General features: G+C 73.6%; 50 protein-coding genes, 1 tRNA gene and 6 pseudogenes (1 of these 57 cut by a window edge). 28 read left to right on the forward strand and 29 right to left on the reverse strand.

Features of this window, described 5'->3' with window-relative positions:
* Positions 1-86: 86 nt before the first annotated feature.
* Together H300_RS27410 and H300_RS32510 are read right to left on the reverse strand one after the other, a co-directional pair.
* Entirely contained in the window at positions 87-974 is an 888-nt protein-coding gene (locus H300_RS27410) for a transposase domain-containing protein (RefSeq protein WP_486583919.1), read from the reverse strand.
* A gap of 90 nt (positions 975-1,064) precedes the next feature.
* A pseudogene (locus H300_RS32510) lies at positions 1,065-1,359 on the reverse strand (transposase); the annotation flags it as partial.
* Positions 1,360-1,361: 2 nt separating this feature from the next.
* On the opposite strand from H300_RS32510, the pseudogene H300_RS30385 reads away from it, so the two are divergent.
* The 3 pseudogenes from H300_RS30385 to H300_RS30395 form a co-directional block, all read left to right on the forward strand.
* Positions 1,362-1,888 (forward strand): annotated as a pseudogene (locus tag H300_RS30385) (Gfo/Idh/MocA family protein); the annotation flags it as partial.
* A 76-nt stretch (positions 1,889-1,964) separates the two neighbouring features.
* Positions 1,965-2,916 (forward strand): annotated as a pseudogene (locus H300_RS30390) (DUF993 family protein); the annotation flags it as partial.
* Positions 2,909-3,525 (forward strand): annotated as a pseudogene (locus tag H300_RS30395) (sugar phosphate isomerase/epimerase family protein); the annotation flags it as partial. The pseudogenes H300_RS30390 and H300_RS30395, both read left to right, overlap by 8 nt.
* Here H300_RS30395 and H300_RS0117150 read toward each other — a convergent pair.
* From H300_RS0117150 to H300_RS0117175, 6 genes are all read right to left on the reverse strand, one after another.
* A complete protein-coding gene (locus tag H300_RS0117150; protein WP_028428417.1) occupies positions 3,514-4,608 on the reverse strand; it encodes a BRO-N domain-containing protein in 1,095 nt (364 codons plus the stop codon). The pseudogene H300_RS30395 and the gene H300_RS0117150 overlap by 12 nt on opposite strands.
* A gap of 165 nt (positions 4,609-4,773) precedes the next feature.
* A complete protein-coding gene (locus H300_RS27430) occupies positions 4,774-5,637 on the reverse strand; it encodes a class E sortase (RefSeq protein WP_486583920.1) in 864 nt (287 codons plus the stop codon).
* Positions 5,638-5,685: 48 nt separating this feature from the next.
* Positions 5,686-6,882: a class E sortase gene (locus tag H300_RS0117160; RefSeq protein ID WP_486583922.1), complete on the reverse strand. Its 1,197-nt coding sequence runs from the start codon at positions 6,880-6,882 to the stop codon at positions 5,686-5,688.
* A 101-nt stretch (positions 6,883-6,983) separates the two neighbouring features.
* Entirely contained in the window at positions 6,984-7,610 is a 627-nt protein-coding gene (locus H300_RS0117165) for an aminodeoxychorismate/anthranilate synthase component II (protein WP_028428419.1), read from the reverse strand.
* Positions 7,611-7,686: 76 nt separating this feature from the next.
* The gene (locus H300_RS31140; RefSeq protein ID WP_028428420.1) at positions 7,687-7,842 is read right to left on the reverse strand and encodes a hypothetical protein; all 156 of its coding nucleotides are present in this window, start codon (positions 7,840-7,842) and stop codon (positions 7,687-7,689) included.
* Between the two features lie 228 nt (positions 7,843-8,070).
* Complete coding sequence (locus H300_RS0117175) at positions 8,071-8,808, reverse strand: DUF881 domain-containing protein (RefSeq protein ID WP_028428421.1); 738 nt, start codon at positions 8,806-8,808, stop codon at positions 8,071-8,073.
* 99 nt (positions 8,809-8,907) lie between these two features.
* On the opposite strand from H300_RS0117175, the gene crgA reads away from it, so the two are divergent.
* A complete protein-coding gene (gene crgA / locus H300_RS0117180; RefSeq protein ID WP_028428422.1) occupies positions 8,908-9,171 on the forward strand; it encodes a cell division protein CrgA in 264 nt (87 codons plus the stop codon).
* Positions 9,172-9,568: 397 nt separating this feature from the next.
* Here crgA and H300_RS0117185 read toward each other — a convergent pair whose 3' ends face one another.
* Both H300_RS0117185 and H300_RS0117190 read right to left on the reverse strand, forming a co-directional pair.
* Positions 9,569-10,462 (reverse strand): rhomboid family intramembrane serine protease, encoded by an 894-nt coding sequence (locus tag H300_RS0117185; protein WP_028428423.1) that lies wholly within the window; start codon positions 10,460-10,462, stop codon positions 9,569-9,571.
* A 207-nt stretch (positions 10,463-10,669) separates the two neighbouring features.
* Positions 10,670-11,197 (reverse strand): peptidylprolyl isomerase, encoded by a 528-nt coding sequence (locus H300_RS0117190; RefSeq protein WP_028428424.1) that lies wholly within the window; start codon positions 11,195-11,197, stop codon positions 10,670-10,672.
* Positions 11,198-11,531: 334 nt separating this feature from the next.
* Between H300_RS0117190 and H300_RS0117195 the strand changes: the two genes are divergently transcribed.
* Positions 11,532-12,197: a DUF5324 family protein gene (locus H300_RS0117195; RefSeq protein WP_028428425.1), complete on the forward strand. Its 666-nt coding sequence runs from the start codon at positions 11,532-11,534 to the stop codon at positions 12,195-12,197.
* 146 nt (positions 12,198-12,343) lie between these two features.
* Here the strand turns inward: H300_RS0117195 and pknB are convergent, their stop codons facing one another.
* From pknB to H300_RS0117225, 6 genes are all read right to left on the reverse strand, one after another.
* Complete coding sequence (gene pknB / locus H300_RS0117200; protein WP_028428426.1) at positions 12,344-14,365, reverse strand: Stk1 family PASTA domain-containing Ser/Thr kinase; 2,022 nt, start codon at positions 14,363-14,365, stop codon at positions 12,344-12,346.
* A 148-nt stretch (positions 14,366-14,513) separates the two neighbouring features.
* Complete coding sequence (locus H300_RS0117205) at positions 14,514-15,971, reverse strand: peptidoglycan D,D-transpeptidase FtsI family protein (protein WP_028428427.1); 1,458 nt, start codon at positions 15,969-15,971, stop codon at positions 14,514-14,516.
* On the reverse strand, positions 15,968-17,356 hold the full coding sequence (locus H300_RS0117210) for an FtsW/RodA/SpoVE family cell cycle protein (RefSeq protein ID WP_028428428.1): 1,389 nt from the start codon (positions 17,354-17,356) through the stop codon (positions 15,968-15,970). The genes H300_RS0117205 and H300_RS0117210 overlap by 4 nt, the downstream gene beginning before the upstream one ends.
* 14 nt (positions 17,357-17,370) lie before the next feature.
* Entirely contained in the window at positions 17,371-18,972 is a 1,602-nt protein-coding gene (locus H300_RS0117215; protein ID WP_028428429.1) for a Stp1/IreP family PP2C-type Ser/Thr phosphatase, read from the reverse strand.
* Between the two features lie 21 nt (positions 18,973-18,993).
* On the reverse strand, positions 18,994-19,494 hold the full coding sequence (locus H300_RS0117220; RefSeq protein WP_028428430.1) for an FHA domain-containing protein FhaB/FipA: 501 nt from the start codon (positions 19,492-19,494) through the stop codon (positions 18,994-18,996).
* A 10-nt stretch (positions 19,495-19,504) separates the two neighbouring features.
* Positions 19,505-20,296: a DUF3662 and FHA domain-containing protein gene (locus tag H300_RS0117225; protein WP_028428431.1), complete on the reverse strand. Its 792-nt coding sequence runs from the start codon at positions 20,294-20,296 to the stop codon at positions 19,505-19,507.
* 421 nt (positions 20,297-20,717) lie between these two features.
* Between H300_RS0117225 and H300_RS0117230 the strand changes: the two genes are divergently transcribed.
* The 5 genes from H300_RS0117230 (at position 20,718) to meaB (ending at position 27,297) form a co-directional block, all read left to right on the forward strand.
* Positions 20,718-20,801, forward strand: a tRNA-Leu gene (locus H300_RS0117230).
* A gap of 281 nt (positions 20,802-21,082) precedes the next feature.
* Positions 21,083-21,934: a M23 family metallopeptidase gene (locus H300_RS27435; RefSeq protein ID WP_051270134.1), complete on the forward strand. Its 852-nt coding sequence runs from the start codon at positions 21,083-21,085 to the stop codon at positions 21,932-21,934.
* Between the two features lie 170 nt (positions 21,935-22,104).
* The gene (locus H300_RS27440; protein ID WP_051270135.1) at positions 22,105-24,036 is read left to right on the forward strand and encodes a methylmalonyl-CoA mutase subunit beta; all 1,932 of its coding nucleotides are present in this window, start codon (positions 22,105-22,107) and stop codon (positions 24,034-24,036) included.
* Positions 24,036-26,255 (forward strand): methylmalonyl-CoA mutase, encoded by a 2,220-nt coding sequence (gene scpA, locus H300_RS0117245; RefSeq protein ID WP_028428432.1) that lies wholly within the window; start codon positions 24,036-24,038, stop codon positions 26,253-26,255. The genes H300_RS27440 and scpA overlap by 1 nt, the downstream gene beginning before the upstream one ends.
* 40 nt (positions 26,256-26,295) lie before the next feature.
* Positions 26,296-27,297 (forward strand): methylmalonyl Co-A mutase-associated GTPase MeaB, encoded by a 1,002-nt coding sequence (meaB, locus tag H300_RS0117250; protein ID WP_028428433.1) that lies wholly within the window; start codon positions 26,296-26,298, stop codon positions 27,295-27,297.
* Between the two features lie 94 nt (positions 27,298-27,391).
* Here the strand turns inward: meaB and H300_RS0117255 are convergent, their stop codons facing one another.
* Entirely contained in the window at positions 27,392-28,042 is a 651-nt protein-coding gene (locus tag H300_RS0117255; protein ID WP_028428434.1) for an NAD(P)H-dependent oxidoreductase, read from the reverse strand.
* 109 nt (positions 28,043-28,151) lie between these two features.
* Here H300_RS0117255 and H300_RS0117260 point away from each other — a divergent pair, with 109 nt between their 5' ends.
* From H300_RS0117260 to H300_RS0117275, 4 genes and pseudogenes are all read left to right on the forward strand, one after another.
* Entirely contained in the window at positions 28,152-28,538 is a 387-nt protein-coding gene (locus tag H300_RS0117260; protein ID WP_051270136.1) for a winged helix-turn-helix transcriptional regulator, read from the forward strand.
* Between the two features lie 102 nt (positions 28,539-28,640).
* A complete protein-coding gene (locus tag H300_RS0117265) occupies positions 28,641-30,029 on the forward strand; it encodes a DUF2252 domain-containing protein (protein WP_028428436.1) in 1,389 nt (462 codons plus the stop codon).
* Positions 30,030-30,063: 34 nt separating this feature from the next.
* Positions 30,064-30,861: pseudogene (locus H300_RS27445) on the forward strand (hypothetical protein); the annotation flags it as partial.
* A gap of 212 nt (positions 30,862-31,073) precedes the next feature.
* Complete coding sequence (locus tag H300_RS0117275) at positions 31,074-31,415, forward strand: rhodanese-like domain-containing protein (protein ID WP_028428437.1); 342 nt, start codon at positions 31,074-31,076, stop codon at positions 31,413-31,415.
* 33 nt (positions 31,416-31,448) lie between these two features.
* Here H300_RS0117275 and H300_RS0117280 read toward each other — a convergent pair whose 3' ends face one another.
* The 6 genes from H300_RS0117280 to paaA form a co-directional block, all read right to left on the reverse strand.
* Positions 31,449-32,105, reverse strand: coding sequence for a CAP family protein (locus H300_RS0117280; protein WP_037980809.1), 657 nt, complete (start codon positions 32,103-32,105; stop codon positions 31,449-31,451).
* Positions 32,106-32,281: 176 nt separating this feature from the next.
* A complete protein-coding gene (locus tag H300_RS0117285) occupies positions 32,282-33,379 on the reverse strand; it encodes a 2Fe-2S iron-sulfur cluster-binding protein (RefSeq protein ID WP_028428439.1) in 1,098 nt (365 codons plus the stop codon).
* Positions 33,379-33,861, reverse strand: coding sequence for a 1,2-phenylacetyl-CoA epoxidase subunit PaaD (gene paaD, locus H300_RS0117290; protein WP_028428440.1), 483 nt, complete (start codon positions 33,859-33,861; stop codon positions 33,379-33,381). Before paaD ends, H300_RS0117285 begins: the two co-directional genes overlap by 1 nt.
* An 80-nt stretch (positions 33,862-33,941) precedes the next feature.
* Positions 33,942-34,721, reverse strand: coding sequence for a 1,2-phenylacetyl-CoA epoxidase subunit PaaC (gene paaC / locus H300_RS0117295; RefSeq protein WP_028428441.1), 780 nt, complete (start codon positions 34,719-34,721; stop codon positions 33,942-33,944).
* A complete protein-coding gene (paaB, locus tag H300_RS0117300; protein ID WP_028428442.1) occupies positions 34,718-34,984 on the reverse strand; it encodes a 1,2-phenylacetyl-CoA epoxidase subunit PaaB in 267 nt (88 codons plus the stop codon). The genes paaC and paaB overlap by 4 nt, the downstream gene beginning before the upstream one ends.
* 125 nt (positions 34,985-35,109) lie before the next feature.
* Positions 35,110-36,114 carry a 1,2-phenylacetyl-CoA epoxidase subunit PaaA gene (paaA, locus tag H300_RS27450; RefSeq protein ID WP_037980811.1) on the reverse strand — a complete coding sequence of 335 codons (1,005 nt, stop codon included), beginning with the start codon at positions 36,112-36,114 and terminating at the stop codon, positions 35,110-35,112.
* Between the two features lie 310 nt (positions 36,115-36,424).
* On the opposite strand from paaA, the gene H300_RS0117310 reads away from it, so the two are divergent.
* The 3 genes from H300_RS0117310 to H300_RS27460 all read left to right on the forward strand — a co-directional run bounded on the left by H300_RS0117310 (position 36,425) and on the right by H300_RS27460 (position 39,806).
* Positions 36,425-37,144 (forward strand): DUF5819 family protein, encoded by a 720-nt coding sequence (locus H300_RS0117310; protein ID WP_037980814.1) that lies wholly within the window; start codon positions 36,425-36,427, stop codon positions 37,142-37,144.
* On the forward strand, positions 37,141-38,601 hold the full coding sequence (locus tag H300_RS27455; protein WP_051270137.1) for an HTTM domain-containing protein: 1,461 nt from the start codon (positions 37,141-37,143) through the stop codon (positions 38,599-38,601). Before H300_RS0117310 ends, H300_RS27455 begins: the two co-directional genes overlap by 4 nt.
* A 356-nt stretch (positions 38,602-38,957) precedes the next feature.
* Complete coding sequence (locus H300_RS27460) at positions 38,958-39,806, forward strand: TrmH family RNA methyltransferase (RefSeq protein ID WP_078516087.1); 849 nt, start codon at positions 38,958-38,960, stop codon at positions 39,804-39,806.
* 75 nt (positions 39,807-39,881) lie between these two features.
* On the opposite strand, the gene paaN is transcribed toward H300_RS27460, so the two are convergent.
* Positions 39,882-41,573: a phenylacetic acid degradation protein PaaN gene (paaN, locus tag H300_RS0117325; RefSeq protein WP_028428444.1), complete on the reverse strand. Its 1,692-nt coding sequence runs from the start codon at positions 41,571-41,573 to the stop codon at positions 39,882-39,884.
* A gap of 259 nt (positions 41,574-41,832) precedes the next feature.
* Between paaN and H300_RS30405 the strand changes: the two are divergent.
* Positions 41,833-43,344: pseudogene (locus H300_RS30405) on the forward strand (3-hydroxyacyl-CoA dehydrogenase); the annotation flags it as partial.
* 88 nt (positions 43,345-43,432) lie between these two features.
* Positions 43,433-44,020, forward strand: a complete 588-nt coding sequence (locus H300_RS0117335) for a TetR-type transcription factor C-terminal domain-containing protein (RefSeq protein ID WP_028428446.1) — start codon at positions 43,433-43,435, stop codon at positions 44,018-44,020.
* Between the two features lie 152 nt (positions 44,021-44,172).
* Here the strand turns inward: H300_RS0117335 and H300_RS0117340 are convergent, their stop codons facing one another.
* Entirely contained in the window at positions 44,173-44,625 is a 453-nt protein-coding gene (locus H300_RS0117340; RefSeq protein WP_051270138.1) for an Lrp/AsnC family transcriptional regulator, read from the reverse strand.
* Positions 44,626-44,984: 359 nt separating this feature from the next.
* Here H300_RS0117340 and pdhA point away from each other — a divergent pair, with 359 nt between their 5' ends.
* Genes pdhA through H300_RS27475 form a run of 6 tightly spaced genes read left to right on the forward strand, consistent with a single transcriptional unit; the run spans position 44,985 to position 52,189 of the window.
* Positions 44,985-46,169 carry a pyruvate dehydrogenase (acetyl-transferring) E1 component subunit alpha gene (pdhA, locus tag H300_RS0117345; protein WP_028428448.1) on the forward strand — a complete coding sequence of 395 codons (1,185 nt, stop codon included), beginning with the start codon at positions 44,985-44,987 and terminating at the stop codon, positions 46,167-46,169.
* Complete coding sequence (locus tag H300_RS0117350) at positions 46,166-47,233, forward strand: alpha-ketoacid dehydrogenase subunit beta (protein WP_051270139.1); 1,068 nt, start codon at positions 46,166-46,168, stop codon at positions 47,231-47,233. Before pdhA ends, H300_RS0117350 begins: the two co-directional genes overlap by 4 nt.
* Entirely contained in the window at positions 47,233-48,672 is a 1,440-nt protein-coding gene (locus tag H300_RS0117355; RefSeq protein WP_028428450.1) for a dihydrolipoamide acetyltransferase family protein, read from the forward strand. The genes H300_RS0117350 and H300_RS0117355 overlap by 1 nt, the downstream gene beginning before the upstream one ends.
* A 2-nt stretch (positions 48,673-48,674) precedes the next feature.
* Positions 48,675-49,664, forward strand: a complete 990-nt coding sequence (locus tag H300_RS27465; RefSeq protein ID WP_051270140.1) for a molybdenum cofactor guanylyltransferase — start codon at positions 48,675-48,677, stop codon at positions 49,662-49,664.
* 6 nt (positions 49,665-49,670) lie between these two features.
* Positions 49,671-51,011, forward strand: a complete 1,341-nt coding sequence (locus tag H300_RS27470) for a molybdopterin molybdotransferase MoeA (protein ID WP_078516089.1) — start codon at positions 49,671-49,673, stop codon at positions 51,009-51,011.
* Positions 51,008-52,189, forward strand: coding sequence for a potassium channel family protein (locus H300_RS27475; RefSeq protein ID WP_078516090.1), 1,182 nt, complete (start codon positions 51,008-51,010; stop codon positions 52,187-52,189). The genes H300_RS27470 and H300_RS27475 overlap by 4 nt, the downstream gene beginning before the upstream one ends.
* A gap of 64 nt (positions 52,190-52,253) precedes the next feature.
* On the opposite strand, the gene H300_RS0117375 is transcribed toward H300_RS27475, so the two are convergent.
* The 3 genes from H300_RS0117375 to H300_RS0117380 are packed head-to-tail and all read right to left on the reverse strand — an operon-like array spanning position 52,254 to position 53,566.
* Positions 52,254-52,502 (reverse strand): hypothetical protein, encoded by a 249-nt coding sequence (locus tag H300_RS0117375; RefSeq protein ID WP_028428451.1) that lies wholly within the window; start codon positions 52,500-52,502, stop codon positions 52,254-52,256.
* 25 nt (positions 52,503-52,527) lie between these two features.
* Entirely contained in the window at positions 52,528-52,653 is a 126-nt protein-coding gene (locus H300_RS32515) for a DUF397 domain-containing protein (protein ID WP_486583921.1), read from the reverse strand.
* Entirely contained in the window at positions 52,601-53,566 is a 966-nt protein-coding gene (locus H300_RS0117380; RefSeq protein WP_028428452.1) for a helix-turn-helix domain-containing protein, read from the reverse strand. The genes H300_RS32515 and H300_RS0117380 overlap by 53 nt, the downstream gene beginning before the upstream one ends.
* A gap of 139 nt (positions 53,567-53,705) precedes the next feature.
* Between H300_RS0117380 and H300_RS0117385 the strand changes: the two genes are divergently transcribed.
* From H300_RS0117385 to H300_RS27480, 3 genes are all read left to right on the forward strand, one after another.
* Positions 53,706-53,918 carry a hypothetical protein gene (locus H300_RS0117385; protein WP_158678379.1) on the forward strand — a complete coding sequence of 71 codons (213 nt, stop codon included), beginning with the start codon at positions 53,706-53,708 and terminating at the stop codon, positions 53,916-53,918.
* The gene (locus H300_RS32520) at positions 53,915-54,331 is read left to right on the forward strand and encodes a hypothetical protein (RefSeq protein WP_028428454.1); all 417 of its coding nucleotides are present in this window, start codon (positions 53,915-53,917) and stop codon (positions 54,329-54,331) included. The genes H300_RS0117385 and H300_RS32520 overlap by 4 nt, the downstream gene beginning before the upstream one ends.
* Before the next feature lie 184 nt (positions 54,332-54,515).
* The gene (locus tag H300_RS27480) at positions 54,516-55,805 is read left to right on the forward strand and encodes an MFS transporter (RefSeq protein ID WP_051270141.1); all 1,290 of its coding nucleotides are present in this window, start codon (positions 54,516-54,518) and stop codon (positions 55,803-55,805) included.
* A 32-nt stretch (positions 55,806-55,837) separates the two neighbouring features.
* Here H300_RS27480 and H300_RS29380 read toward each other — a convergent pair whose 3' ends face one another.
* Positions 55,838-56,149, reverse strand: the 3' portion of a protein-coding gene (locus H300_RS29380) for a hypothetical protein (RefSeq protein WP_051270142.1). It continues 288 nt past the right edge of the window; only the last 312 of its 600 coding nucleotides appear in the window; its start codon lies beyond the right edge, outside the window — the gene reads right to left on this strand; the stop codon is at positions 55,838-55,840.

Here is a 56,149-nt window from a genome sequence, read left to right on the forward strand (position 1 = left end):
ATACGCGGTTTCCGCTTCCCACCTGCGGTGATAGAGATCGACGAGTTCGGCCGCCGGATAGCCGACGGGGTCGAGCAGGTTGGTGATCAGCCGCCACTGCTCGGTGCGCACCGTGCCATCGGCCATCGGCCATCGGCCAGGGTGATGGTGAGGGTCGCCTCGATCACGCGCACCGGTAGTAGCACCCGCAGGACGCCGTAGCCGATGCGGGCGATGTAGGAGCCGTCGCCCAGGTGCTCGGCGGGGGTGGGAACGCGGCGGGCCCCGGAGCGCACCAGGAACCGTGCCCCGCTCTGGTGGACGGCATCAAGGAACTCGCCGTCGAAGGCCGAGTCGGCCAGCAGGAGCATCGTCTCGTCCAGGGCGGCCAGAAGCCGCTTGGCATAAGGGAGTTCACCCTCGGATTCCGGTCCGAAGGCGGCGGCTATGAGCGCGCGGGTGCCGCACTCGACCAAGGCCAGCAGCCGCAGGAGCGGATAGCCGAACTCCAGACTCTCCCCGGCCCGCTTGGGGTAGCGCCAGGTGAGCGTCTCGTCGTCGGGGGTGTGCAGCAGGGTCCCGTCAACGGCCACCGTGCGCAGACCCCGGTAGAAGGACCCTGCCTGCCCGGCGCGGGCGACGGGCCCGGCAAGCGCCTCGAACAGACACCGCAGAGGCGCGGCCCCCACCCTGCGCCTGGCCCGCGCCAGCGAGGAAACCGCAGGGCGCACCAAGGCCAGCGGGGTCAGGGCGGCGGTCCGTTTGGACCACACCGTGCGGTACGAGTGGTGCTCGAACAGCGCGAGAGCGAGCACGAAATACACCACCACCCGCGAAGGCAACAGCCGCAGGCGCTTCTCACGCCGCCCGGTCTCCTCCAGCACCGCGTCCACCAGCGCGGGACCCACGATCTGGGTCAACTCCCCCAGATGACCCGGCGCGAAAACACCCCGGGCTGTCTCGATCGTGGACGTGATGACAAACTTCTCCTGCAACGGGACCCCTGACCTTGATCGACTTTCTTCGCCGATCGTTGATCTACCAGGTGGTCCCGTTGCGCTGTTCAGCAGGGCTTGACGTACAGCTCAGGGGCCAAACGCAACGGCGTTGACCTGCGGACGTTCGACCAGGATGCCGTTCCCGAACCGGGCGCCCGTACGGACCAGGGGGGGACGAGGTCGGCTCCGGTGACCGCCCGCCAGCGGGCCTGGGCGGACTCGACCCGGCTGAACACCATCGCCAGGGCCGCAGCCGGGCTGCCGGCCCCGCGGGTGACCCTGGTGCGGAGCTTGACCGTCGAGAAGTCGACTCGACCGGGTTGGTGGTCCGCAAGTGGATCCAGTGCTCGGCCGGGAAGTCGTAGAACGCCAGCAGTTCCTCCGCTCAGCCGGGCGATTGCCGCGGGCAAGCACATCTACACCGAGAAGCCCACCGCCGGTTCGCTCGCCGGGGCGCTCGGCCTGGCGCGGCAGGCGCGCGCGGCGGGCATCGAGCACGGGGTCCTCCAGGACAAGCTGTTCCTGCCGGGCCTGCGCGAGCTCAAGCGGCTGCTCGACGGCGGGTTCTTCGGCGAGGCGCCCTCCGTCCGCGGCGAGTTCGGCTACTGGGTCTTCGAGGGCGATTGACAGCAGGGGCAGCATCCGTCGTGGAACCACCGTGCCGAGGACGGCGGCGGCATCGTCGTCGACATGTTCCCGCACTGGGAGTACGCGCTGAACGACCTCCGGACAACGACCCTGGTGACAACGGCTTCAAGACCCAGTGGGAGCTCTTCCTGCGGCACGTCGCGCTCGGCGAGCCGCACCCATGGGACCTGCTGACGAGTGCGCGCGGTGTCCAACTCGCCGAGTTGGGGCTGCGCTCGGCCGCCGAGGGCAGCCGCGTCGAGGTGCCGGAGCCGAGCCTGTGAGTATCCGGCTGCCGCGCGCGGACGGCACCCTCCGCGCTCACCCCTGAACCCGTCCGCCCTGTCCGCCCTGTCCGCCCTGTCCGCCCTGTCCGCCCCGTCCGCCGGGGACGCCGGTTCCGCCGCTGGCGGGGCGCCGACCGGCCTCCCGCCGCTCACCTCGCGGGTGGTCATCGCCGCCGCTCATGTGGTCGCCGACCCCTCGCGGACGTCTCCCCCCGACGGGCCGCCCGAGGTGGACTGGGACGCGACCCTCGCCTTCCGCCACCACCTGTGGTCGCACGGGCTGGGTGTCGCCGAGGCGATGGACACCGCTCAGCGCGGCATGGACCTGGACTGGCCGCGCGCGGCCGAGCTGATCCGCCGCTCGGCGGCCGAGGCCGCCTCGGTCGGGGGCCGCCTTGTCTGCGGGGTGGGCACCGACCAGCTCTCCGGTCCGGCGGCGAAGACCGAGGTCCTCGCCGCCTACGAGGAGCCACTGGGACTGGTGACGCAGGCTGGGGTCCAGCCCGTCCCCATGCTCTCCCGTTCGCTGGCCGCGCGGTGGCGCGGGGCCCGGAGGACTACGCCGAGGTCTACGGGCACCTGCTCGGGCAGGCCACCGAGCCGGTGGTGCTGCACTGGATCGGACAGGCGTTCGGCCCGGCGTTCACCGGCTGCTGGGGAAGCACCGACCTGGACGCGGCGACCGGCACCTTCCTCGACATCGCCGGACTGTCGGACCGGACCGGCGACGAGAGAGGCTTCAGTCACGCGCCGACTCGGGGTGTTCGACCCGCTCGGTCCGCTCGCGGCCGAGGCCGTGCGGGTGCTCGGCACCGGTGACACCGCGGGCTTCCGCGAGCGCCTCGCCCCGTCTGTCGCGCTGGCCCGGCACCTGTTCGCCCCGCCGGCCCGCTGCTACAAGACGGGAGTGTTGCTGCTGCCTGGCTGGCCGGGTACCAGGAGCACTTCGCCATGGTCGGCGGGATGCAGTCCGCGCGCTCGCCTCGCCTCTCGCCCGCGCCTACGAACTCGCCGACCAACCCGGCGGAGCGGCGGGCGGCCCTGGCGGACAACCGCACGGCCGTCGACGAGGCCCCCGCGCTGGGCACCGACACCTGGTACTGGTCTCGGAGGGCTGCCCGCGGGCAGCCGCGACCTGGCGGCGGCACGGGAGCGTGTCGGCGAGGCGCTGACCGAACTGGCGCCCCACGCCGCCGATCGCGGGGTGCGGCTGGCGATCGAGCCGCTGCACCCGATGCACGCGGCGGACCGCTGCGTCGTCTCCACCCTGGGGCAGGCACTCGACCTGGCCGAGCGCTTCCCGATCGACCGGGTCGGCGTGGTGGTCGACACCTACCACCTGTGGTGGGACGACCGGCTCGGCGACGGGATCGTGCGCGGGCGCCGCGGGCCGCATCCACTCCTTCCAACGCGCCGACTGGGTGGCACCGCTGCCGGCCGGCGCGCTGACCGGGCGCGGCCAGCGCGGCGACGGCGTGATCGACCTGCGATAGTGCCACGAGCGGGTGCGGGCCGCCGACTACACCGGACCGGTGAAGGTGGAGCCGTTCAACGACGGGCCGTGGGAGCGCGACGACGCGCAGGTGCTGGCCGAGACGGTCGACCGCTACCGCCGCCACCTGTCACCCGGGTGATCCCCGGTCCTCCGGGCCGGGGAGGACGTAGACGGGCGCTCCCCGGGCGTCGGAGCCCTGCTGGCTGATGCAGCGGGTGTGCAGCAGCGCGCGCAGGCAGTCGTTCACCCGGTGCTCGTCCAGGCCGGTGCGGTCGGCGTACTCGCTCAGGGTGCGGCTGATCCGGCCCTGCCGGACCAGCGCCGGCAGCAGGGTACGTGCCACCGCGGCGATGTCGGGAGTGACGGTGATGCGGCGCTGCCAGAAGGTGAGGACCTCGTCCGCCGTCCGGGGACCGGATGGCGCCCCGCTCTGGCCGGAGCCGGGCTGCGTCGCTTGCCCGGCGTGCGGCGGGGGGCCGGGCTGCGGCGCGTGTCCCTGCGGCTCCCGGCGTGGCGGTGGTCCCGGAGGCCCGGGGTGCGGCGGGGGCCCGGGGCGGTCGGCGTGCGCGGCCGGGGAGAGCCGGGCGGTGAGGCGCTCGACGGTGTCGGCGATGCGGTGCACGGCGCGGGTGAGGTCGGTGTGCAGGGCGTGCTGCTCGCGGCGCATCGCCACCAGCTCGCGCCGGGTGGCGGCGTACTCCTCGTCGAGCCGCAGGTTGCGCTCCTCCAGCCGCACGATCGCGTCGGCGACCTGCTGCGGCACCGCGTAGGCGGCGGTCGTCTCGGGGTGCGGCTGCACCTCGGACTGGTGCAGCGTGTAGGAGCCGTCCCGCTGGACGGCGATCAGGACCTCGGTGATCCAGTTCTTGAAGGGCTCGCAGCCGCTCTTGGCGCAGCCGTTGACCAGCCGGATCAGCCCGTTCAGGTTGACCAGCACCATCGACTTGCGCAGCTTCTGACCGGGCGGGACCTGCAAGCCCTCACGGGACATGAGGTGGTGAGCCGGGCACCGCATGTTCTCGGGCACGTGGCGGCGCAGCGCCTCGCTCGGGTTGCTGTGTCCGAGCTCCCGGCAGAGGTCGGCGGCGGGGAACCAGTGCTCGCCGTCCGGCAGGGTGAGCCGGCGGACCCTGGCTCCGGTCGCGGCGTAGACGAAGTCGCTGATGTCTATGGCATCGCCCGCCTCCGTCCGCCCCGATGTCTGCTGCTGCTCCTGCGGCATCGCGCACCACCTCCCGCACGGAACGTAGGGAGTTCGACGGACGGAATCCAGCCGGACAAACAGAAGTTCGCCCGATCGGGGTGGTTGGCCACGTTCCGCCGCGGGCCCTCGCGTGCGGGGTGTAGGACGGAAAGGAGCGAAAGTGACGTCCGGCAGCGGGCGCGCTCAACCGCCGGCCAGCTCCGGTGGCGGGGCCCGGTCCTCGTCGACCGACTCGGTGCGCTCCAGCTCGGCCCACACCACGTAGCGGTAGTCGGACGTGAAGACCGGGGTGCAGGTGGTCAGAGTGAGGTACTGCCCCTCGCCCTCCAGGCCCGACTCGCTCGGCACCGGCGCGAGCACGTCCACGTTGTACTTCGAGGTCTGCGGCAGGATCGCGTGCACCCGGTAGACGAACCAGGTGTCCTTGGTCTCGAACACCACCGGGTCGCCCTCCTCGATCCGGTGGATGTTGTGGAACCGCGCGCCGTGCCCGTCCCGGTGGGCGGCGAGCGAGAAGTTGCCCTGCTCGTCCCACGGCATCGCCGACTCCACCGGCTCCCGGTAGTACCCCGCGATGCCCTGGTTGAGTTCCTTCGGGTCGGTGCCCGGCTTCACCAGGATGTCCTCACCGCTCATCGAGGGCACGTGCAGGAAGCCGATGCCGTTCTTGGTGTCCAGCGCGCCCGGCCCGCCCGGCCCGCGCCCGGCGGCCCAGTCCTGCCGGACCTCCTCGCTCTCCCGTGCGGACTCCCGGTCGGCCACCACGTTCGTCCACCACAGCGAGTAGGCCACGAAGAGAGCGAGCACCACCCCCGCGGTGATGAGGAGTTCGCCGAGCACACCGACGACCGCGGCGGCCCGGCCGCGCCGGACCCGCGGCCGAGCCCCGCCCGCGCCCGGCTCCGGGTCCGTGCCGGACGCCGCCCCTGGTTTCCGGTCCGGGCCGGGCTCTCCGTCCGTGCCGGGTTCCCCGGGTGCGGCGGAGTCGCCGGGCTCACCTGGCTCCGGCTCCCCGGTTCCGACCGGGTCGTGTTCGGTTCTCGGCACGCTTCCCACCGTCCGCATCCGCCTCCCGCGCCGACCGCGGGCTGCGCGTCACTCGACCAGAGCGTCCGGTTTGCCCTCGCTGCGCGGCCGCTCCTCGACCATCTTGCCCCAGACGATGAGCCGGTACTTCGAGGTGAACTCCGGGGTGCAGGTGGTGAGAGTGAGATAGCGGCCGGGTTCGGTGAATCCGGACTGCTCCGGGACCTCGCTGACCACGTCGATGTTGCTGGGCGAGGTCGAGGGCAGCATGCGCGTCATCTCGTACGTGTAGTACGTGCTCCGGGTCTCCACGACGATCTCGTCGCCCGGGCTCAGCTTGTTGATGTAGCGGAACGGCTCGCCGTGCGTGTTCCGGTGGCCCGCCACCGAGAAGTTGCCCTGCTCGTCCCAGGGCATGGCCGTCTTCAGACCCGACTTTTCGTCGTAGTGGCCGACCATGCCCCGGTCCAGCACGCCGTTCTTGTCGATGCCCTCCGCGACCGGCACCCGGACGTCGAGCTGCGGGATGTACATCAGGGCGAAGCCCTCACCGGCGGAAAAGGCGTCCGGTGTGCGGTCCGGCCCTCCGCCCTGCCACTGCTCCTCCAGGTTCTGCGCCTCGCCCTCCGCCTGGAGATCCGCCTGCACGTTCGTCCACCACAACTGGTAGGTGACGAAGAGCAGCAGCAGGACGCCCGTGGTGATGAACAGTTCGCCGACCACCCTGCTGGCGATGATCGCGGGAGTGTCCTTGCGGGCCCTGGCCGCCTCCACGGCGGCCCGACGGCGCGCCGCCCGCCCTCCTCCGGCGGGAGCGGGGGCGGCGCTAGCGGGTGAGGCGGTCCGCAGGGCCACGGTCTCGTGGTCCCCGGCGTCCTCTGCCGCGGGCGCCTGCGGCACGGGCGGGCGCGGACCGGACCGGCGCGGGCCGGGAGCCGGGGGGGCGTCAGCCGTGGACGGCGGTGGGACGGGCTGCGGCCGCCGCGGGAACGGGGCGTGCGCGGGCGCCGCCGATGCCGCAGTCCCGCCGCCCGGCGGGGGATACGGCGCCGGACGTCCGTACCCGGGCGGGCCGGGTCGCCGCGGCGGGCCCGGCTCCGGTGGGCCCGGCTGCGGCAGGGGACCGGTGTGCGTTGTGGGACCGCTGGTGGGCGCTGGGGGCGCGCTGTGCGGCCGGAACCAGGGCGAGGCCGGCCCGTCCCCACTCTCCCGCGCAGCCGCCCCGGGCGCTCCCGCCGGGGAGCCCGGCGGCGGTGCCGGGGGCACCGGCGCTCCCGGCTCCGGGAGCGGGTCGTTGAGCGGGTCGGCGAGGCGCCCGACGGCTGCCTCGAAGGCCTCCGGGTCGGCGTACGGGTCGTACGACCCCGTCACCTCCCGACCACGGGCGCCAGCCCCCTTGAGCGTTCCACCGCCTCGACGTCGCCGCAGGCAGCGAGCCAGTTCGCCAGCATCCGGTGCCCCCACTCGGTGAGCACCGACTCGGGGTGGAACTGCACGCCCTCCACGGGGAGATCGCGGTGCCGCAGCCCCATGACCACGTCGTCGGTGCGCGCGGTCACCTCCAGGACGGCGGGGACCCGGTCCGGCTCGGCGGCCAGCGAGTGGTAGCGGGTCGCGGTGAACGGGGAGGGCAGCCCGGCGAACACGCCCTTGCCCTCGTGGGTCACCGGCGAGGTCTTGCCGTGCAGCAGCTCCGGGGCCCGGTTCACCACACCGCCGTAGGCGACCGCCATCGACTGCATGCCCAGGCAGACGCCGAACACCGGGAGTCTCACCGCCGCGCAGTGCCGCACCATCTCGATGCAGACGCCGGCCTGCTCGGGGGCGCCGGGGCCGGGGGAGAGCAGCACCCCGTCGAAGCCCTCCCGCGCGTACTCCGGGCGCACCTCGTCGTTGCGCAGCACCTCGCACTCCGCGCCCAACTGGTACAGGTACTGCACGATGTTGAAGACGAAACTGTCGTAGTTGTCGACCACGAGAATCCGGCTGCTCATCAGTCCTCGTCCGCCTTCGGTTCGGGTGGGGTCTCATCGGTGCGGCGGCGCCGGGCACATGGCGCCGGGGCCGCGTTCACTCGACGGTGACGTCGTTGAACGGCAGCAGGGGTTCCGCCCACGGGAAGACGTACTGGAACAGCGTGAGCACCGTGGCCAGCGCCAGAAGGGCGGACAGCACCGCCCGTACCGGTGTGTTCCCCGGCAGATGCCGCCAGATCCAGCCGTACATGTCCGAGGTGCCGCCCTTTCCGTGTGCGCCTGTCGCGCCGTACCAGAGTACGGGTCCGGCCCCCTCGCCGGGGGGCGGTCCGTGAAGGCACCGCACGTGCCGTCGGTCACGACCCGTGCGGGCAGGGTCGTCCGGCGGCTCCCACCGCCACGCGCCCGCCCGGGAGCGGTCGCGTTCGCCGCACCTCACCCGGGAGCGGCCGCGCGCCGGGTGCTCACGCGGGAGCGGTCACTCGACGGGCTCGGCGTGGTGGAGGTCCACCGACCCGGAGTAGCCCGGCAGCGTCGCCTCCTCCTTCTCCTCGACCTCCCAGCCGAGGCCGTAGGCCTCCACGTACCGCTGGTAGGTCTCGATGGCGGGTGCGGACTCCAGAGTGTCCCGCAGTTCGTCCGGGTCGCCGACCGCGGTGACCGTGTACGGGGGTGAGTACAGGCGGCCCTGAAGGATGAGGGTGTTGCCGACGCAGCGCACCGCGCTGGTCGAGATCAACCGCTGGTCCATCACCTGGATACCTCGGGCGCCGCCCTGCCAGAGCGCGTTCACGACCGCCTGGAGGTCCTGCTGGTGGATCACCAGGTCGTCCGGCTGCGGTGCGGGGGCCCAGTTCACCCGGGACTCGGCGTCGGGTGGCGCGTCGGTGAGGGTGACGCTGAGCGCGCTCCCCTCGAGCTCCTTCGCGCCGGCCGCCTGCTCCGTCCGACTCAGCGCGCGCTTCTCGGAGGCCGAACTGCCGGTGTCGCCGTCCGCCAGGGCGGACACCTCGTCGCGGAGCCGGGAGGTGGCGGACTCCAGGTCCTCGTTCTCGTCGCTGCGCTGCTCGATGAGATCGGAGAACCGCAGCATGGACTCGTCGCTCCGGAGGTTCGTACCCTGGGCGGTGTCGAAACTGACCCAGAAAATCAACCCCGCCAGGGCGAAGACTGCGATGCTTGCCAGCCGGGCAGGCCGGAGGTGGGAAATGGTCACCGTACCCTTGTCTCCTTCCGCCGCACGGAAGCACTACGCTAACGGACCACACCAGCATCAGTTCCGCGCGGTCACAGCGCATCGACAGGAGACCCCCTCGTGCCGAAGTCACGTATCCGCAAGAAGAAGGACGACTACACGCCTCCGGAGGCGAAGGCCAAGCAGACGAAGCTGGACATGGGCTCCGGCCGGAGCTGGGTCGCCCCCCTGATGCTGGCGATGTTCGCGATCGGGCTCGCCTGGATCGTGGTGTTCTACGTGACCGAGGGCTCGCTTCCGGTGGACGCGCTCGGCAACTGGAACATCGTGGTCGGGTTCGGGTTCATCGCGGTGGGGTTCGTCGTCTCCACTCAGTGGAAGTAAGATCCCCGCCCGTCCCGTGTGCCCCACCCCGTAGCACTCCTCACCCGGGAGCACCGGGCCGGCGGGCCCGACGCTCCGCAGCACCCGCATGCGGTCCCGTCCGCGGGTTCCCGTCGTTCCCCCGGAGTGGCGCGGACCGGGTTTTCCACAGGTTGTCCACAGGGCTGGGAAAAGTTCAGACGATCTGTGGATAACTCTCATGAGGTTGACGCTGTTGCTACCGGCGTACGGCCGCCCGGGGTGTGATCACCCCCTGTCTCCCTGGGGAGACGCACCGGTGTGCGACCGGTCGCACACCGGTGCGGCCCTGTGTGCTTCATGCACAAGATCCGCTACTGGCTGTGGATAACTCAGGCCAGAGCTGTGGGTAAAGCACGGGCCGCACGGCCGCCGACGCTCAGCCGACGAGCAGCACCGTGCGGATCAGAACCGCCGCCAGCAGCAGCAGGCCGACCAGCACGCAGCTGCCGACCTGCACGGCCAGCCGGTGCGTGCGGGGGGCCTGCACCATCGCGACGGCGAGAGCGGCTCCGGTGATCAGCCCGCCCAGGTGGGCCTGCCAGGCGATGTTCAGCCCGGGCAGGAAGGTGATCACCAGGTTGACGGCCAGCAGCACCATGATCGGGCGGATGTCGTGGCGCATCCGGCGCATCAGGACGGCGGTGGCACCGAAGAGCCCGAAGATCGCGCCGGAGGCGCCCAGCGAGAGCTGGTTCTGCGCCATCAGCCAGTAGGTGAACGCGTTCCCGCCGAGAGCGGAGAGCAGGTAGAGCGTGAGGAAGCGCGAGCGGCCCAGCGCCGCCTCCAGGGGTGGCCCCAGGAACCACAGCGCCATCATGTTGAAGCCGATGTGCCAGATCTCCTGGTGGAGGAAGGCCGAGGACAGCAGGCGGTACCACTCGCCGTCCGCGACGCCGATCCAGTCGAGGGCGTACGGGCCCGGACGGGCGTACGCGATCATCCCCAGGTCGGTGACGAGGCGGTCGCCCGCCGACAGCACGGCGACGAACACCGCGAGGTTGAGGCCGAGCAGGATCTTGGTGACCAGCCGGGTGTCCGCGACGAGGGTGCCGCCGGCGAGAGTGCGGGGCCGGGCGGCGCCCGGGGGGTGCCCGGTGCCGGAGCCGCCGCGCACGCAGGCCGGGCACTGGTAGCCGACCGAGGCGGGGATCATGCACTCGGGGCAGATCGGGCGGTCGCACCGGGTGCAACTGATGCCCGTCTCGCGATCCGGGTGCCGGTAGCAGCAGGGCAAGCGGTACTGCCCGTACGGACCGTCCTGCTGCGCCATGGCTTCCCTTCCGGCCGTCCCGCTGCTTGCGCTCTCGGGCCCGCTCGACCCGGGCCGCTGCCTCCTCGCCCCCGTCACGGGTGCCCGGGCGCCTTCGCCCCACCTGTTACTACGACAGGTGGGGCGGCAGGGTTCCCGAGCGGCCCGCGGACGCGCCGCCCGCCCCCGCGTCGGAGGGGCGGAACGCGTCCCGGCGGCCGGGGCGTCTCAGCGGCGCTCGATGACGACCGACTCGATGACCACGTCCTCGACCGGGCGGTCGGTGCGCGGGTTGGTCTTGGTGGCGCCGATGGCGTCCACGACCTTCCTGCTCGCCTCTCCGGTGACCTCGCCGAAGATGCTGTGCTTGCCGGTCAGCCAGGCCGTCGGGGCGACGGTGACGAAGAACTGCGAGCCGTTGGTGCCCGGGCCGGCGTTCGCCATCGCCAGCAGGTACGGGCGGTCGAAGGCGAGGTCCGGGTGGAACTCGTCACCGAACTCGTAGCCCGGACCTCCGGTGCCGTTGCCCAGCGGGTCCCCGCCCTGGAGCATGAAGCCGCTGATCACCCGGTGGAAGACGGTGCCGTCGTAGAGCCGGTCGGTCGACTTCTTGCCGGTGGCCGGGTGCGTCCACTCGCGCGAGCCCTCGGCGAGCTCGACGAAGTTCTTGACCGTCTTCGGCGCGTGATTCGGGAAGAGCTCGATCACGATGTCGCCGTGGTTGGTCTTCAGGGTGGCGTAGAGCTGCTCAGCCACGATCTACCTTCCATCGTCCGCTATGTCGATTCCCGATCCTCCCATGGACAGCGCCCGACGGTGCACGGACCGTGCACCGGCTGCGGTGTACGGGTGGACGCCCGGCACGCCTGCCCGCCGACGCTGCGCGGGACGGCCCGAATCGTGGCATTGTCGGCTGCACGCCTGAAAACCTCGGAATCGGGTACCCCGGGACCCGGACGCTCGACCGCACATGCCGTATCCCTGTCGGCAGGCATGATCCTGGCGCAGGTGTAAAGGCGCATGGGTGGAGGAGCTTCCGTCTCCACCGGGAAACGCCCCGGGACCAGCGCCACCTAGGAGGAGGATCCCCGTGACTCGCAAGGACGGCCTGCGCGCCGCGACCGGTACCGCGAAGGAGAACGCACGGCACTTCGCGGACGTGGTCTCACCGAAGATGAGCACCGCGGCGAAGCAGGCCCAGCACGTGGCACTTGAGCAGTACGAGGGCCGGCTTGCACCGCGTCTCGCGCACGCCCGCGACACGCTGCCGCCTGCCGTGGACCAGGCTGCGTCGCGTGCGGCCAAGCGGTCCCGGAAGGCCGCCAAGCACGCGGCGGAGTACGCCGCCCCGCGCGTCGAGGCGGCGCGCGCCGCTGCCGGACCGGCGCGCGAGGAGGCGGTCGCCCGCTCGGCCGCCGCGCTCGCCGCGCTGCGCGGCGAGGTGACCGCCGCCGACGTGGAGAAGATCACCCGCCGACGGACCCGCCGGGCGCGCACCGGCAAGGCGTTCAAGCGGGTCGCCGTCCTCGGACTGCTGGCGGGCGCAGGAGTGGCCGCGTGGCGCTGGTGGGAGAAGCAGGCCAACCCGGACTGGCTTGTCGAGCCGCCGGCCGCCACCGAGGTCGACGACCGCTCCCCGCTGGGCTCCGTGGACGGCAGCGTGGACGGAGCCGTCCGTGACGGCTCGCCGCTGGACCCGGAGGTCCAGGCCAAGCAGGCGGAGTCGGAGGAGAGCGGCGAGAAGAAGGGCCGCTGAGGCCCGGGCCCGTCGGCCCGGCCCCGCTGCGGGACTCCCGCGCGGGCCCGGCCCCCGAGGGACACGGCGCCGTTACCGGTACGCGAAGGGGCGGGCCACCCGGATCGTTCGGGTGGCCCGCCCCTTCGCGCACGTACGGGAGCCGGTCAGTCGTCGTCCCGGCCGCCGTTCTGGCCCTGGATGATGCCGCCGATCACGCCCTCGTCACCGCCGCCGTTCTGACCGCCGCTCTGACCGCCGTTCTGACTGTCCGGGAGCGTGGTGAGGGTGACGGCCGAGTCCTTCGCGACCTCCTCGTCGGCGCCGGGAGAGGTGGCCACCACCCGTGCCTGGTCGTCCTGGGGGCCCTGCACCTGGACCTGGAGACCGGCCTCCTCCAGTGTCTTGCGGGCGTTCTTCAACTGCTGCCCGGCGACCTCCGGCACCCGGACGGTCTCCTGCTCCGGTGCCGTGGCCACGGTCAGGGTGATCTGACTGCCCTCCTCGGCCTGGCTGTTGCCGCCCGGGTTCTGGCTGATCACTTCGTTCTCCGGCCGGCCGCCGTCCTCCTGGTCGGTCCGCGCGACGGTGAAGCCCTTGGCCTCCAACTGCTGCTCGGCGGCGGCGAAGTCGCGGCCGGTGACGTCGGGGACGGTCACCGTCGTGGTCCGGACGACCGAGAGGGTGACGGTGGACTCGCGTTCGATGCGGTTGCCCGCCGCCGGGTCCTGCTCGGTGACCGTCCCCTCCTCCTCGGTGCCCGAGGTGACGTCCTTCGTCTCCACCTTGAACCCGGCGTCCTGCAGAGTGGAGGAGGCCTCGTTCTCGTCCTGGCCGGTCACGTCCGGCACCTCGACCGGGGCCGGGCCGTCGGAGAGGACGAGGACGACGGTGCTGCCCTCGGCGACCTCGGTACCGGCCGCGGGCTGCGTCTCGCAGACGGTCCCCTTCTCCTCCTCGCAGTTCTTGCTCTCGCCCTCCTGGATCTCCAGCCGGGCGTTGCTCGCGCTCTGGGTGGCCTCCTCGACCGTCTGGCCCTTGAGGTTGGGCACCGGGACCTCCGAGCTGCCGGAGCCGCCGAAGAAGACCCTGCCCATGACCACGGCGCCCACCAGGATGAAGGCGACGGCGGCCACCAGGAGGACGGTCGAGAGGTTGTTCTTCTTCTGCTGGCGCCGGCCGCGGCTCGCGGCCCGGCCCTCGTCGTAGCCGTACCCGCCGTCATCGGCGCGCATCGGCGGCAGCATGGACGTGCGGTCGTCCTGGGTGCGCAGCGCCTGGGTGGGGCGGTCCTCGCCCGCGCCGTAGGCGCCGTAGCCGACCGCGCCCATCGCGGCGGCGCCGACCGGCTGGCCGTCGAGGGAGGCCTCGATGTCGGCCCGCATCTCGTCCGCCGACTGGTAGCGGTAGTCGCGGTCCTTCGCGAGCGCCTTGAGCACGATCGCGTCCTGCTCGGAGGTGATCTCCGGATCGAAGGTGCTCGGCGGCTGCGCTTCCTCGCGGACGTGCTGGTACGCCACGGCGACCGGCGAGTCGCCGACGAACGGCGGCCGGACCGTGAGGAGTTCGTACAGCAGGCAACCGGTGGAGTAGAGGTCGCTCCGGGCGTCCACCTGCTCGCCCTTGGCCTGCTCGGGCGAGAGGTACTGGGCGGTGCCGATGACGGCGGCCGTCTGGGTCATCGTCATCCCGGAGTCGCCCATGGCGCGCGCGATGCCGAAGTCCATCACCTTGACCTGGCCGGTCCGGGTGAGCATGACGTTGGCCGGTTTGATGTCCCGGTGCACGATGCCGTTGCGGTGGCTGTACTCCAGCGCCTGGAGGATGCCGATGCACATCTCCATGGACCGCTCCGGCAGCAGCTTCCTGCCCGAGTGCAGCAGTTCCCGCAGCGTGGAGCCGTCCACGTACTCCATCACGATGTACGGGATGGAGACACCCTCGACGTAGTCCTCGCCGGTGTCGTACACCGCGACGATCGCCGGGTGGTTCAACGAGGCGGCCGACTGGGCCTCACGCCGGAAGCGGGCCTGGAACGACGGGTCACGGGCGAGGTCCGTCCGCAGCGTCTTCACGGCGACGGTGCGGCCCAGGCGGGTGTCGTGGGCGAGGTGCACCTCGGCCATGCCGCCTCGGCCGAGCACCTGGCCCAGCTCGTACCGGCCGCCTAGGCGACGCGGCTCGTCCATATCTCCAGCCCTCTCCGTTCGTCCCGGCCGCACCGGTGTGGGGCCCGGCGGTGTGCTGCTCGGGATACCGTACCCGGAGCGCTGTACGCGGCCGGGAGCTTCCGGGGCACCGGGCCTTCAGCGGTCGGGTTCGGATTCCCCCGCATGCTCAGCCCTTGTCCCCGAGAATGGCGTTCATCACATCGGTGGCGATCGGCGCCGCGAGGCCGCCACCGGAGATGTCGCCGCGGGCGGCGTCGCTGTCCTCGACGACGACGGCCACCGCCACCGGCGACGAGCCGCCGGAGTCCTTGGCGTAGGAGATGAACCAGGCGTACGGGTTGGCGCTGTTCTCCTCGCCGCGCTGGGCGGTTCCGGTCTTGCCGCCGACCTTGACACCCGGGATCTGTGCGTTGGAGCCGGTGCCCTCCTCGACCACCGTCTCCATCATCTCCTGGAGCTTCTTCGCGTTGTCCGCGGAGAGCGGCTCGCTCATCTCCTCCGGCTCGGTCTGCTCGACCACGCTGCGCGGGCCTTCGAGCCGGTCCACCATGTACGGCTTCATCAGGACGCCGTCGTTGGCGATCGCCGAGGTCACCATGGCCATCTGGAGCGGGGTCGCCCGGTTCGACGCCTGGCCGATGCCGGCCTGGGCGTTCTGCGGGGCGTTGTCCTCGGGGTAGACGCTCGCAGCGGCGCGGACCGGGACGAACGGCTCCTCGTTGAATCCGAACTCCGAGGCCTTCTCGATCATGCCCTCGTTGCCGATCTCGTCGCTGAGCGCGGCGAAGGTGGCGTTGCAGGACAGCCGCAGCGCCTCCCGCAGGGTGGCCTTGTCGCACTGGGCGTCCATGCCCTCGTTGCCCAGCTGGTGGTTCGACTGCGGCAGCGTGAACGGGCTCTCGATGCCGGTGCTCTTGTCCATGTCGTAGTTGCCGCTCTCCAGCGCCGCTGCGGCGGTGACGACCTTGAACGTGGAGCCGGGGGCGTACGTCTGACGCAGCGCCCGGTTGAGCATCGGGTCGTCCTCGTCCTCGTTGAGGGCCACCCAGTTGTCCTCGTCCTCCTGCGAGTTCCCCGCGATGAGTGAGGGGTCGTAGGAGGGGGTGCTGGCCAGGGCGAGGATCTCGCCGGTCTGCGGGTTGATCGCCGCGACGGCGCCCTTCTTGCTGCCCAGCCCCTTGAAGGCGGCCTCCTGCGCGGCGGCGTCCAGCGTGGTGACGACGTTGCCGCCCTCGCGCGGCTTGCCGGTCATCATGTCGATGGTCCGGTTGAAGAAGAGCCGGTCGTCGTTGCCGGTGAGGATCGAGTCGTTGATCTCCTCCAGCTGGGTGCCGCCGAAGGCCTGCGAGGCGCGGCCGGTGACCGGGGCCCACATCTCGCCGTTCTTGTACGTGCGCTTGTACTGGAAGTCGCTGCTGTCCGTCTCGGTCGAACCGGTGACGGCCTTCCCCTCGACGATGATGTCGCCGCGCGGGTGCGAGTACCGCTCGATGGCCACCCGGCGGTTGTTCTCGTGGTTCTTGAGCTCGTCGGCCTGGACGAACTGCACCCAGTTGACCCGGACGAGCAGGGCCAGGACGAGTACGCCGCAGAAGATCGCGATCCTGCGCAAGGGCTTGTTCATGACCTCACCACCTGAGTCATTTCGGCGTCGGGGCTGGGCGCGGGCGCGGGGGCCGGTCTGCGGGCGGTGTCGCTGATCCGCAGCAGGATCGCCACCAGCGCCCAGTTGGCGATCACCGAGGAGCCCCCCTGGGCGAGGAACGGCATGGTCATACCGGTCAGCGGGATCAGCCCGGTGACACCGCCGGCGACCACGAAGACCTGGATGGCGAACGCCCCCGCCAGACCGACCGCGAGGAGCTTGCCGAACGGGTCGCGGGCGGCGAGCGCCGTCCGGATGCCGCGCTCCACCAGCAGGCCGTAGAGGAGCAGGATGGCCATCAGGCCGGTCAGCCCGAGCTCTTCGCCGACGGTGGCCAGGATGTAGTCGCTCTTGGTGGCGATGCCGCCGATCAGCCGGGAGTAGCCCTGGCCGAGCCCGGCGCCGAACAGCCCGCCGGAGCCGAAGGAGAACATCGCCTGGGCGGTCTCGGTGACGCCGCCGTTCTGCAGCGCCAGCGGGTTGAGCCAGTTGCTCACCCGGTCGCCGACGTGCTGGTTGAACGAGGCGACGAAGACGGCTCCCGCGGTGGAGAGCAGCAGGCCGAAGATGATCCAGCTCGTGCGCTCGGTGGCGACGTAGAGCATCACCACGAACATGCCGAAGAACAGCAGCGAGGTGCCCAGGTCGGTCTCGAAGACCAGGATCATCAGACTGATGGCCCAGATGACCAGGATCGGCCCGAGGTCGCGGCCGCGCGGCAGGTAGACGCCCATGAAACGGCGGCTGGCCAGCGCCAGCGCGTCCCGCTTGACCATCAGGTAGCCGGCGAAGAAGACGGTGATGACGATCTTGGCGAACTCACCGGGCTGGAGTGAGCCGACACCGGGGATGGTGATCCAGATCCGGGCGCCGTTGACAGCCGGGAAGAACATCGGCGCGGCCAGCAGGATCAGCGCCAGCACCATGGAGATGTAGGTGTAGCGCTGGAGGATCCGGTGGTCCTTCAGGAAGACCAGCACCGCCAGGAACAGCGCCACGCCCAGGGCCGACCACATCAGCTGGCTCGGGGCGGCGTTCTCCGGCCGGAGCGCCGGCTCCAGGTCGAGCCGCCAGATCAGTACCAGGCCGAGCCCGTTGAGCAGGGTGGCGATCGGCAGCATCAGCGGGTCGGCGTACGGGGCGAACTTCCGCACCACCAGGTGCGCGACGCCCGCGAGCAGACCGAGCCCCAGGCCGTAGCCGACCATGCCGGCCGGCACCGTGCCGTCCTTGGCCAGTCCGACGTTCGCGTAGGCGAAGACCGGGACCAGCACCGCGAAGACCAGCAGGGCCAGCTCGGTGTTCCGACGGCTGGGCAGCCCGCCGGACGAGACGGTGGTGGTGCCGGTGTTGACACTGCTCATGAGCTCTGCGCCCCTTATGGCGTTCGGCACTGCTTGGCGAGCCGCTGCTGTCCCTCGTCCAGGTCCGCCGCGGGGCTCTCCGAGCTGCTGTTCTCGTTCCCGGCCGACTCGCCGTCCCCCGCGGCGGCGTCGGCGGCCGGCGACTCGGTGGAGTCCGGGGCGTCGGGCGACCCGGTGGCGTCGGGGGACTGCGCGCTCCCCGAGGCGTCCGCGTCGGGCTGGCTGCTGTCCGCGTCCTCGGCCGCGTCCTGCTTCCGGTTGGCGACGATCTCGCAGACCTCAGCCTGCCCGCGCAGCTCCCCGATCTTGTCCTGGGCGTCGCTGAGGCTGCCCATCGCGATCGTGTCGCGGACCTGGTTGCGCTGGTACGTCGGGAGGTACTTGAGTTCGATGTCGGTGCCGTCGCGCACCTCGCTGAGCTCCAGCCAGGCCAGCTTCTGGCTGATGCCCCGGTAGAGCGCCACCCGCTCCTGGTCGGCGCCGACGTAGTACTGGGTCTTCGTCCAGCGCCAACCCGCGTAGAGGCCGCCGCCGAGGAGTGCCAGCACCAGCACGAGGTACAGGGACCGCCTCAGCCAGACGCCGCGTCCGCGCGGCTTCGCCCGCCCGCCGACGGGCTGCTCGCCGGCGGCCTGGTCCGTCCCCGGGTGCGGGTCGCCGCTTCCCGGCGGACCGAATCCGTCCGCCTCGGCGCCGGTCTGCTGCGCGGGCACCGACTGCCTGCTCAGCTCGGCCGCGCGGGCCGCCGGGGTCGAAGGCCCGCCGGAGCCGGTCGCGCCCTGGCTCTCGGCCACCGCCCCGACGATCACCGGGGTGTCGTTCAGCTGGGCCGCGAGGGTCTCGTTCGCGTCCACGTCGAGCACGTCGGCGACGATGACGGTGATGTTGTCGGGGCCGCCGCCGCGCAGCGCCAACTGGATGAGCTCCTCGACGGTCTCCTGCGGGCCCTGGTAGCTCGCCAGGGTCTCTTCCATCGTCTGGGGGCTGACCACCCCGGAGAGGCCGTCCGAGCACAGCAGGTATCGGTCGCCGGCGCGCACCTCGCGGATCGAGAGGTCGGACTCGACGTTGTCGGCGCTGCCCAGCGCACGCATCAGCAGCGAGCGCTGCGGGTGCGTGGTGGCCTCCTCCTCCGTGATGCGGCCCTCGTCCACGAGCCGCTGCACCCAGGTGTGGTCCTGGGTGATCTGGGTGAGGACGCCGTCCCGCAGCAGGTAGGCGCGCGAGTCGCCGACGTGCACGAGTCCGAGCCTGCGTCCCGTCCACAGCAGGGCCGTCAGGGTGGTGCCCATGCCCTCGAGCTGCGGGTCCTCCTCGACCATGCCGCGCAGCTGCTCGTTGGCCCGGCGCACCGAGTCGCCCAGGGCGGTGAGCAGGTCGGAGCCGGGGACGTCCTCGTCGAGCCCGACGATGGTGGAGATCGTCTCGGAGCTGGCGACCTCGCCGGCGGCCTGGCCCCCCATGCCGTCGGCCACCGCGAGCAACCGGGGGCCGGCGTAACCGGAGTCCTCGTTGTGGTCGCGGATCATGCCTACGTGCGATCCGGCGGCGAAACGCAGTGACAGACTCATGCGCACCTCGCCTGTCGGCTCCGGGTACATCCGCACGGTGCCCACCCTCCGGTCGTCATTGTTCTACTACTTCCGCAGCTCGATGACCGTTTTGCCGATACGGATCGGCGCTCCGGGCGGGATCGGCGTCGGTGTGGTGAGTCTGTTCCGGTCCAGGTAGGTGCCGTTCGTGGAGCCGAGGTCCTCGACGATCCACTGGCCGTCGCGGTCCGGGTAGATCCTGGCATGGCGGCTGGACGCGTAGTCGTCGTCCAGCACGATCGTGGAGTCGTGCGCCCGTCCCAGCGTGATGGTCTGCCCCTGGAGGGCGACCGTGGTGCCGGTGAGCGATCCCTCGGAGACCACGAGTTTCGACGGAGCGCCGCGCCGCTGGCGGGAGTTGCGCCCGCCGGACGGCGCGGGCGCCTGCTGCCGGGGTGCGGGGCGCTCCGCGCCGCGCCGGCCGGTCCGCTGAGTCACCCGCGTACCGAAGAGGTCGCTGCGGATGACCTGGACGGCCACGATGACGAACAGCCACAGTACGGCGAGAAAACCCAACCGCATGACCGTCAGGGTCAGCTCTGACATTGCCCCCGCTTCACCCTTCGGCTTGCCGGTAAATGATCGTGGTACTGCCCACGACGATCCGTGAGCCGTCGCGGAGCGTAGCGTGCGTCGTCCGCTGCCCGTCCACCACGATGCCGTTTGTGGAGCCCAAGTCCTGCACGGAGGCAGGGGACCCGACCCGGATCTCGCAGTGCCGGCGCGAGACGCCGGGGTCGTCGACGCGGACGTCGGCCTCCGTCGAGCGGCCGAGTACGAGGGTCTGGCCGGAGATCTGGTGCCGGTCGCCGTTGATCTCCACCCACCGCCGGGGCCGGCCTGCGGCCGGTGCGCCGGGCGGCGGAGCCGCGGGCATCCGGGGGGCGTTCGACGGCATCGCCGGCGAGCCCCGGTACTGCGGGACGCCCGCGCCGTCGGCCGCGTGCCCGGGCGGCGGGCCGGCCTGCGAGGTGCTGGAGGCCCGGGTGCGGCTGCGCACCCGGTAGAGGCCGGTGTCGAGGTCGTCGGCCTGCTCCAGGGTGACCTTCACCGATCCCATGAAGGTGTACCGCTGCTGCTTGGCGTACTCGCGCACCATGCCCGCCAGCTCGTCCCCGAGCTGACCGGAGTAGGGGCTCAGCCGCTCGAAGTCCGGGGTGCTCAGCTCGACGATGAAGTCGTTGGGCACGACCGTGCGCTCGCGGTTCCAGATCGTCGCGTTGTTGTCGCACTCCCGCTGGAGCGCGCCCGCGATCTCGACCGGTTGCACCTCCGACTTGAAGACCTTGGCGAAGGTGCCGTTCACGAGACCCTCGATACGCTGCTCAAAACGCTTCAGAACTCCCACGGTGCACCTCCTTCCCCACTCCTCGGTGCTCTAGTGCGCTGCATTCGGGCAGCGCACGACGTTGCCGCCGCCGCTGCTGTTGTTGATCGTATCCACGCGCGGAGGAAACAAGTGGTTCCGCTCCGTGCCGTGGCGCTGCGGTGTCCCTGCTCACACGGATCGTAGAGGGGTCAGGCTCCCAGTGTCCCCCACCCGCGGCGGCTCGTGCGCCCAGGAGGGCCCGGGGCCGCGTATCCGGCGGTTCCCGGCCCGGTGCCGGGGGCGCACGGGGTGTGCCGGCCGGGTGGCGGGGGTGCCCGGCCGGGGCCGGAGCAGGATGAGACCACCGGTCGCTCCGTGCTAATCTTCTTGTTGTCGGCAGGCGCTCGCCAGCCCGGACAGCCGGTCCGGAGAACGTGCGAGAGTCTCGCCAGCACCCTTTGCGCGGGTGGCGGAATAGGCAGACGCGCTGGATTCAGGTTCCAGTGCCCGAAAGGGCGTGGGGGTTCAACTCCCCCCTCGCGCACAGTTACGGCGAGGCACCTCTCAGGTGCTTCCGGAAGCGACGAACGGTCGTCATCGTGATAGCGGTGGCGGCCGTTCTGCTGTTACCGTGAGCACGCCGGAGAGACGCCGAGGTCATCTCGTCCCCGACCGCGGTTGCGGGGCGGTTCGCCGCCGCGCCCGCCGTCCGGGGCCGGGGGTGGTCCGGGGAAGCCACCGACGAGGGATGCCGGGCATGCCCCCGGCGGCTCCGGGACACGATCCGGGTGACCGGGCGGCGGGGGAGCATTGTCGAGGACGTGGTTGACGTGGCACGGGCCGGTGTTCGCGGCCGGTGCGCTGTGCGTGCTGGTGAACCGGTGGGGGACGGGGCCGCTCTGGTTCACCGGTGTCGCACTGCTCGCGGTCGGCGGGGCGATGCGGTGGACGCTGGGACGCAGCCAGCGCCCGCGCCGTGAGGTGCCGCCGTCCCCGGTGGAGGTGCCGGTGGCCGGGCGCTGGACGGCGCTCAACAGCCCCGGGACGAAGGTGCCCAGTCATGTGCACCACCTGGCGCAGACCTACGCGATCGACCTGAAGCACGAGCCGCTGCCGGAAGCGGCGGACGGGCCGCCCGCGCCGCCGTTCCGCTGGGTGCTGCCGTTCGGTCGACGGCCCGCGCACTACCCGTCGTTCGGCGCACCCGTCCTGGCCCCGGCCGGCGGTGTGGTGCGCGTGGCCCGCGACGGGCGGCGCGACCATCTCTCCCGTACCTCGCTGCCCGGCCTCGCCTACCTCCTGCTGGAGGGTTTTGTCCGAAGCCTGGGCGCGCCCCGCCACCTCCTCGGCAACCACGTGCTCCTCGCACTCGACGGTGGCGGGTACGCGGTCCTGGCCCACCTGCGGCGCGGCTCCCCGCGGGTGGCCGCGGGCGACCGGGTCGAGGCGGGGCAGCAGCTCGCCGAGTGCGGGAACTCCGGCAACTCCTCCGAACCGCACCTGCACTTCCAGCTCATGGACGGCCCCGACGTGCGGACCGCACGGGGGCTGCCGTTCCGTTGGGAGTGGGTGGACGACGCCGGGCGGCCGAGGTCCGGGGTGCCCGAGGACACCCACTCCCTGGTTGCCGTGCCGGCCGGGCCCGCGGGGGGAGCGGTACCCGACGACGGCGCCTGAAGCGGTCCGGCCGCCCTGGCGGGGCTCCCGGCGGGGCGGCCGGAGGGGCCCGGCGCGGTCGAGGACCGTCCGCGGGCGGATGGGCCTTCGGAGGGAGGGAGCGCGGCGAGTCCAAGGTCACATCCGTGCGCCGCTGCGCTCGAAGGTGCGGCTCCCCTAGCCTGCCGGTTATGACGGTCCTGCCTGATGACGGGCTTCCGCCGGCCGCCGAGTTTCCCGCAGCCACCCGTGCGCAGTGGCAGGCCCTCGTCGAGGGTGTCCTGCGCAGAACGGGTGCGAGCGAGGCCACCGGGGACGCGGCGGAGCTGGCGTTGTCCACCGAGTTGGAGGACGGGCTCCGCACCCGTCCGCTCTACACCGCGGACGAGGGAGGCGGGGCCGGTCCGGCCGGCTTCCCCGGAGCGGCGCCGTACCTGCGCGGGAGGACGCCGCGGGGGAACACGGTCTCCGGCTGGGAGGTACGGCAGCAGCACCGCGGGCCCGACCCTCGGGCGGCCAACGAGGCGGTGCTGGCCGACCTGGAGAACGGGGTTGCCGCGCTGTGGCTGATGCTGGGGCCCGGGGGGATCGATCCGGCGGCGCTGCCGACCCTCCTCGCGGGGGTGCACCTCGACCTGGCACCGGTGGTGCTGGACGCCGGTACGTTGTTCCCGGCGGCGGCTGAGGAACTGCTGTCGCTCGCCGCGGACCGGGGGCTGCCGCTCGCTGCGCTGTCCGGTGGGCTGGGCGCCGACCCGCTGGGGGCGCTCGCCCGCACGGGTGCCGACGCGCGCACCGGGGAGCTGCTGGACGCCGCGGCCGGACTGGCCGTGCGAGTGCGCGCGGAGGCGCCCGCGCTGCGGACGATGACGGTGGACGCGCTGCCGTACCACGAGGCGGGTGGCTCGCCCGCCGAGGAGCTGGGCTGCTCGCTGGCGACCGGGGTCGCGTACCTGCGCCGGCTCACCGAGGCCGGGTTGAGCCCCGAAGAGACCTGCGCGCAAATGGAGTTCCGCTACGCCGCCACCACCGACCAGTTCCTGACGACCGCCAAGCTGCGGGCTGCCCGGCGGCTGTGGGCGAGGGTGGCTGAGGTGTGCGGGGTGCCCTCGGGGGAGGGCGGCCAGCGCCAGCACGCGGTGACCTCCTCGGTGATGATGACGCGTCGCGACCCGTGGGTGAACATGCTGCGCGGCACGGTGGCGACGCTCGGCGCCGGAGTCGGCGGTGCGGACGCGGTGACGGTGCTGCCGTTCGACGACGCGGTCGGGCTGCCGGACGCGTTCGCCCGGCGGATCGCCCGGAACACGTCCACGATCCTGGTCGAGGAGTCGCACGTCGCGCGGGTGGCCGACCCGGCCGGCGGCTCCTGGTACGTGGAGCGGCTGACGGAGGAGCTGGCCCGGGCGGGCTGGGCGCGGTTCCAGGAGATCGAGCGGGCCGGCGGCCAGCGCGCGGCCCTCACCGACGGAACGATTCCCCGGTGGCTCGACGAGAGCTGGCGCCGACGGCAGGAGGAGGTGGCGCACCGCCGGGAGCCGGTCACGGGGGTGAGCGAGTTCCCGTTCCTGTCCGAGGAGCCGCTGCGGCGCGAGCCGGCGCCCTCCCGTCCGGGGGGCGGCCTGCCCCGGGTGCGCCGGGACGAGGCGTACGAGCGGCTGCGGACCCGTTCGGACGCGGCGCTCGCCGCGACCGGGTCCCGGCCGAAGGTGCTGCTGGCCGCGCTCGGCACCCCCGCGCAGTACACCGCGCGGGCCGGTTTCGCCGCCAACCTCCTCCAGGCGGGCGGTCTGGAGCCGGTCACGGTGGAGATCGCCGATCCCGCGGCGGCGGCCGGGGCGCTGGCGGACAGCGGGGCCGCGGCGGCGGTCCTGTGCTCCTCGGACGCCGTGTACGGGGAGCGGGCCGCCGAGGTGGCCGCGGCGCTGTCCGAGGCCGGGGCGCGGCGGGTGCTGCTGGCCGGACGGCCGGGGGAGCGCGCCGCGGAGTACCGGGCGGCCGGGGTGGACGGGTTCGCCGCCGCCGGTGACGACGCGGTGGCCCTGCTGACCGGGTTGCAGGACGCCCTCGGCGTCCCCGGCACCGTGGACGAGCCGGGTTCCGACGAGACAGGAGTGGTCTGATGGGCGGCGGCGGCATCCCGGACTTCACCGGCATCGAGCTGGGGAACGTGCCGGAGGCGGACCCGGCGGCCGGTGAGCGGTGGCGGGCCGGGCTGGAGAAGGAGACCGGCCGCAGCGCCGGGGAGTCGGTGTGGGAGACGCCGGAGGGCATCGGCGTCAGGCCGCTCTACACGGCGCGGGACCTGGCCGGTCTGGAGTACCTGGACACCTACCCCGGGCTCGCGCCGTTCGTCCGCGGGCCGTACCCGACGATGTACGTGAACCAGCCGTGGACGGTCCGGCAGTACGCGGGCTTCTCCACGGCCGAGGAGTCGAACGCCTTCTACCGGCGCAATCTCGCCGCCGGCCAGAAGGGCCTGTCGGTGGCCTTCGACCTCCCGACGCACCGCGGCTACGACAGCGACCATCCGCGGGTGTCGGGCGATGTCGGCATGGCCGGGGTGGCGATCGACTCGATCCTCGACATGCGGCAGCTCTTCGACGGCATCCCGCTGGACCGGATGAGCGTGTCGATGACCATGAACGGCGCGGTGCTGCCGGTCCTGGCGCTGTACATCGTCGCGGCCGAGGAGCAGGGGGTGGGACCGGAGAAGCTGGCCGGGACCATCCAGAACGACATCCTCAAGGAGTTCATGGTCCGCAACACCTACATCTACCCGCCGCAGCCCTCGATGCGGATCATCTCCGACATCTTCGCGTACACCTCGCGGCGGATGCCGCGCTACAACTCGATCTCCATCTCCGGGTACCACATCCAGGAAGCCGGGGCGACGGCCGACCTGGAGCTGGCCTACACGCTGGCCGACGGGGTGGAGTACCTGCGGGCCGGGAGGGGCGCGGGGCTGGACGTGGACGCGTTCGCCCCGCGGCTGTCCTTCTTCTGGGCGATCGGGATGAACTTCTTCATGGAGGTCGCCAAGTTGCGGGCGGCCCGGCTGCTCTGGGCGAGGCTGGTGCGGCAGTTCGAGCCGCAGAACCCGAAGTCGCTCTCGCTGCGCACTCATTCGCAGACCTCCGGCTGGTCGCTCACCGCCCAGGACGTCTTCAACAACGTCACCCGCACCTGTGTGGAGGCGATGGCGGCGACGCAGGGGCACACCCAGTCGCTGCACACCAACGCGCTGGACGAGGCGCTGGCCCTGCCGTCGGACTTCTCCGCGCGGATCGCCCGCAACACCCAGCTGCTGCTCCAGCAGGAGTCCGGCACCTGCCGGGTGATCGACCCGTGGGGCGGCAGCGCGTACGTGGAGCGGCTCACGCACGACCTGGCGCGCCGGGCGTGGCAGCACATCGAGGAGGTGGAGGCGGCCGGCGGGATGGCGAAGGCGATCGACGCGGGCATCCCGAAGCTGCGGGTGGAGGAGGCCGCCGCCCGCACCCAGGCCCGGATCGACTCCGGCCGGCAGCCGGTGGTCGGCGTCAACAAGTACCGGGTGGAGACCGACGAGCAGATCGACGTGCTCCGGGTGGACAACTCCTCGGTCCGCGCCCAGCAGGTCGAGAAGCTCCGCAGGCTGCGCGCCGAACGCGACGAGGGGGCCTGCCGGGCGGCGCTGCGGGGGCTGACCGCGGCCGCCCGCGAGGGGCACCGGGACGGCGGTGGCCTGGAGGGCAACCTGCTGCACCTGGCCGTGGTCGCGGCCCGTGCCAAGGCCACGGTCGGGGAGATCTCGGACGCGCTGGAGCAGGTCTACGGGCGCCACGCGGGGCAGATCCGTACCATCGCCGGTGTGTACCGAGAAGAAGCCGGGGCCTCCTCGGGGCTGGAGCGCACCCGTGCGCTGGTGGCGGAGTTCGAGCAGGCGGAGGGCCGCCGGCCGCGCATCCTGGTGGCCAAGATGGGCCAGGACGGCCACGACCGCGGTCAGAAGGTGATCGCGACCGCCTTCGCCGATCTCGGCTTCGACGTGGACGTCGGCCCGCTCTTCCAGACGCCGGGCGAGGTGGCCCGGCAGGCGGTGGAGGCGGACGTGCACGTGGTCGGCGTCTCCTCGCTGGCCGCCGGCCACCTGTCGCTGGTGCCGGCGCTCAAGCAGGAGCTCGCCGAGCAGGGGCGCGAGGACGTCATGATCGTGGTCGGCGGGGTGATCCCGCCCGCGGACGTGGAGCCGCTGCGGGAGATGGGTGCGGCGGCGGTCTTCCCGCCGGGGACGGTGATCCCGGACGCCGCCCGCGACCTGGTGCGGTCGCTCGCCGAGAGCCTCGGTCACGCGCGGTGAGCGGGACGTGGGGCGCGTACGCGGTGGGCGGGGGGCGCCGATGCCGCCGGTGATCGACGTGGAGGCGTACGCGCGCGGCGTGCTGGCGGGTTCCCGGGCGCAGATCGCCCGTGCCATCACGCTGGTGGAGTCCACCCGGCCCGAACACCGCAGGCTGGCGCAGGAGTTGCTGGTCCGTCTGCTGCCGCAGGCGGGCGGCGCGGCGCGGGTCGGGATCAGCGGGGTGCCCGGCGTGGGCAAGTCCACCTTCGTGGACGCGCTGGGGACGCTGCTGACCGGGCGCGGTCACCGGGTGGCGGTGCTGGCGGTGGACCCGTCCTCGGGCCGCAGCGGCGGCTCGATCCTCGGCGACAAGACGCGGATGGCCCGTCTCGCGGTGGACCCGGACGCGTTCGTCCGGCCGTCGCCGACCTCCGGCACGCTGGGCGGGGTGGCCCGGGCGACGCGCGAGACGATCGTGGTGATGGAGGCCGCCGGCTACGACGTGGTGCTGGTCGAGACGGTCGGGGTGGGCCAGTCCGAGACGGCGGTCGCCGGCATGGTCGACTCCTTCCTGCTGCTCACGCTCGCGCGCACCGGCGACCAGCTCCAGGGCATCAAGAAGGGCGTGCTGGAGCTGGCCGACGTGGTCGCGGTGAACAAGGCGGACGGTCCGCACGAGCGGGACGCCCGGTCCGCCGCCCGGGAGCTGGCCGGTGCGCTGCGGCTGCTGCGGCCCGCCGAGGCGGACGGGTCGGACGCCTGGAATCCGCCGGTGCTCACGTGCAGCTCGCTGGAGGGCACCGGCCTGGACGAGGTGTGGGAGCGGCTGCGGGCCCACCGCGGCCTGCTGGACGGCACCGGGGCGCTGGCCGCGAAGCGTCGCGACCAGCAGGTGGACTGGGTCTGGTCGATGGTCAGGGAGCAGCTACTCGACCGGCTGCGGGACGATCCCCGGGTGCGCGAGCTGGCCCCGGGGCTGGAGCGGGGTGTCCGGGAGGGCGCCCTCCCGGCCACGCTGGCCGCCGAGCGGTTGCTGGACGCCTTCGACTCCCGGACCTGATCCGTGTCCCCGTGGGCACTGGGCGGTCCCCGGCGGCAGCGGTGGTACCCGGCGGCACCGGGCGGTACCGGCGGGGGGCCGCCCGGTGCGGGTGTCAGGAGGCCAGCCGGTCGGCCAGCGCGGTGGCCCGCTCCTCGGCGGCTCCGAGGGCCCGGGTGCGGGAGGCCTCGGCGAGCGGGACCAGCTCGGCCATCGCCGGGACGGAGGCGGCCAGCGTCAGCTCCGGGACGATGAACTCCAGGTCGAAGCCGAGCACGTCGCCGAGCACGTAGCCGAGGTAGTTCTGCACGTAGTCGTTGCCCTCCTGGGGCGTGCCCGGCGCGTAGGAGCCGCCGCGGCTGGCCACGACCGTGACCGGCTTGCCCTCGGTGGTGCGCTGCCCGGTGGCGGCGGTGCGGCCGATGACCAGGACGTGGTCGATCCACGCCTTGAGGGTGGACGGGATCGTGTAGTTGTACATCGGCGCGCCGATGACGATCGCGTCGGCGCTCTCCAACTCGGTCAGCAGCGCCTCGCGGTAGGCGGCTGCCGCCTTCTCCTGCGGGGTCTGCGCGTCGGCGGGGACGCCCGCCGACCGGGCGACCACGGCGTCGAAGTGCGGGACCGGGGCCTCGGCGAGGTCGCGGTGCACCACCCGCCCGTCCGGGTGGCGCTTCTCCCACGCGGTGCGGAAGGCGGCGGTGACGGCGCGGGAGGCGGAGGCGTCGCCGTTCAGCGAGGAGTCGAGATGCAGGAGGGTAGCCATGGGAACACTCCAGTTTCGAGTAAGTGAGTGAAGTAACAGCTGTTGCTATTTCTAGCATAGCTACTTACTTTTCTGCACCCACTCGCTCCGGTGCAGTACGCTGGGGCTCATGGCCGAGGCGGAAGCGAGCACGCGCGACGACGGGGCGGACCTCGTCTGCTCCTCCCCCGAGGACGGCATCACCCGGGTCTTCCAGCTCCTCGGCAAACGCTGGACAGGGCTGGTGATCGCCGCTTTGATGAGCGGACCCGGTCACTTCACCGAACTGCGCAGGTCGGTGCCCGGGATCAGCGAGCGGATGCTCGCCGACCGGCTGACCGAACTCGCCGCGCACGACCTGGTGGTCCGCTCGGTTGACGAGGGGCCGCCGCTGCGGGTCAGCTACCGGCTGACCCCCGCCGGAGCCGCGCTCCGGCCGGCCATGGCCGAGCTGGCGCGCTGGGCGGAGGGGAACCTCCCCGTGGAGGGGTCCCGCTGCCCGGACTTCGGCGGCTGAGAAGCCGCGGGGGAGCCGGAGGGGGCCGCACACGGGGCCCGCCGTCGGCGCGGTCCCGGCGGCGGGCGGAACGACGGGAACGCGAGGGGGAGCACACCGGTCATGGAACGGATTCCGCACGTCGAGGGCTTCGCGGCCCGGCCGCGCACCGATGCACCGAAGAGGACCGGAAAGCTGCTGCGGCAGAAGGTCCCGCGGCAGCAGCAGGCCGAACTCCGCGTGCCCGACGACCGCCCGGACGTCCTCGCCGCCGTCGAGGAGTCCAACCGCGACCGGCTGCCGGAGCTGACCCCGATCAGGGTCGGCCGGATGGTCGCCTCGCCGTTCGCCTTCCTGCGCGGCACGGCCGGGCTGATGGCGTACGACCTCGCCCACGGCACCCCCGTCACCGGCATCGGCACCCAGCTCTGCGGGGACTCGCACGCCGCCAACTTCGGCATCTACGGCGATGTCCGCGGCGAACTGGTCATCGACCTCAACGACTTCGACGAGACCGCGCCCGGCCCGTGGGAGTGGGACCTCAAACGCCTCGCCACCTCCCTCGTCCTGGCCGGACGGGAGGCCGGCGCCGGCGAGAAGACCTGCCGGTCGGCCGCCGAGGACGCCGCCGGCTCCTACCGCCGGACGATGCGGCTGCTGGCGCGGATGCCGGTCGCCGACGCCTGGAACGCGATCGCCGACGAGGAACTCGTCTCGCACGCCGACGCCAAGGGCCTCACCGGCACCCTGGAGCGGATCGGCCGCAAGGCGCGCCGCAACACCAGCGCCCGGTTCGCCGCGAAGTCCACCGAACCCGACGGGCAGGACGGGCGGCGCTTCGTGGACGCGCCGCCCGTCCTGCGCCGGGTGCCGGACGCCGAGGCCGCCTCCGTCACTGCCTCCCTCGGCCCGTACCTGGAGACGTTGCCGACCGACTGCCTGCCGCTGCTCAGCCGGTACGCGGTGCACGACGTCGCCTTCCGGGTGGTGGGCACCGGCAGCGTCGGAACGCGCGCGTACGTGGTGCTGCTGCTGGACCACAACGACGAGCCGCTGGTCCTCCAGATCAAGGAGGCCAGGCCGTCCGTGCTGCGCTCGCACCTCGCCGCCGCCGGCTTCGCCGCTCCGCCGGCCGGCCACGAAGGGCGCCGGGTGGTGCTCGGACAGCAGCGGATGCAGGTGGTCAGCGACGGGATGCTCGGCTGGACGACGGTGGACGGCCGGCCGTTCCAGGTGCGGCGGTTCCGCAACCGCAAGGGCAGCGTGGACCCGGCCGCGCTGGCCCCCGACCAGCTCGACGACTACGCGCGGATGACCGGAGCGCTGCTCGCCCGGGCGCACGCGCACAGCACGGACCCGCGGCTGATCGGCGGGTACTGCGGCAAGGGCGAGCACCTGGAGCAGGCCGTGGGCGCTTTCGCGGTGGCGTGCGCGGACCGGACCGAGGCCGACCACCGGGTCCTGGCCGACGCCGTCCGCGCCGGGCGCATCGCGGCCGAGACCGGGGTGTGAGCACGGGCGCGCTCCGGTTGCGTAGGCTGGCCGGGTGACTGAACCGCAGACCCACTCGACCGGCGAGCCCGGCACGGAGCGCCTGGAGCGCGCCGTGCGGGCGGCGGAGACCGCGCTCATCGAGTTCGAGATCGCGGTGGAGACCTTCCGGGTCGAAGTCGAGAACTTCTCCCGGCTGCACCACCAGCGGCTCGGCCCGATGTACGCCCGGCTCGACGAGCTGGACGCGTCCCTCGCGGAGGCGACCGCGGCCCGGACGGGCGATGCGGAGGACCTCCGCAAGGCCCGCGAGGCGCGCGGCGCGGTGCTGCCGATGCCCGGCGTCGACGAGCTGTTCGGCGGCTGGCTGCAGTCCGAGGGGCTCTCCCCGGAGGCGCAGGCGATGCTCACCGACCGCGCGGTGCGCCCCCCGGAACGGGTGCGCCCGAGCGACGGCGCCCGCCGGATCTACCGGGACCTGGTCCGCAAGGCGCACCCCGACCTGGCCGGGGACGAGGCCGATCGGGCCCGGCGGGACGAGTTCATCGTCCGGGTCAACCGTGCCTACGCGGAGGGCGACGAGCAGCTCCTCGGCCGACTCGCCGAGGAGTGGGCGGCCGGACCGGCTCCGGAGCGGCCCCGGCTCAGCCGCAGCGAGGAGCTGTACGCCCGGCTGGAGTGGCTCGCCGAGCGCAAGGAGTGGCTCACCCGGGTGGCCGGTGAGCTGGAGAACAGTGCCATCGGCTCGATGCTGAAGATGGCCCCCGACGACCCGGACGGGCTGCTCAACGACATCGCCGAGCAGTTGCTGGCCGATGTGGCGGCCCGGGAGGCGCGGCTGGCCGAGCTGGTCGCGGAGGCCGCGGAGGCGGAGCGCCCGAAGGCGGAGGGCCCGGGGGCGGAGACGCCGGTGCAGCCCGCGAAGGCGCCTGGCGAGGCGGTGGTCCGCGGGGGGAAGGCCGCTGCCCCCGACCCGGACCGGCCCGCGACCCCGGCGGAACCCACGGAACCCACCGGGGGCACGGAGCCCGCGGAACCCACGGAACAGACGAAGGAGGCGCAGGAGTGAGCCAGTTCGGACGCGTACCGGCGGTGGACGTCGGATCGGTGCAGGAGGACGGCCTCCTGCTGGACGTGCGGGAGCCGGAGGAGTGGGCGGCAGGCCGCGCCGCGGCGGCAGTGCACATCCCCATGGGCGAGATCGTCACCCGCTTCGGCGAGGTCGGCGAACTCGCCGCGGACCGTCGGGTCTTCGTCATCTGCCGGTCCGGCGGCCGGTCCGCCCAGGTGACCCAGTACCTGGTCGGCCAGGGTCTGGACGCCGTCAACGTGGACGGCGGCATGGTGGGTTGGGAGGCGTCCGGCCGCCCGATGGTCGCCGACGCCGGCCCGCCCGCCGTCCGCTGAGCCCCCCCGCCCCGCCCCGCCGGGGCGTGCGGGTCAGGCGGGCGGCGGTACGTTCGCCGCGTAGCGCCCCCGGACGTTGCCCGGCGGGTCGAAGTCGGCCACCACGAAGACCCGGCCGCTCTCCGCGGTGGCGATCCCCACGCCCATCTCCCGTCCGGTGGCCCACACCAGTTGAGTGAAGGCGTGCTCGGCGGTCAGCTCCCCCGGCGCCGGCTCCCGGCCGTAGGCGGGATAGTCGTCACCGCAGGCGTACCAGCGCCGGACGGCCGCCTCGCCGTAGGTGTCCTCGACGGGCGGGCCGGAGAAGGCGGCCACGTTCTCGCCGTAGCGGTTGCCCGGCCGTACGGTGAGAACGTCCCGCTCGGCCAGCTCCCCGGCCCACTCCTGGGCGTGCGCGCCGATGACGGGCGACAGCTCCAGTGCCGGGACGCCGTGCCGGGTCCGGTGGGCGTTGACGGCCGCCAGCACCCGCCGCGCCGTACGCGCCGCGTCCGGTGCGCCGGGCGCCCGCGCCCCCTCGGAGGTGGCAGGGCCCGGGGAGGCGGCCGGTGCGGTCGGGGCCTCGGAGGCTGCCGGCCGCTCGGTGCCGGGTGTCCGGGCGCCCTGTGCGGTGCCGGCGGCGGCCCGCACCTCCCCGGTGGCGAGCAGCAGCACGAGTGCGGCCGCCGCTCCGGTCCTCATGAGCCTCATCGGCCTATCCCTGCTTTCATCGCCTCGACCCGCGACCCGCCGTGACTGCGGCCCGCCGCTCCAGGGTCGCGGCTCGAAGGGCCGCGCCCCGCGGGACCGCGCGGCGAACCGCCGCAGGGTCACCCGGAGGGCGGCGCCTCCCGCTCCGGCCGCCGGCCCCCTTCCCGGCCCGCGGCTCAGGCGTCGAAGTCGACCTCGACGGTGCCGGAGACCGCCCGCGACTGGCAGGCCAGGACGAAACCCGCGTCCAGCTCCTCTTGCTCCAACGCGAAGTTGCGGTCCATCCGCACCTCGCCGGCGAGCAGCCGGATCCGGCAGGTGCCGCAGACGCCGCCCGTGCAGGCGTACGGCGCGTCGCCGCGGTTGCGCAGCACCGTCTCCAGGACACTCTCGCCTTCCCGCATCGGCCAGGCGCCGCTGCGGCCGTCCAGGGTCGCCCGTACGGTCGCCGCGGCGTGCAGCGGGCCGGTGTCCGGGACCGTCGTGGCCGGGGCGACGGTGTCCGCGACGTGGAAGACCTCCTGGTGCACCCGCTCGGTGGGGACGCCCAGCCCGGCGAGCGCCTGTTCCGCGCCCCGCACCAGACCGTGCGGCCCGCAGAGGAACCAGCCGTCGATCCGGTCGACCGGCAGCAGCGCCGGCAGCAGGGTGGCCAGCCGCTCCGCGTCCAGCCGCCCGGTGGGGAGTCCGGACTGCTGCTCCTCGCGGGAGAGCGTCTGGACCCACTGGAAGCGGTCGGGGAAGCGGTCCTTGAGGTCGGCGGTCTCCTCCAGGAACATCGTCGAAGCGACCGTGCGGTCGCTGCGGAGCAGGCAGAAGCGGGCGGTCGGCTCCTGCGCCAGCAGCGTGCCGGCGATGGAGAGCACCGGGGTGATCCCGCTGCCGCCGACGACCGCCGCGTAGTGCCCGGGGCGCGGATCGAGCACGAAGCGGCCCCGCGGCGGCAGCACGTCGACCGTGTCACCGGCGGCCAGTTCCTTCCGCGCCCAGCCGGAGAACACCCCGCCCGTCACCAGCCGGATGCCGACGGTCAGCCGCGCGCCGTCCCCGGCCGGGGTGCATACCGAATACGTCCGCCGGACCTCCGCATCGACCGGGCCCGCGGTGCCTTCCGGGCCGCCGCCCGTCCTGGGCGCGGCGGGGCGGCGCAGGGTGAGGTGCTGCCCGGGGATGTGCCGGAAGGCGCGGCGCAGCGCGGGCGGCACGTCGAAGGTGACGGCGACGGCGTCCTCGGTCAGCGGCTCCACCGCGGCCACCCGGAGCGGATGGAAGATCACGACAACTCCTTGAAGTGGTCGAACGGTTCGCGGCAGAACTCGCAGCGGCGCAGCGCCTTGCACGCGGTGGAGGAGAAGCGGCTCAGCAGCGCGGTGTCGGTGGAGCCGCACTGCGGGCAGCGCACGGACAGTTCCAGCGGGACCGGGCCCTCGGCCGGCCGGCTGGGACGCGGCGGCGCGATGCCCGCCTCGGCCAGTTTGCGGCGGCCCTCCGTGGTGATGTCGTCCGTGGTCCAGGCGGGCGCCAGCACCCGCCGCACGGTGACGCGGCCGATGCCCCGGGCGTGCAGCACCTGCTCGATGTCGGCGGCCATCGTCTCGACGGCCGGGCACCCGGTGTAGGTCGGCGTCAGCTCGACGTGGACCTCGTCCGCGGCGGTGAGGCGGACCGTGCGCAGCACGCCGAGTTCGGCGAGCGAGAGCACCGGCAGCTCCGGGTCGGGCACCGCACCGGCCAGTTCGCGCAGCTCCGCCTCCAGTCCGTCGCCGGATGCCTCCGGTCCGGCCCCCGGGGCGTCCGGGGCGTCGGGGGCAGCGTTCGTGGGGTCGGGGGCGGGGCTCACCACGACGCTCCCGGGTGGCTGCGGTGCAGGTGCTGCATCTCGGCCAGCAGCCGCCCGAACGGTTCGGTGTGCACGCCACGGCGGCCGCCCCCGGCCGACCAGCCGTCGCGCTGCGGTCCCTGCGGCAGCGTGAGCCCGGCCCTGGCGACCACCGAGGTGATCCGCTCCGCCCACGCCGCCTCCAGGGCCGGCCAGTCGACGAGGAGGCCGTCCACCGGTTCGGACAGCTCACCGGTGAAGTGCCACAGCGCGTCCAGCGACTCCTGCATCCGCCGGTGGCTCGACTCCGTGCCGTCGCCCAGCCGCAGCGTCCACTGCTCCGCGTGGTCGCGGTGGTAGGCGGTCTCCTTCACCGCCTTGCCGGCGAGCCCGGCCAGTCGCCCGCCCGAGGCGGCGAGTTGCCCGTGGAGCAGTTCCTGGTGGGTCGAGAAGAGGAGCTGCCGGGCGATCGTGCGGCTGAAGTCGCCGTTCGGCTGCTCGACCAGTTGCACGTTGCGGAAGGCGCGTTCCTCACGGAGGAAGGCCAGCGCGTCCTCGTCGCGGTGCTCGTCGGCCAGCGAGAGCAGGGTGCGGGCCTGGCCGAGCAGGTCGAGGGCGATGTTGGCGAGCGCCACCTCCTCCTCCAGCACCGGGGCGTGGCCGGCCCACTCCCCCAGACGCTGGGCGAGGATCAGCGCGTCGTCCCCGAGCGCCAGCGCGGCCGGATCGGTGACGGCCGCGCCCGCCGCCGTCCGGGTCCCGGGCTCCGCCGGGCCGGTCGGGATGCCGGTGCTCACAGGTTCCGCACCCCCTCGGGGACCTCGTAGAACGTCGGATGCCGGTAGGGCTTGTCGGCGGAGGACGCGAAGAACGGGTCCCTCTCGTCCGGTGAGGAGGCGGTGATCTCGTGCGAGGGCACCACCCACAGCGAGACGCCCTCGCCGCGCCGGGTGTAGAGGTCGCGGGCGTTGCGCAGGGCGAGCGGGGCGTCCGGGGCGTGCAGGCTGCCGGCGTGGGTGTGCGACAGGCCGCGACGGCTGCGGACGAAGACCTCCCACAGCGGCCAGGACGCCGCCGTGCCGGCCGCGGCATCCGAGGGGGCCGCGGGGGCCCGGGCCGCGGGCTCCTGGGACGCGGCCGGGGCGGGCGCCGGGCCGGACGGTTCCGACGGGTGCGCGGGGACGGTCACGAGGCCACCGCCGCTCCGCCGCGTGCGGCGCGCTTGGCCGCGTACGCCGAGGCCGCTTCGCGCACCCAGGCGCCGTCCTCGTGCGCCCGGCGGCGTCGGCTGATCCGCTCCTCGTTGCACGGGCCGTTGCCGCTGAGTACCTGGTGGAACTCGTCCCAGTCGATGGGGCCGAAGTCGTACCGGTCGCGCTCCTCGTTCCAGGCCAGCTCCGGGTCCGGCAGCGTCAGCCCCAGCGACTCCGCCTGCGGCACGCAGATGTCCACGAAGCGCTGCCGCAGCTCGTCGTTGGAGTGTCGCTTGATCTTCCAGGCCATCGACTGCGCCGAGTGCGCGGACTCGGCGTCCGGTGGGCCGAACATCATCAGCGAGGGCCACCACCAGCGGTCCACCGCGTCCTGTGCCATCGCGTGCTGGGCCGCCGTCCCACGGCTCAGGGCGAGCAGGGCCTCGTAGCCCTGGCGCTGGTGGAAGGACTCCTCCTTGCAGACCCGCACCATGGCCCGCGCGTACGGCCCGTAGGAGCAGCGGCACAGCGGTACCTGGTTGGTGATCGCCGCGCCGTCCACCAGCCATCCGACGGCGCCGACGTCGGCCCAGGTGAGGGTGGGGTAGTTGAAGATCGAGGAGTACTTCTGCCGACCGCTGTGCAGCTTGTCGAGCAGTTCCTCCCGGTCGGCGCCGAGCGTCTCGGCGGCGCTGTACAGGTACAGCCCGTGCCCGGCCTCGTCCTGGACCTTGGCCATCAGCACCGCCTTGCGCCGCAGCGAGGGCGCCCGGGTGATCCAGTTGGCCTCCGGCTGCATGCCGATGATCTCCGAGTGGGCGTGCTGGGCGATCTGCCGCACCAGGCCGGCCCGGTACGCGTCCGGCATCCAGTCCCGCGGTTCGATCCGCTCCTCGGCCGCGACGGCGGCGTCGAAGGCGGCCTGGAGGGCTGCGCAACGCTCCTGGCCGGTCGGCTGGTCCGTGCCGGGGCTGCGCCCCGGCAGCGCTGTCGTCATCAGTGAGCTCCTTCGCCCGTACCGATCCGGCGGTGGCTCGGCGGCGATGCCAGCCGACCGATCGTTCGGTTCAATGGTCTGCGGTGCCGCCGGGGGTGTCAAGGCGGCCGCACCGCCTCCTCGGGAGCCGTCGGGACCCTCGGGGGCGTCCGGGCCGCCGGGGCCTTCCGGGTCGGACGTGCCGCAGGGGCCGGACGGGGTCGACCGGTGACTGTCCGGGGCCGACCGGACGCCCCGGACGACCCGAACGGCCCCGACGAGGCGGGGCACCCCTTAATCTCTGGGGGACGACGAGGGGATCGGGGAGGGCATGCAGCCGTACGCAGAACCGTCGCGGGAGCCGGACGGGCGGCCGGACGCCGCGCGGCCGGAGCCGCCGGAGCCGCCGGAGCCGCCGGGCGTGGAGGCGCTCGCGCCCTCGTCCCGCATCCTCCTGGCCGTCGCCGCCGCCGTGCTCGCGGTCGTGGTCGCGGTCCACATGGGCATGGTCTTCCTGCACGTGGCACCGTCCAACGCGGTGAGCGAGCAGTACGCCGGAACGATCGACGGCTACATCTACCCAGAGTTCGAGCAGAACTGGAAGCTGTTCGCCCCGAACCCGCTCCAGCAGAACATCGCCGTCCACGCACGGGTCGAGCTGCGCGCGCCCGACGGCGACCTGCGGCGCACCGGCTGGGTGAACCTCACCGCCGAGGACGCGGTGGCGATCCGCGGCAACCCGTTCCCCAGTCACGTGCACCAGAACGAACTGCGCCGCGCCTGGGACTTCCTCGACAGCTCACACGACTCCGACGACCGTCCGACCGGCTCCCGGGGCGAGCTGTCCGAGTCCTACGTGAAGCGGATCGTGCTGCTGCGGCTGGAGGAGCGGGTCGACACCGACCGGGTCCAGCGTGTCCAGATCCGGTCGGCCACCCGCGCGGTGGCCCCGCCCCGGTGGAGCGGGGAGACGGTCGACACCGGCACCCGGTACCGGGTGCTGCCCTGGTGGCCGGTGGTCGACGCAGACGTCCCCGGAGGCAGCCGATGAGCGCGCACCAGGGGTACCGGTCCGCCGGTTCCGCGTCCGCTCCGGGCCCCCGCCCGTCCGCCGGCCCGGGGGCGGTGAAGCGGGCCGGTGCCCGCTTCGACCGGGTGCTCCTGACCTGGTTCGCCCGGATCACCGGGCAGGCGCTCGGCCCCCATCAGACCGCGATTGTCCGCATCGGCTTCGCCGGGACCTGGCTGTTCTTCCTGCTGCGGGAACTGCCGCACCGCCACGAGCTGTACGGTCCCGCCTCGCCGTGGAGCTGGGCGCTGGCCCAGCGCCTGGTGGACGGCAACGAGGCCTTCACCGTGCTGCTCTGGACGGACAGCGCCCTCTGGTTCGAGCTGGTCTTCCTCTTCGCCGTGCTCTCCTCGGCGGCGCTGCTGCTGGGCTGGCGCACCCGCACCATGTCGGTGTTCTTCATGATCGGGGTGCTCTCCCTCCAGAACCGCAGCGTCTTCATGGGGGATGGCGGGGACAACGTCATCCACCTGATGGCGATGTACCTGGTGTTCGTCCGCTGCGGGCAGGTCTGGTCGCTCGACGCCCACCGGGCCCGCCACCGGGCCGGCAGCGGCGACGCGGACACCACCGGTCTCGTGCTGTGGTGCCTCACCGGTGCCGCGCTGCTGGTCACCACCGTGCTCGGTCTGCTGAGCTGGGGCTGGGTGCTGCTGTTCTGGGCGCTCCTGGCCGCTCACGCCCTGCGCTGGTACGCGCGGCGCTTCGGCACCGGTGAGCACCGCGGCCTCATCGACGCGCTGGCCCACCTGGCGCACAACGCCGCACTGCTGGTGATCATCGCCGAGGTCTGCCTGATCTACGCGACGGCTGGCTGGTACAAGGTGCAGGGCTCCCGCTGGCAGGACGGCACCGCCGTCCACTACCCGATGCACCTGGACTACTTCGCTCCCTGGCCCGCCCTGTCCGACGTGCTGAGCGGCAGCGCGCTGGTCGTGCTGCTGCTCAGCTACGGCACGGTGATCGTCCAGGTCGCTTTCCCGTTCACGCTGTTCAACCGCCGCGTGAAGAACGTGCTGCTGGCGCTGATGATCGTGGAGCACGCCTCGATCGCGGTGATCCTCGGGCTGCCCTTCTTCTCGCTGGCGATGATCGCCGCGGACGCGGTCTTCCTGCCGACGGCCTTCCTGCTCTGGCTGGGCGCCCGCGCCGCGGGCCTCGCCCGGTCTGCCCGCCGCATCCCGCTGCCCGGCCGCCGGACGCGGCCCCGCCCGGCCGGTTCCGGCCCGTACGGCGCCGGGGACGGCGTGTACGGCGGCCGGGCAGCGCCCGGGGCGGAGGCGGGACGGGCGTCCGCCGCCGTCCCGGGGCCGCGCGGCGCCGAGGACGCCGGAAACGTGCCGGGTGCGCCGGAGGGACAGCGCGCTGCCCGCGTCCCGCGCGGGAAGGATGCGCCTGGCGCGGGCGGCGGCGACCGGTCCCCGGCCGACGCCGGCTAGGTCCCGTATTCCGCGGGTCCCTGATTCGGCTGGAGAGCGGAGTCGGACAGTGCCCGGCACGGGGGGAAGACGTCGCCTGGCGCGCGGCTGTGGGGAGCTCGACGAGAACTGCACGATGCGGCGATGAGTATGTCCGGCCCGGCCGGTCTATGGTTCGTCAGCTGATCGGAAGGTTCGAAGCAGGAGAGGCGATATGAGCCAGTTGCTGCGGGTCCAGAACTTCACCGTCTCGTGAGAGCGGACCAGCTGGCCGGCGCGGGCTCCGTCACCGGCGTCTGCGGCCGCGGCACGGCCGCCGTCCAGCGGCGTCCTGGCCCCGCACGCCGCGACCGGTCCACGGCCCTTACGCTGGCCGGATGACCAGCGCCCCCGGCCCCGGCGGCCTCCCCGCTCCCGGCCGGGACGGCCCCACCGGACACGCCGGCCCCACCTCCGGCGGTTCCGGGGACGCGGTGCGCGCCTGGCGGGCGGCGGCCCCGGAATCGGTGCTGCTGGACGGCTTCCACGCGGTGAAACACGCCCTGCGCTTCGGCGCCGAGGTGCGCGCGGTACTCAGCGCCGACCCGGCGGCCACTGCGGCGCTGGCCGAGGAGCTGGCCCCGGACCTCGCCGGGCGCCTCGCCGCTCTGGTGGTGCCGGTGGACGCCGGGACGCTGCGGTCGCTCGTGCCGCGGCTGCACCCCACCGGGGTCGCCGCCCTCGCCGTGCGCCCCGACCCCGGCGCCAACCGGGCGGTGCTGACGGCCCGGCCGCGCCGGGCGCCGGTGGTCGTCCTGGAGGACCCGCGGAACCTCGGCAACGTCGGGGCGGTCGTCCGGCTGGCGGCCGGGTTGGGCGCGACAGGGGTCGTCACCACCGGGGACGCCGATCCCTGGCACCCGAACGCGGTGCGCGGCGGCGCAGGGCTGCACTGGGCGACCGCGGTGGAGCGGGTCGCCCCCGGCGCCCTGCCGCCCGGCCCGCTGTACGTGCTCGACCCGGAGGGCGCGGACCTGCGCGGGGCCGTGCTGCCGGACGAGGCCGTGCTGGCCTTCGGGACGGAGCGGCACGGTGTCTCGCGGGAGCTGCGCGACCGTGCGGACCACCTGGTGGCGCTGCCGATGCGCGCCCAGGTGTCCAGCTACAACCTGGCGACCAGTGTCGCGATGGCGCTGTACCACTGGGCCGCTGGCCCTGCCACCCCCAAGGCCCCCGACCGTCCCTGACCCACCCCGACCGGGCGCACCGACCGGGCGCACCGCTTCCCGGACGGCGCGCGTGCCGCCCGGGAAGGGCGGCGGTCAGGCGGGGCGGCGCACCTCGACCGTCCGGAAGCGGCTCGTCACGAAGTCGGCGTCGCACAGGGCGGCGTTGGCCGCCGGGTTGCCGCCGGATCCGTGCAGGTCGGAGAAGGCGGCGGTCTGGTTGACGTACACCCCGCCCGTCAGGTTGAGCGAGAGCTGCGCGCACTCGGTGAGGCAGGTGTCCTCGATCATCCGCTCCACCTCCGGATCGGTGGTGTAGCCGGCGACGGTCATCGCGCCCTGCTCCCGGACGGTGCGGCGTAGCAGCTCGACGGCCGCCTCGGTGGAGTCCACGGCGACGGCGAAGGAGACCGGGCCGAAGCACTCGCGCAGGCAGACCTCCTCGGTCCCCGGATCGGCGGCGTCCAGCGCGACGATCGCCGGCGTCCGCACGGTCGCGTCGGGGAAGTCCGGGTGGACGACGGAGCGGGAGGCCAGGGCGGGTTCGCCGAGTCCGGCCGCGGCGTCCAGTCGCTCCGCCACCTGCGGGTTGGCCAGCGCGCCGAGCAGCGCGTGGGCGCGGGCGTCGTCGCCCAGCAGCGTGTCGACGGCGCCCGCGAGGTCGGCGACCACCTCCCGATACGTCTTCCGCCCGGCGTCGGTGGCGATGCCGGAGCGGGGGACGAGCAGGTTCTGCGGGGTGGTGCACATCTGACCGCTGTAGAGCGAGAGCGAGAACGCGAGGTTGGCCAGCATGCCGCGGTAGTCGTCGGTGGAGTCCACGACGACGGTGTTGACGCCGGCCTTCTCGGTGAAGACCTGCGCCTGGCGGGCGTGGTCCTCCAGCCAGTCCCCGAAGGCGGTGGAGCCGGTGTAGTCGACGAGCCGGACCTCCGGTCGCAGGGCGAGCGTCTTCGCCAGCCCCTCGCCGTCCCGCTCGGCGACCAGGGCGACCACGTTCGGGTCCAGCCCCGCCTCGCCGAGCACCTCGCGGGCGATCCGCACGGTGAGGGCCAGCGGCAGCACCGCGCGCGGGTGCGGTTTGACCAGGACCGGGTTGCCGGTGGCGAGCGAGGCGAACAGTCCCGGGTAGCCGTTCCAGGTGGGGAAGGTGTTGCATCCGATGACCAGGCCGATGCCGCGCGGCACCGCGGTGAAGCTCTTGGCGAGCGTCACCGGGTCGCGCTTGCCCTGCGGCTTCGACCAGGGCGCCCGCTCGGGCAGCCGGGTCTGCTCGGCGTAGGCGTGGGCGACGGCCTCCAGGCCGCGGTCCTGGGCGTGCGGTCCGCCTGCCTGCATCGCCATCAGGTACGCCTGGCCGCTGGTGTGCATCACCGCCTGGGCGAACTCGTGGGTGCGGGCGTTGATCCGGGCCAGGATCTCCAGGCAGACCGCGGCCCGCAGTTCCGGCCCCGCGGCCCGCCAGCCGGGCAGCGCGGCGGACATGGCCGGCAGCAGCACGTCGGCGTCGGGGTGCGGGTAGGCGATGTCCAGGGCCGGGCCGTAGGGGGAGACCTCGCTACCGTTCCAGTCGTCGGTGCCGGGCTGGTCCAGGGCGAAGCGCCGGCCGCGCAGCTCCTCGAAGGCGGCGAGCCCCTCGGCGGCACTCAGCGTGCCGTCCTCCCCGTAGGCCTTGGGGTGCTCCGGGTAGGGCGACCAGTAAGCCCGGCTGCGGTTCGTCTCCAGGGCGCGGTCCAGGGTGGGGCGGTGCTTCTCGATCAGCTTCTGTGCGGTGGGCGCGGCGGCCATCTGGGACCAACTCCTCGTCGAGCCGGGCGGTGGCGGGTGGACAGGGCCAGGTTAACCGAACGATCGGTCGGTGCAAGGGGGTGGAATCCGGCCCGGTGGCGCGTTCCTCGCCGAGTCCGCCCCAAGCTCGCGCCGACTGCGCGCGGGCTGCTGCCGGGCCCCTGCCGGGTCGCGCCGCAGGCGACTAGAGTGCGCCGAACGATCGGTCGGCGTTGCCGGCGGCCGGACCGCCGGCCGTACCCGGCAGAGGGGCGGAGGCATGCGCGACACCACCGGCGACGCGAGCAGGGGCACCGCGGACGGGGTGGCGGACGGGACACCCGCCGGTACGGTCGCCGTGGTCGGCACCGGGACGATGGGACAGGGCATCGCGCAGGTGGCGCTGGTCGCCGGCCACCCGGTGCTGCTGCACGACGCCGCCCCCGAGCGGGCCGCCCGCGCCGCCGAGGAGATCGGCCGCCGGCTGGACCGGATGGTGGCCAAGGGGCGGCTCAGCCCCGAGCAGCGGGAGGCCGCCGCCGGACGCCTGCGGCCGGCCGGGGAACTGGGCGCCCTCGCGGACGCCGCCCTCGTCGTCGAGGCGATCGTGGAGGACCTGGGCGCGAAGCAGCAGCTGTTCGGGGCACTGGAGTCGGTGGTCGGACCGGACTGCCTGCTGGCCACCAACACCTCCTCGCTGCCGGTCACCGCCGTCGCCGCGGCCCTGCACCGGCCGGAGCGCTTCCTCGGCCTGCACTTCTTCAACCCCGTGCCGTTGCTCCCGCTGGTGGAGGTGGTCAGCGGCGCCGCCACCAGCCCGGCAGTCGCCGACCGGGCGCAGGACCTCGTCGCGGCCTGGGGCAAGACACCGGTGCGCTGCGCCGACACACCGGGTTTCCTCGTCAACCGGATCGCCCGGCCGTTCTACGCGGAGGCCTTCCGGCTCCTGGAGGAGGGCGCCGCGGACGCGGCCACCCTGGACGCGGTGCTGCGCGAGTCGGGCGGCTTCCGGATGGGCCCCTTCGAACTGACGGACCTGATCGGGCAGGACGTCAACGAGGCCGTGACCCGCTCGGTCTGGGAGGCGTACTTCCACGACCCGAAGTTCACGCCCTCGCTCGCCCAGCACCGCCTGGTGCAGTCCGGACGGCTGGGCCGCAAGACCGGCCGCGGCTGGTTCCCGTACGGCGACGCGGCCCCCGAACCGGACACCGCCGAACCGTGCCCGGCGCCGGACCGCGTCACCGTGCACGGGGTGCTCGGACCGGCCGCCGTGCTGCCGGAGCTGCTGGCCGCGGCCGGTGTGGCCGTACGGCACAGCGGGCCGGACCCGGCGCACGGCCACCTGCTGCTGCCCGGCGGCACCCGCCTGGCGCCGACCGACGGCTCGGCCCCGCACGGGCCCGAGATCCACTTCGACCTCGCCCTGGACTACCGCACCGCATCCCGGATCGCGCTGGCCGCCTCCGATGAGGTGTCCGCGGCCGATCTCGCCGCGGCCGTCGGCCTGTTCCAGGCCCTCGGCAAGCAGGTCAGTGTGCTGGAACCCGTCCCCGGCCTGGTCGTGGCCCGGACGGTCGCGATGCTCGCCGACTTCGCCGTGGACGCCGTCGCCCGCGGGGTGGCCGGGGCGGCGGCCGCGGACACCGCGATGCTGCTCGGCGTCAACTACCCGCGCGGTCCGCTCGCCTGGGGCGCGGAGCTGGGCACCGGCTGGGTGGTCCGGGTGTTGCGCAACCTGCACGCCGCGTACCCCACCGGCCGCTACGCGCCGTCGCAGGCCCTGCTGCGCGGGAAGCTGCGGGAGGCGGCGGGGCCCGCCGCCCCGGGGCCCGGGGCCCCGGGCCGGGTGAGGCGTTCGGCCCGGAAGGTGCACAATCTTGACCATGGCCAAGCGCGACACCTACACCCCCGACACCCTGCTCGCGGTCTCCGTCCGGGTGTTCAACGAGCGCGGCTACGACGGCACCTCGATGGAACACCTCTCGCAGGCGGCCGGCATCTCGAAGTCCTCGATCTACCACCATGTGCGCGGCAAGGAGGAGCTGCTGCGGCTGGCGGTGAGCCGGGCCCTGGACGAGCTCTTCGCGGTGCTCGACGAACCGTCCGCCCGGCAGGGCCGGTCCGTCGAGCGGCTGGAGCACGTCGTCCGCCGCACCGCGGAGGTGCTGATGGCGGAACTGCCGTACGTGACCCTGCTGCTGCGGGTCCGCGGCAACACCGGCGTCGAGCGCTGGGCGATGGCGCGCAGACGCCGGTTCGACGAGGAGGTCGCCCGGCTGATCGCCCGGGCGGCGGCCGACGGCGACCTGCGGCTGGACGTGGACGTGCGGATGGCCACCCGGCTGTTGTTCGGCATGATCAACTCGATCGTGGAGTGGTACCGCCCGGAGCGCGGCGGGGAGGCCGGAAGCGAGGAGGTCGCCGACGCCGTCCTCCGGATGGCCTTCGACGGCCTCCGCGCCTGACGGCCTCCGCGCCGCGTCGGGCTTCGGCCGGCGCGGGGCGGTGTACGCAGCCCTCCCCGCACGGCGCGAGGACGTGGCACGGACGAGCCGCCGCCCCCGACCGCCCGCTCCGAGTCCTGACCTCCGCCCGCCCGCCCGTCCGCCCGTCCGGGTCAGCGGTCGGGGTCGAGGTCGGTCTCCTCGAAGACCAGTAACGTCCGGGTGCTCAGCACCTCGGGAATCGCCTGGATGCGCGTCAGCACCAGCTCGCGCAGTGCCCGGTTGTCGGCGGTGTGGACCAGCAGCAGGACGTCGAAATCGCCGCTGACCAGCGCGATGTGGGCCGCTCCGGGCAGTTCCTGGAGCTTGGCGCGGACCGTCCGCCAGGAGTTCTGGACGATCTTGAGGGTGACGTAGGCCGAGGCCCCCTGACCGGCCCGCTCCTCGTCCACCCGCGCGCTGAAGCCCCGGATCACCCCGTCGTCGAGCAGCCGGTTGATCCGGGCGTAGGCGTTGGCGCGGGAGATGTGCACCCGTTCGGCGACCGAGCGGATCGAGGCCCGGCCGTCGTGCCGGAGCATGCGCAGGATGGCCCGGTCCACCTGGTCGAGAGGACGGGGAGCCATCTGTTCATCCGTCACCGGCCGCAGCCTCCCCTCGTTGGACGTCCTGCTGTCATCCCACTCCCCCCTCGGCCAGTTGTCCACAGCGCTCCCCCACCTGTAGCCAGAATGCGCTCCTGACCGAACAATCGGTAGGTATGGACAGCGGAGTCCGGGCACCGGGCCGCGCGCCGTACGGGCACGCGGTCGCCGCAGGTCCGCGCGTCCCGTCCGTCCGAGTCCGCCGACCCGCGCTCGCGGCCCCGCCCGGCGCGTTCCGGCACCCGAGTCGTTCCCCACCGCTGTACCCACTGCCCGCCGCTTTGCCACCCGCACCGCGGCGGTGATGTGCGCCACCCGATCGCACCGGAGGTGTGCCCGACATGACGGTCCTGGAGAAGCCCGGCGCCTACCAACCCGTGCCGCCGCCCTCCTGGCGTCCGCGGACCGACGCGGCCCCGCTGCTGCCCGACGAGGAGCCCTACCGGCTGCTGGGCACCGGCGCCCCGGACGCCGCGTTCGACCGCGAGCTGCTGGTCGGCATGTACCGGGAGCTGGTCCGCGGCCGGCGCTACAACCGGCAGGCCACCGCCCTGACCAAGCAGGGCAGGCTGGCCGTCTACCCGTCCTCCACCGGGCAGGAGGCCTGCGAGGTGGCCGCGGCCCTCGCGCTGACCGGGCGCGACTGGCTCTTCCCGAGCTACCGGGACACCCTGGCCGCCGTCGCCCGCGGGCTCGACCCGGTCCAGGTGCTGTCGCTGCTGCGCGGCGACTGGCACAGCGGGTACGACCCGGCCGAGCACCGCGTCGCCCCGCTCGCCACCCCGCTCGCCACCCAGTTGCCGCACGCCGTCGGGCTGGCGCACGCCGCCCGGCTCAAGGGGGACGACGTGGTCGCCCTGGCTATGGTCGGCGACGGTGGGACCAGCGAGGGCGACTTCCACGAGGCGCTCAACTTCGCCGCCGTCTGGCGGGTGCCGGTGGTCTTCCTGGTGCAGAACAACGGCTTCGCCATCTCCGTCCCGCTGGAGCGGCAGACGGCCGCCCCTTCCCTGGCGCACAAGGCCGTCGGCTACGGCATGCCGGGCCGCCTGGTGGACGGCAACGACGCCGCCGCCGTGCACCGGGTGCTGGACGAGGCGGTGGCCCGGGCCAGGAGCGGCGCAGGCCCGACCCTCGTGGAGGCGGTCACCTACCGGATCGAGGCGCACACCAACGCCGACGACGCCACCCGCTACCGCGAGGACGAGGAGATCGAGCCCTGGCGGGTGCACGACCCGGTGGCGCTGCTGGAGCGTGAGCTGCTGGACCGCGGCTGGCTGGACGAGGACGGCGTCGCGGCGGCGCGGGACGCCGCCGAGGAGATGGCCGCCGACCTGCGGGACCGGATGAACCGGGACGCCGTCACGGAGCCGATGGAGCTGTTCGCCCACGTCTACGCGGAGCCGCCGGCCCGCCTCCGCGCCCAGGCCGAGCAGCTGCGCGCCGAACTCGCCGCCGAGGCCGAGCAGGACGGACCGCCCGGCGTCCGGCCGGACGGGCACGCGCAGGAGGGCGGCGTCCGATGAGCGCCGAAGCCGCGACCGGAACCGGTGCCGCGACCCGCGCCGCGCCCGCCGGCGGGACCGTGTCCACGACCATGGCCCAGGCACTCAACCGCGCGCTGCGCGACTCCCTCGCCGCGGACGCCGGCGTCCACGTGTTGGGGGAGGACGTCGGCGCGCTGGGAGGGGTGTTCCGGATCACCGACGGGCTGACCGCCGCCTTCGGTGAGGACCGCTGCACCGACACCCCGCTCGCCGAGGCCGGCATCCTCGGTACCGCGGTCGGGATGGCGATGTACGGTCTGCGCCCGGTGGTGGAGATGCAGTTCGACGCCTTCGCCTACCCGGCCTTCGAGCAGCTTGTCTCGCACGTCTCCCGGATGCGCAACCGGACCAGGGGCGCGCTGCCGATGCCGCTCACCATCCGCATCCCGTACGGCGGCGGCATCGGCGGGGTCGAGCACCACAGCGACTCCTCCGAGGCGTACTATCTGGCCACTCCCGGCCTGCACGTCGTCACCCCGGCCACCGTCGCGGATGCCTACGGGCTGCTGCGGGCGTCCATCGCCTGCGACGACCCGGTGGTCTTCCTGGAGCCCAAGCGGCTGTACTGGACGAAGGACGCCTGGGACCCGGAGGCCCCGACCGACGTGGAACCGCTGGGGCGGGCCGCCGTGCGCCGCCGCGGAACCTCGGCCACCCTGGTCACCTACGGCCCGTCCGTGCCGGTCTGCCTGGAGGCGGCGGAGGCCGCCCGTGCGGAGGGCTGGGACCTGGAGGTGGTCGATCTGCGCTCGCTCACTCCCTTCGACGAGGAGACGGTCGCCGCTTCGGTCCGCCGCACCGGTCGCGCGGTGGTCGTGCACGAGGCCACCGGGTTCGGCGGGCCGGGCGGCGAGCTGGCCGCCCGGATCGGCGAGTCCTGCTTCCACTACCTCCAGGCACCGGTACTCCGGGTGACCGGTTTCGACATCCCCTACCCGCCACCCATGCTGGAGCGGCATCATCTGCCAGGAGTGGACCGCATCCTGGATGCGGTGGGCCGCCTCCAGTGGGAGGCCGAGTGGACCGAGGGGAGCGGGCGCTGATGCCACAGGTACGCGAGTTCACCCTGCCGGATCTGGGGGAGGGGCTGACGGAGGCCGAGATCAGCCGGTGGATGGTCGAGGTCGGTGACGTGGTCACCGTGGACCAGCCGGTGGTCGAGGTCGAAACGGCGAAGGCCATGGTCGAGGTGCCCTGCCCGTACGGCGGGGTGGTCACCGCGCGCTTCGGGGCGGTCGGCGACGAGATCCCGGTCGGCGCCTCCCTGGTGACGGTCGCCGACTCCTCCGCCGTCGGCCCCGACGGCCCGGGGCGGGCCGCCAGCGCCGAGGAGACCACCGGCGCCGAGGAGCCCGCCGGGGCCCCTTCCGCCCGGGGCGCGGCTCCCGCAGTCTCCGGCAACGTGCTCGTCGGCTACGGGACCAGCGCACCGCCGAGACGACGGCGCCGGGTGGCTCCCTACCCGAGCGCTGTCGACCGGCCGCAGACCGCCCGCAACGGCTCGCCCGCCGTGATCTCCCCGCTGGTGCGCCGGATCGCCCGGGAGCGGGGCGTGGACCTCACCACGGTCACCGGCTCGGGCGCCCAGGGTCTGATACTGCGGGCGGACGTCGAGCGCGCCGCCTGCACCGGGCCGGTCGTGGCCGGAGCGGCCGCGGCCGACGGCACCGCCCACGCCGACGGCTTCGACGCCGCGACGGCTTCTGCCCCGGTGGGGGCGGCCCGGACGCCGGCAAAACCGGTGGCGGAGGAGGAACGCGTCCCGCTCAAGGGGGTCCGCGGCGCGGTGGCCGACAAGCTCAGCCGCAGCAGGCGCGAGATTCCCGACGCCACCTGCTGGGTGGACGCCGACGCCACCGAGCTGCTCGCCGTCCGCCGGGCGATGAACGCCGCCGCACCGGGGGACGTGACCGGTCCGGCGACCGGAACCGGAACGACCGGCGCCGGGAGGGTCTCGCTGCTCGCGCTGCTCGCCCGGATCTGCACCGCCGCGCTGGCCCGCTACCCGGAGCTCAACGTCCGCGTCGACACGGCGTCCCGCGAGCTGGTACGGCTGCCCGCCGTCCATCTGGGCTTCGCCGCGCAGACCGACCGCGGCCTGGTCGTCCCCGTCGTCACCGACGCCCACACCCGCAACGCCGAGCAGCTCAGCGCCGAGACGGCCCGGCTGACCGAAGCCGCCCGCGCCGGGCGGCTGAGCCCCGCCCAGCTCACCGGCGGGACCTTCACCCTCAACAACTACGGCGTCTTCGGGGTGGACGGGTCCACCCCGATCCTCAACCACCCCGAGGCCGCCATGCTCGGCGTCGGTCGGATCGCCGAGAAGCCCTGGGTGCACCGCGGCGAGCTGGCGGTGCGCCACGTCGTCCAGCTCTCCTTCACCTTCGACCACCGGGTGTGCGACGGCGGTGTCGCGGGCGGCTTCCTGCGCTACGTCGCCGACTGCGTGGAACAACCGGCGCTGCTGCTCCGTACCCTCTAGGGGTGATCTACGACGCGATCGTCATCGCCGGCGGCCGGGCCCGGCGTCTCGGTGGAGTGGACAAGCCGGCCGTCACCGTGGGCGGCCGGACCCTGCTCGACCGCACCCTGGCAGCATGCGCCGACGCCTCCCGGACGGTCGTCGTCGGCCCCCGGCGGCCCACCGTCCGCCCGGTGCGCTGGACGCGGGAGCGGCGGCCCGGCAGCGGGCCGCTGGCCGCCGTGGGCGCCGGGCTCCGGGAGGCCACCGCGGACGTGGTGCTGCTGCTCGCCGCCGACCTGCCGTGGCTCCGCCCGGAGACGGTGCACGGCCTGCTCGCCGCCCTCGGTCCCGAGGGCCCCGAGCGTGCTGCCGCCGGAGCAGGCGCCGCCGGGGTCGCCGGAGCTTCCGCCGCCCGGGTGGAGGGCGTGCTGTTGTACGACGGCCGGGACCAGCCGCTCCTCGCTGTCTACCGCACCGAGGCGCTCCGCCGGGAGACGGCGCTGATCGCCACCGAGCACGGCAGGCTCGACCACCTCCCCCTGCGGCTGCTCACCGAGGGGCTCACCCTCCGCCGCCTCCCCGCGGCCGCCGCCGGCGCCTCGGGCGCATCCGCCGACCCCGGCGCCCCCGCACCGGCCGCGCCCCAATCCGGCCCCGGCGCCGACTGCGACACCTGGGACGACATCGCCGCCGCCCGGGCCAGGATCAGGGAGCATGGGCGGATGCTGGAAGAATGGATCGCCGCAGTCAAAGCCGAACTCGACATCGACCCGGACGTCGACATCAAGGAGCTGCTCGACCTCGCGCGCGACGCCGCCCACGGGGTCGACCGCCCGGCCGCCCCGCTGACCACCTTCCTCGTCGGCTACGCCGCCGCCCGCGGCGACGGCTCCCCCCGCGAGGTGACCGAAGCCGCCCGCAGGGCCGCCGCGCTCGCGCACCGCTGGAGCGAGGAAACCCCGGGCCCGGCGGGTTCCGAGGACGCGCGGCCCCCGAGGACCGGTGACTGAGCCGCGATGAGCGACGACTTCGACGACGCCCTGGCGCTGGCGAACGGCGCGACCGAGGCGGCCGTGAGCCGCCCCCGCACGGTGCCGGCCGCCCCGGCCGACCCGGAGCGGGTCGCCGCCTGCGCCTGGCAGGAGGCACGCGACCTCGCCCGCGCGGCGGCCCGACCGGGTGAACCGGTCGAGCTGCCGCTGGCGGACGCCCTGCGCCACTCGCTCGCCGAGCCGCTGGCGGCCCTCACCGACCTCCCGGCCTTCGACACCTCCGCGATGGACGGCTGGGCGGTCTCCGGACCCGGGCCGTGGACGCTCACCGAGGGCCCCGGCATCCTCGCCGGCGACTCCCCGGAACCGCTCCCCGACGGCCACGCCGTGCCGATCGCCACCGGTGCCCCTCTCCCGGGAGGCGCCACCGCGGTCCTCCGCTCCGAGCGGGGAGCCGTCCCGCCGGGTGCGGCCCACCGGCTGAGCGCGTTCGTCCAGCCGGCCGGCGGCGCGGACATCCGGGCCCGCGGGCAGGAGTGCCGGACGGGCGACCTGCTGCTGCCGGCCTCCGTACCGGTCACCCCGGCGGTGCTCGGCCTGGCCGCGGCCGCGGGCTACGACGCCCTGGTGGTCACCGCACGGCCCCGGGTGGAGGTCCTGGTGCTCGGGGACGAGCTGCTCTCCGAGGGCGTTCCGGGCGAGGGGCGCATCCGGGACGCGCTCGGTCCGCTCCTGCCGCCCTGGCTGACCGCCCTGGGCGCCGAGGTCACGGCCGTCCGCCGCATCGGGGACGACGCGGACGCGCTGCACGCGGCGCTCACCGCGTGCAGCGCGGAACTCGTCGTCACCACCGGCGGCACCGCGGCCGGACCGGTCGACCACCTGCACCGCACGCTCGAACGGGTCGGCGCCGAACTCCTCGTGGACGGGGTCGCGGTCCGCCCCGGCCATCCGATGCTGCTCGCCCGCCTGCCGGAAGCACCCGCCGCCCCGGGCCCCTCCGACCCGGCACCGACGGTCCGGCGGCGCCACCTGGTCGGGCTGCCCGGCAACCCGCTGGCGGCCGTCTCCGGGCTGCTGACCCTGATCGAACCCCTGCTCGCCGGCCTGGCGGACCGGCCGGAGCCGGAGGGGCCGGAGGCCGCCCGGCTCACCGACGCCGTGCCCGGACACCCGCACGACACCCGGCTGGTGCCGGTGGTCCGGGCCTCCGGAGCCAGGGCCCGCCCGCTGCGCTACCACGGTCCGGCTATGCTCCGGGGGATCGCCTCGGCCACGGCGCTGGCGGTCGTACCGCCCGGTGGGGCCGCCGCCGGGTCCGTTGTCCAACTGCTCGGCCTGGCCTGGAATCGATCCTGGGAATGAAGTTCACCAACCCCATTCCGTCGCGGCGGCGCAAGGCCACCTACGCCGCCGACGAGCACACCTTCCGGGTGCAGCTCCCCCGGCAGATCACCGGCCCGATGGTCCAGGTGTTCAAACGGCTGCTGATGGCGCACGCCGTGCTGGGCATCGCGGTCGTGATCGTGTACTTCGACCGCACCGGATACTCCGACACGGCCGACGGCTCGGTCGGCTTCCTGGACGCCCTGTACTACGTGACGGTCTCGCTCTCCACCACGGGCTACGGCGACATCGCCCCCGTCTCGGACACCGCGCGGCTGCTCACCACCTTCATCATCACCCCGCTCCGCATCCTGTTCCTGATCATCCTGGTCGGTACGTCGCTCGAAGTGCTCACCGAACGCACCCGTGAGCAGTGGCGGCTGTCCCACTGGAGGACGCTCGTGCGCAACCACACCGTCATCGTCGGCTTCGGCACCAAGGGCCGGTCCGCTGCCGAGACCCTGCTCTCCACCGGCGCGACGAAGGACCAGATCGTGGTCGTCGACCCCAGCGCCAAGGTCATCGACGCCGCCAACGCGGACGGTTTCGCGGGCGTGGTCGGGGACGCGACGCGGTCCAGCGTGCTGGAGCGGGCCCGGGTCGACCGTGCCCAGCAGATCGTCATCGCCACCCAGCGCGACGACACCGCGGTGCTGGTCACCCTCACCGCCCGCCAGATGAACAAGGCCCTCAACATTGTGGCCGCGGTGCGGGAGGAGGAGAACGTCCCGCTGCTGCGGCAGTCCGGCGCCGACTCCGTCGTCACCAGCTCCGGCGCCGCGGGCCGCCTGCTCGGTCTCTCGCTCATCAGCCCCAGCGCGGGCCAGGTGATGGAGGACCTCATCCAGCAGGGCGAGGGACTGACGCTCTCCGAGCGCCCGGTCACCAAGGCCGAGGCCGGCCACTCGCCCCGCGAGTGCAAGGACCTGGTCATCTCGGTGATACGGGGCCACCGGCTGCTCAACTACGACGACCCGGAGGCAGCCGTGCTCCAGCCGCTGGACCGGGTGGTCGTCATCCACCGGCGCACCGGGCAGGCCCCGACCAAACTGCGCAAGAGCACCCAGGACGAGGACACCAGCAGCCTGCGCACCCCGCCCAAGATGCAGCCGGCCAAGCGCAACTGGCACGACCCCCGCGACGAACTCGGCCAGTAGTCACCGCCCCGCGCCCCGCCCCGGCACTGTCCGGGGCGGACCGGCGCCGGAGTGGGCGCGGGCGTCAGGGGGTGGTGTCCGAGGAGGCGTCCTGCCGCCGGTGCCCCGCCGGGCCGTCGTCCGCCCGCCGGGCCCGGAGGGCGGCCACGGCGGCCACCAGCAGGACAGTGCCGCCCAGGACCCCGTACCAGCCCACCGCCGAGCGGCCCTGCACCAGGTTGCTCACCCCGATGACCAGGACGATCAGGGCCGCCACCGGCAGCCCGTACCGCCTCAGGGCCACGGCGCGCCGCCACGCGGTCCGCGCGTTCATCCCGTCACCTCGCCCGCCGTCCCGGTCAGCGCACGCCTGTCGTCAGCGTGCGGAGGAAGGCGGTGAAGGCGGTGGGGGTGAAGGCGAGTACGGGTCCGTCAGGGTTCTTGCTGTCGCGGACGGGTACGGCGGTGGTGGATCCGAGGTCCACTTCGACGCAGTTGCCGCCGTTGGATCCGCTGTAGCTGCTCTTGATCCACTGCGCGGTGCGAGGGCGGTTCATCGTCATGACGGGCAAACCCTTCCATGGCTTCGCTGATCAGAGCAGCGGAGTCGTCGCCGGACAGCGCATCCGCCCTCAACACATCATAGGTCCGCGCGTGCCCGGCGAACACGGACGGATCGTTGCTGAAGTGCCCGCGGTCCAGGGACTCCGAGTACACCCAGTGCTCCCCCTCCGGCAGTGCGATCAGCGACATCGAGGTGTCCGGTGGATGCAGGTCCGGTCGGTGGGCCGGAGCCACCTGGATTCGGATGTTGGGTTGTCGGCCTGCGGCGAGGAGGTGGCGGCACTGCTGCCGCATCGTCTCCCGACTGCCGACCACATTGTGCAGCGCGCTCTCGTCCAGAACGATCAGGAGCAGCGGCCCCTCCGGGTCGAAAAAGCGCCGCTGCCGACTCCGTCTGGCCCGTACCCGTTCCGCCACCTCGTCGACGGAGCTGCCCGGCACCCGTCCGAACAACGCGCGTGCGTACTCCTCGGTCTGGAGCAGACCGGGCATGACCTGCGTCTGATACTCCCGCAACGCGACGGCGCGGGCGTCCATGTCGGCGCGGCGACGGAACCAGTCCGGGTGCTCGACCTGGGGGTACCAGTCGATGCGGTGCCACAGGCGGGTGAGCATGCCGCCGGTGCGCAGCAGCCGGTCGCAGGCCTCGGGGAAGCTGTCCTGCGGCACCCGCGTGCCCGCCTCGATGCGGGCGACGAGCGAGCGGTCGCACGGGATGCGTCCGGCCAGTTCCTCCTGGGTCAGCCCGGCGGAGTCCCGCCAGGTCCGTAGTACCTCCCCGAACACCGCTGCTGTGGTGACGGCTTGTCCGTTGGCTGTGCTGCGTCGGTTCATGCTCCCCCTCGTGACAGGCGATCCGTGGCACGCGGAATCTCTTGCGAGCTTATGACTCCGAGGGCGACGCTGTGGGCACAGAGAGTGAGTATGCGCATTTCGGAGTACATCGCAGAATTGAGGGCGCCCCGTGTCGACAATGTGTGCTAACGGCCTGTCCGACCTGCAACGGGTGGAGGAGCAGGTCCGGTTCGCTCTGGTCCCGGTGCTCGCCGCGCACGGGTGGGAGTGGGAGCAGTCACCATCCGCACCGCCGGGCTCCGGCCACGGAGTGCGGGTGGTGCTGGAACCGCCGAGTACCGGCCTGCTCCGGGACGTGCTGGCAGGGCTGCGGCGCGGGGACGCACGGTGATCGGGCGGGGTGCCCGAGGCGACGCCGAGCGGGCGGTACGGCTGCTGCGGGAGGCGTCGCGGGCGAGCGGAATCCGGCTGCCCGCGCTGGACGTCGACCCGTTGGTCTGGGACAGCGCGGCCGGGGGCGTCCGGCTGGTCGAGCTGGGCAGCGTGGCACCGGCCACCGCCGTCCGGCTCGCCTACGTCCTGAGGCGGGCGGCCCTCCCGTCGTCCGGGGCGCCGATCGAGGCCGCTCCGGAGGGCGGCCCGGACCTGGCGCCCGGCAGCATGGCGTACCCGCCCTGCGCCTGCCCGCGCTGCCGGACGGACACCTCGTGCGGCCCGGGTCTTCGGCGGGGCGCCGACGGGGCCGAGCGGCTGAGCGTGGCACTGGGCGAGGTCAACCGCCGCAGCACCCGCGGTCTGCCCTGAGCGTTCTCACTCCGGGCCTCCGGGCCTCCGGGCTCGGAGGCCCGGACTGGCCGCCGGTCCGGGCCTCCACCGGGTCGTCGGGGCCGACCGGGCGGGGGAGGCGCCGTCCTTCCGCCCGTCGCGGGCCGGGCACATACTGGTCGTCCGACCACTGCGCGCCCCCTGACGGAAGGCCCGAACCGCGATGCCCCTCGCCCTGCCCGTTCGCCGGCGCCGGGCGGCGCTGTTCCTGCTGTTCCTGGTCACCGGTGTCGCCATGGCGTCCTGGGTGACCCGGACGCCCGCCATCCGGGACGCCACCGGGGTCTCGACAGCCGGGATGGGCTTGATCATCTTCGGTCTCTCGGTCGGCTCGATGCTGGGCGTGCTCTCCTCGGGGACGCTGGTGGCCCGGTTCGGAGCCCGGCCGGTGACCGCGGCCGGGGTGGTGCTGCTCGTTATCGGCCTCGGGGTGCTCGCTCTCGGCACAACCCTGGGCAGCGGTCTGCTGGTCTCGCTCGGGCTCGCCTTCTTCGGCGCCTCCTGCGGCGCCCAGGAGATCGCGATCAACGTCGAGGGAGCCGCGGTCGAGCAGGTGGTCGAGCGGCCGGTGCTCCCCGCGCTGCACGGTTGCTTCAGCGGGGGGACGGTCGTGGGCGCCGGGCTGGGCATCGGGATGACGGCTCTCGCCTTCCCCCTCGGCTGGCATTTCCTGCTCGTCGCCGCCCTGGTGGCCGGCTCCGGGGTGTGGGCCCTGCGCCAGCTCCCGGCCGCGACGGGCAAGGAGGGCACATCCGACCAGGACCCGTCGCTCACCGCGTGCGAGCGGCTGGCCGTCTGGCGCGAGCCTCGGGTCGTGATGCTCTGCCTGCTGGTCCTCGGCCTGGCACTGGCCGAGGGGTCGGCGAACGACTGGCTGCCGCTCATCGCCGTGGACGGCTACGGGCTGGACGCGGTGGCCGGTTCCGTCGCCTTCACGGTGTTCGCGGCCTGGATGACGATCGGCCGGTTCAGCGGCGGGTACCTGCTGGGCCGCTTCGGCCGCGTGCGCATCATGCGCGCCGGGACCGCGCTCGCCGCGCTGGGCATCCTCGGGGTGGTCTTCGCGCCGACACCCGCGCTGGGCATCGCCTCGGTGGTGCTGTGGGGGCTGGGCACCTCGCTCGGCTTCCCCGTCGCGCTGTCCGCGGCCGGGGACGAGCCCAAGGGCGCGGCGGCCCGGGTGAGCGCGGTGGCGACCGCGGGCTATCTGGCCTTCCTCTGCGGCCCGCCCGCTCTCGGGTTCGTCGGTGAGGCGGTGGGTCTGCGGTACGCGATGCTCGTGGTGCTCGCCTTCGTGGTGCTCGCGGGGGCGTGCGCCGGAGTGGTCCGGTCGCCGGCCGGGCAGGTCCTGCGCACCCATCTGCCGGCCGGCGCCCCCGGGGCGGACGCCCCGGCCGGCACCCCGGAGAGCAGCTCGCCGCCGGCGGGGAAGCTCCCCTCGGCTCGGGACTGACGCCCCGCTCGGGCGCCGAGCATGCCCCCGGCTCACCACGAGTGCAGGCGGGGGTCGGCCCAGGGGTAGCGCAGCGGGCTGCTCGGCGTGCGCGCGGCGACCGTCACCGCCTCGGCCGCCGCGTCCTCCCGGGCGCCGGCCCCACCGCCCCACCTGCCGCTGCCGCCGCCCCACCCGGAGCTGTCCACCGGCCGGGCCCCGGGGCCACCGTCACGGGCCTCCGTCCACCCGGCCCGGACGTCTTCCCCGCCGGTACGGGCCCCGGTCTCCGCGGTCTCCGTGCCGGAGTACTCGCGCGGGTACGCGGTGGGCCGGTTTCCGGCCGCGGAGGAGAGCCACTGGAG

It is taken from the genome of Streptomyces sp. TAA040 (genome assembly GCF_000424845.1).

Bases quoted from the DNA above. Each gene is read 5' to 3' on its own strand.
- H300_RS0117150 (WP_028428417.1), bottom strand. From the start codon at position 4,608: ATGCCGCAGGAGCAGCAGCAGACATCGGGGCGGACGGAGGCGGGCGAT.
- H300_RS0117255 (WP_028428434.1), bottom strand. From the start codon at position 28,042: ATGGCTACCCTCCTGCATCTCGACTCCTCGCTGAACGGCGACGCCTCC.
- H300_RS0117310 (WP_037980814.1), top strand. From the start codon at position 36,425: ATGCAGCCGTACGCAGAACCGTCGCGGGAGCCGGACGGGCGGCCGGAC.
- scpA (WP_028428432.1), top strand. From the start codon at position 24,036: ATGGGCGGCGGCGGCATCCCGGACTTCACCGGCATCGAGCTGGGGAAC.
- pdhA (WP_028428448.1), top strand. From the start codon at position 44,985: ATGACGGTCCTGGAGAAGCCCGGCGCCTACCAACCCGTGCCGCCGCCC.
- H300_RS0117340 (WP_051270138.1), bottom strand. From the start codon at position 44,625: ATGGCTCCCCGTCCTCTCGACCAGGTGGACCGGGCCATCCTGCGCATG.
- H300_RS27455 (WP_051270137.1), top strand. From the start codon at position 37,141: ATGAGCGCGCACCAGGGGTACCGGTCCGCCGGTTCCGCGTCCGCTCCG.
- pknB (WP_028428426.1), bottom strand. From the start codon at position 14,365: ATGGACGAGCCGCGTCGCCTAGGCGGCCGGTACGAGCTGGGCCAGGTG.
- H300_RS0117280 (WP_037980809.1), bottom strand. From the start codon at position 32,105: ATGAGGCTCATGAGGACCGGAGCGGCGGCCGCACTCGTGCTGCTGCTC.
- H300_RS0117210 (WP_028428428.1), bottom strand. From the start codon at position 17,356: ATGAGCAGTGTCAACACCGGCACCACCACCGTCTCGTCCGGCGGGCTG.
- paaA (WP_037980811.1), bottom strand. From the start codon at position 36,114: ATGACGACAGCGCTGCCGGGGCGCAGCCCCGGCACGGACCAGCCGACC.
- H300_RS0117350 (WP_051270139.1), top strand. From the start codon at position 46,166: ATGAGCGCCGAAGCCGCGACCGGAACCGGTGCCGCGACCCGCGCCGCG.
- H300_RS0117355 (WP_028428450.1), top strand. From the start codon at position 47,233: ATGCCACAGGTACGCGAGTTCACCCTGCCGGATCTGGGGGAGGGGCTG.
- H300_RS27480 (WP_051270141.1), top strand. From the start codon at position 54,516: ATGCCCCTCGCCCTGCCCGTTCGCCGGCGCCGGGCGGCGCTGTTCCTG.
- H300_RS31140 (WP_028428420.1), bottom strand. From the start codon at position 7,842: ATGTACGGCTGGATCTGGCGGCATCTGCCGGGGAACACACCGGTACGG.
- paaN (WP_028428444.1), bottom strand. From the start codon at position 41,573: ATGGCCGCCGCGCCCACCGCACAGAAGCTGATCGAGAAGCACCGCCCC.
- H300_RS0117380 (WP_028428452.1), bottom strand. From the start codon at position 53,566: ATGAACCGACGCAGCACAGCCAACGGACAAGCCGTCACCACAGCAGCG.
- H300_RS0117185 (WP_028428423.1), bottom strand. From the start codon at position 10,462: ATGGCGCAGCAGGACGGTCCGTACGGGCAGTACCGCTTGCCCTGCTGC.
- H300_RS0117205 (WP_028428427.1), bottom strand. From the start codon at position 15,971: ATGAACAAGCCCTTGCGCAGGATCGCGATCTTCTGCGGCGTACTCGTC.
- H300_RS27460 (WP_078516087.1), top strand. From the start codon at position 38,958: ATGACCAGCGCCCCCGGCCCCGGCGGCCTCCCCGCTCCCGGCCGGGAC.
- meaB (WP_028428433.1), top strand. From the start codon at position 26,296: ATGCCGCCGGTGATCGACGTGGAGGCGTACGCGCGCGGCGTGCTGGCG.
- H300_RS0117220 (WP_028428430.1), bottom strand. From the start codon at position 19,494: ATGTCAGAGCTGACCCTGACGGTCATGCGGTTGGGTTTTCTCGCCGTA.
- H300_RS27440 (WP_051270135.1), top strand. From the start codon at position 22,105: ATGACGGTCCTGCCTGATGACGGGCTTCCGCCGGCCGCCGAGTTTCCC.
- H300_RS0117165 (WP_028428419.1), bottom strand. From the start codon at position 7,610: ATGAGCAGCCGGATTCTCGTGGTCGACAACTACGACAGTTTCGTCTTC.
- H300_RS27470 (WP_078516089.1), top strand. From the start codon at position 49,671: ATGAGCGACGACTTCGACGACGCCCTGGCGCTGGCGAACGGCGCGACC.
- H300_RS0117375 (WP_028428451.1), bottom strand. From the start codon at position 52,502: ATGAACGCGCGGACCGCGTGGCGGCGCGCCGTGGCCCTGAGGCGGTAC.
- H300_RS27475 (WP_078516090.1), top strand. From the start codon at position 51,008: ATGAAGTTCACCAACCCCATTCCGTCGCGGCGGCGCAAGGCCACCTAC.
- H300_RS0117260 (WP_051270136.1), top strand. From the start codon at position 28,152: ATGGCCGAGGCGGAAGCGAGCACGCGCGACGACGGGGCGGACCTCGTC.
- H300_RS0117385 (WP_158678379.1), top strand. From the start codon at position 53,706: ATGTGTGCTAACGGCCTGTCCGACCTGCAACGGGTGGAGGAGCAGGTC.
- H300_RS0117265 (WP_028428436.1), top strand. From the start codon at position 28,641: ATGGAACGGATTCCGCACGTCGAGGGCTTCGCGGCCCGGCCGCGCACC.